This is a genomic window from Bacillus sp. AFS077874 (assembly GCF_002566505.1).
Lineage (GTDB): Bacteria > Bacillota > Bacilli > Bacillales > Bacillaceae_G > Gottfriedia.
The window spans coordinates 1-49,720 of record NZ_NUYF01000044.1 but is presented as its reverse complement, the minus strand read 5'-3'; the positions used below and the strand labels follow the sequence as shown (position 1 = coordinate 49,720).

Here is a 49,720-nt window from a genome sequence, read left to right as displayed (position 1 = left end):
GATGCTCGCTTTCCATGGGGCGAGATTCTTTCGCCTCCTCGGCAACCCTGCGGGGTCTTTAGCCTTCCCGCTTATCCTATAGGAGTCGAGCATCCCTTTTGTTCCAATCAACTTATTCATCAAAAAAAGTATGCAATAAGAAACTAATCAAGTTGCCTTTTCTTAGAGTAAAATAAAAGTTGTTTATTAGTCTGTTTGTAGGTCTATTAATATCGAACATTAATTTAGAAAATCAATTTATTTTCTAAAAATTAGCCCATTCGAATAAAAAATTGTTCAAACATATTAACATTTAAATTCATAAATTGTTCATCAAATAATGTGTTATTTCAATAATATTCACATTCCTATTGACCCTTTAATATTTCTACTATATAAACTATATTCATTCAAATGTTCCTTTTACTAATACTTCTTTATCTTGCATCATAATTTTTCCTTTAGAAATAACTGCTTCGATTTCTAGCGTGGATTTATTTAGGAAGACTAAATCTGCATCGTATCCATTTTTGATTTGTCCTTTTTGTAATTTTAATATATTGGCTGGGTTTTTAGTGATTACGCTAATTGCATCTTCAATCTTAATGCCTTCATTTATAATTGCGTCTTTTACTTCGTTATATAAACTGCTTACTCTTCCAACCTTCATACCTCGGAGTATTCCGTTTTCATCAAAATCTGGTAGACTACCCTGTCCATCAGATGTAAATGTGATTTGTTCAATGCTTACACCTGAATTGAGCATTCTTTTCAATCCTACGCTACATTTGACTTCACCATTATTCAAAAAGTGTGGGATCGAGCTTGTTGTAAAGTCAACAAACCCTCCTTTTTTAGCAAAGTTAATTCCTGCTTCAAATAAATAGCTATTGCGGTTAATATGTGTTGGGTAAAATTGAGTAATTGGTAATTCGGTTTCTTCAACAATCTCCTCGATCATTGATAACATTTTTTTACTATCTCCAATATGTACATTCACAACGCCGGACTTTCCTGAAAGCAAGCCCCCATTTCGAGCTTGTGCAGCTATTCTTGCAAATTCTTCCTTTGTCGGTTGAGATGACCGATGGTCCGAAATTGCTATTTCACCAACACCGATAATCTTATCAATTAGGATGATGTCTTCCTCAATCTTAGAAAATAACGTTTTGACAGGTGTTTGGTACGAGCCTGTATAGACAAATGAAGTAATTCCCTCTTCTTCTAATGCTCTACATTTTGCAAGTAGACTGGCCATTGTTCTTGTTGTTCCATCTGTACCAATTACTCCTACTACGGTGGTGATTCCTCCTTTAATACAATCAGACAACAATAATTCTGGTGTTCTTGTTTTAAAGCCACCTTCACCTCCGCCACCAATAAGATGCACATGAGCATCAATGAAGCCAGGCACAATATAGTAGGCAGATGCATCAAATATTTGTAAAGGAACCGAAGATGAGGTAATGACTATTTCTTCATGAACATACTCAATTTTTTCATTCGATATTAAAATATCGTTTTTACCTATTGACTTTGGGGTAAAGATTTCGCCATTTTTTAAGAGTAACATATATACCTCCGATTGGATCATATTGTTTAAATTCAGATTACCATATCTGTCTGTTTTATGATTCATTTTGCTTTTTAGCAACTGTTTAAAATGATCGATCAAAATATACATACAGCTATAAAATATTGAAAACATTAAATCTCTAGATTTGTTCATAATACTCTCATAGTTAAAAATGATTCAATTAAAATAGGAGGCATTTTTATGAGTAGAGCAATGAAAGAAGAATTAGCAAATGCTATTACTCATGGGATTGGTGCAATACTGAGCATCCCAGCACTATATTATTTAATAAGTAAGGCTATGCATAAAGGGACACCCTGGCATTTAATTTCCTTTTCAGTCTTTGGTTTGTCTATGTTGCTACTTTATATTTGCTCAACATTGCTTCATAGCGTTAGAGATCCAAAGCTAATTAGGCTATTTACAATTTTAGATCACTCGGCAATTTATTTATTAATCGCTGGAACTTATACTCCATTTTTACTCGTAACTTTAAGGGGTAGGATTGGCTGGTCCTTATTTACAATTATTTGGGGCTTGGCAGTTTCAGGTGTAATCTTTAAATTTATATATGTTAATAGGTTTGAATTATTTTCGACCATTGTTTATTTAATTATGGGTTGGTTAATGATGTTTGCAATTAAGCCTATTTATGTAGGACTATCTGGAATAGGATTTTTCTACTTATTATTAGGGGGGCTATTTTATTCGATTGGCACAATTTTCTTTCTAGTCAAACGTTGGCCATATAGTCATGCAATTTGGCATTTATTTGTATTATTAGGTAGTGCATCTATGTATTTTTGTATATTTAAATTTGTTGTTTAAAAAAAGCGCTTCATTTTAAATGAGCGCTTTTAGTTTTATTATTCAATCATCTCTTTAATATAGTTCGTTAATTCTTTGGCATCTGTCATTCCTATTTGTTCAGGATAAATTGGTGGAAATACTTTAAGTGTAACATTTGCTGGTTTAATACGATTACCATTAGCTTCTAAAATATTATAAGTCCCTTCAATTCTTACAGGAATAACTGGAACCCCTGATTTCGTTGCTAAATGTAGGCTCCCTGATTTAAATTCACCCATTTGACTGCCCTTACTTCGAGTACCTTCTGGAAAAATAACTAATGAATGGCCATTTTTAAGTTTATCAACGCCTTCTTTTATAGCTTTAAGTGATTGTCTACGATCACTTCTGTCCATAAATACACTATGCATTTGTTCCATCCAGTCTGGTACGATCGGCAGTTTTTTTAATTCAACTTTTGCAATGAATCCAATAGGCTTATTTAAATATCCTAATAATAGTGGAATATCAAAATTACTTTGATGATTACTTACAAATAGGACTCCCTCGTCTCTAGGAATATTTTCAATCCCTTCAACCTTTACTTTACTACCAGTACAGCCAATCATCATTTTCCCGAAATAATCAGGAAATTGGTGCATTAGACGGTCTTGCTCATGTACAGGTAAATCTTTTGGTATTTTTTTTACTGATGATAATTTTAGCTTTGCTTCAATTACACCAACTACAATGCGTGTTGCAGCAAATATTGTGCGAAACATATTTATCCTCCGATAGTTGAGTATGTTAATTATTATACAAAATGCCCAACCACTTGAAAAGTATTATCCATCCTGATTATTTAATAAAACGAGAATCAAAAAAAAGAATCGGCTTTTATTGGCCGATTCCTTAATATTGTGAATCTTTAGTTCGAAACTTTTGCTCCACCGAATTCTGCAGCAAGAACTTTAGCTTTTTCAATTGCATTAGCTTTAATTTCTTGTGCTTTATCTGGCATTGCAGCCATACCTTCTACGAATAATGTAGTTACATCAGTAACACCTACAAAGTTTAAGATACTTGTTAAGTATGGGCTAGAGAAGTTAATTCCAGCTGCAGGACCTTCTGAATATACGCCACCGCTTGCTTGGATGTGTAATGCTTTTTTATTCTCAAGTAAACCAACTGGACCATTTTCAGTATATTTAAATGTTTTACCAGCAATTGAGATATTATCAATAAAGTTTTTTACAACTGATGGGAAACCAAAGTTCCAGAATGGTGTAACAAATACATACTCATCAGCTTGTGTGAAAATTTCTAAGTTACGATTCATAGCAGCTAAAGTAGCTTGTTGATCAGCACTTAATTCTTCAAAAGCAGTACCGTTTCCTAATTTGCCCCATGCATCAAATACATTTCCATCTAACATAGGAACATTTTCTTTAAATAAATCAAAATGAACAACTTCATTTTCAGGATTTGCTTTTTTGTATTCAGTAATAAATGCTTCCCCTACAGATAGACCAAATGAATTTTCAATTGCATTTGGGTTTGCAGTAATATAAAGTAATTTTTTCATCTTAAACATCTTCCTCTCAGTTTCGTTTATCTTTAATTCGAGATTTATTTTTAAAAATCAAGGGATAATCAAATCCCTTAACCTCATAATAATATCTTTAATTCAAGATGTCAATACTTTTTTTCGTAAACAAAATATCTAAATTTAATTTTTGATTTTTCATCGACTTGTACATCAGAAACAGATTTAACATTCCATTCTTCCTTTGAAAAATTCGGGAAAAAAGTGTCGCCTTCAAAGTTATGTTCAATTTCAGTAATATAAAGTGTATCTAAATAAGGGAATGTTAAATTAAAAATTTCAGCCCCACCAATAATAAATAAATCTTTATTTTTATTTTCTTCAACATAACTTATAACGTCATTAATAACTGTAACGCCTTCAGCTTGAAAATCCTTTTGTCTTGTCACAACGATATTTTCTCGGTTTGGAAGTGGTCTACCAATCGAATCAAAGGTTTTTCTTCCCATAATAATTGTATACCCAGTAGTTACTTTCTTAAAATAAGCAAGCTCCTGTGGAAGATGCCAAGGCATCTTATTATTAAAGCCGATTACATTGTTTTCTGACATCGCAACCAATGCAGCAATCATACACTTACTACCCCTTTGATCGCAGGATGGCACTCATAATCTTCTAATGTAAAATCCTCATATTTAAATTCAAAAATGTCTTTGATTTCAGGATTAATCTTCATTTTTGGTAATTTATAAGGCTCTCTTGTTAGTTGTAAGTTAATTTGATCAAGATGATTTGTATAAATATGAGCATCTCCAAATGTATGTACAAAATCACCTAATTCTAAATCACATACTTGAGCAATCATCATTGTTAATAGTGCATAAGATGCGATGTTAAATGGAACTCCTAAAAAAATGTCAGCTGACAAAATCTTCAACCAAGTTCGTTACGCTTGGCCCGTTCTTAAAAAGAACTGCTACATGTCACCATGCAGATGAGACTATATCACGACCTCATAAAGGTCCCTTGCATTTCGGGTGCCAATCACTTGCACCCTACTCCATAATTGGATAGTCGTTAGGCATTTATTATTCTTTGTAATTATGAAATATGGCAATTAATAATTTTAAAAACCTCAGACATATTTCATAAAACCACCTACAAAGAGTAAATTTAGCACGGGATTGTCTTTATTTAAGAGTTTCCCCGTTTAGCAAGGTTTTCGGTACAGATTACTCTGTAAAGGCGCTCAGAATTAACGCTGATAAAGCTGACAAGAAAGTTTTCCATCATTCACATAGAACTGGAAAAAACAATGACATGGTGCTAATGCCATCTTATCAAGTTCTCCAACATTCCACGCAGAAACAATCATTCTTCGAGAATCTGGATTTGTTTTTATTTGATTAATCACTTCAGAAATTTGATCAATTGTTGAGCCGTCAGCAGCTTTCCATGATCTCCATTGTTCACCATATACAGGGCCCAAATTACCATTTTCATCTGCCCACTCATTCCAAATACGAACACCATTTTCTTTTAAGTAATGAATATTAGTGTCGCCTTTTAAAAACCATAGTAATTCATGAATGATTGATTTTAAATGAACTTTCTTTGTTGTTACTAAAGGAAAGCCATCTTGAAGATTAAATCGCATTTGATAACCGAATGTACTAATTGTTCCTGTTCCAGTACGGTCTGTCTTTGTCATGCCATTATCTAATACGTGTTTACATAAATCTAAGTATTGCTTCATATTGACCTCCTAATTATGTATTGTAATTCTTAATTATCTTCTTTAATTTCAATATAGCCAAAATGAAATTCTGAAGATTTACGAATTAATTGATTAAATCCATATTTTTTAAATCTTTCACTTCTAAAATGATCCTTCAAAACTATTCTTTTTTTGGCAACGCGCTTAGCTTCGTTGATCACTTCATTTGTAAGATCATCATAAGATGCTAAATTTTTCAATGCTGCAATACCCGAAGAGGCTTCGATATTTTTTTCAAACATCGGATCAAAATAAACGATATCAAAAGATTGATCTGGAAGTGTCTTCAAATAAGTTTTATAATCTATATTTTTCACTTCAATTTTGTTAATGATATGCGACCAATCTAAAATGTTCTGTTTATTTGTTTTTAAACCTTTCTTAGTTAAGTAAGCAATAATTTGGTTTTTCTCTAAGCCTAAAACTTTACCGTGGTCACCTACAACATAACTTGCAACAATACTATCTGAAGCCATTCCAAGTGTACAGTCTAGTAGAGAATCACCTTTTGTTAATAAACAAGCGTCACAAAATGGATCATGTTCACCCTTCATCAATCGTCTAATTCGAAAAACTGAGGAGTTTGGGTGAAAAAAATATGGAATTGCTTGATCATCCTCATACCATTCTAATCTATTTTTACCTAAAACAAGTATAGGTTTTTTAAATTTATCATAGATTTCTTCAATGCTAAATTCTTTCCGGAGAATTAGCTGTCCATTTAGGTCTGAAGCAATTTTCTCTGCATCCTTTTCTAAATAAACATCTGGTCTTAAGCAAGTTGTAATTATCATATGTCTCCTTAATTAAGAAAAAAAGAGGAAATATCCTCTTTTCAGCTGCCCGCCAAACGCTCGCTTTCTTAGCTACTTGGCCTGCCTGTGCGGAGCTCTTTACCGCTTAAGGGTAAACTCCGCTCCTCACCAGGCTTCGCGCCTTGAAAGACAAGCGCTAGCAAACTGTCTGAAAGTCAAATATTTGGATTTAGTCTATACACTGAAAAGAGGAAAAATCCTCTTTTTACATTTGTGCAAATATTGATTGAATTCTTGCTTTAATATCTTCAGGAGTTGAGCCTTCGATTTGTTCACGAGGAATAAATCCAACTACCTCTTTACCTTTAAATACTGCCATTGATGGTGAAGATGGTGGGAAGTCAGCTAAATATTCTCTTAATGTAGCAGTAGCTTCCTTGTCTTGTCCAGCAAACACTGTCATAACTTTAGCAGGTTTTTTCTCTGATTCAATAACAGCTTGAACTGCAGAAGGTCTAGCAAGTCCAGCAGCACAACCACAAACTGAATTGATTACAAAAAAAGCAGTATCATTTAATTCATTCATAAATGACTCGACTTCTTCCCCAGTAGTTAATTCTGTAAAACCATTTGAAGTTAATTCCTCTCTCATTGGCTTTACGATCCCTTTCATGTACTCATCATATGCATTCATTAGTTTGTTTCTCCTTTGTCATTTTCTATTTTATTACGCTCAGTCATTTGTTTCCAAACTGAACCAAGTGCTTCCTCACCATTCTCAATTCGATGCAAAGCAAGTTGAACTTGTAATTTCACTTCGAATTCTGGGTCTTCTAATGCAGCTTTTAATGCTGGAATTGCACTTTCATCACCTAGTTCAAAAAGAAACATTGCTGCACGCCATCTAACTAATTTACTAGGATCTTTTAATGCTTCAATCATAGCTGGCATGGCTTCTTCAAATCCTAAGTCTGATAGACAATCTCCAGCAATTCGTCTTACACCGACTGCCTTATCCTTTAAAGCCTCATATAAATAAGGTAACACTAATTCTGATTTTAACATACCTAAATAAGCTGTAGCTAATCTTCTTATTGAAACATGTTCATCTTTTAATGCGATTTCTAGTAAAGGTAGGTCTTCAAGGGTAGGATCGATTTTTACAAATCTCGCATATCTTTTTTTCCAATCTGTTTCTTCAAAAATATCTGCACTAAATGGTTCAAATTTAGGAACTTCTTTTTTCTCAGTAATAGATTCATCATTCGTCATCACTTCGTTGACGATATTCTTTATGTCGTTTTCAGTGTGAGTAGCCGTTAATTCATCAATAATTTCTTTCTCAATTGTTGCTAATTCACCATAACGAATTCCATAATCAATCCACTGTCTTTCAAATACTACATTTGATGCAGATGTTGTTAGTTTCATAATTGCTTCTTTATAGAATGGAGGTAAAGCTGCTCTTTGTTCTTCACCATTTACAATTAATTTCAACTGCATAGGTATATTATGATACATTTGAACAAATACTTGTACCTCTCCAAAATGATTATCAATTATCGTATCATTAGTAGCTTCATCATTTACTTCTTCACCAAATACATTTCTGACTTGAAGCAAAATGGTTTGCCAATTTGCATTTGACTTACGATCAATAGCAATAAAATCAGCTACATGATAGACACTTTTGATTCCTTCTATTCCTAATATTTCTTGAATTATTAATGGTGCCTTGTCAATATTATCAATAGAATAATGATTTCTACTTCCTGATGGCAATTCCTCATCTAATAACACTTTCATTGTATTAGGACTTGGTGTTGGTTCGATTGACTTAATTTTCATCTTATTCTCCTCTTCTTTTTATTTAGTCCATTCTATCAAAAAGAGGAAAAACTCACTATTGTAACGCCTTAACGAATTCTTCAAATTCATTTGTTCTAGATTCGATTGCGTTGTGAGTTAACTCTTCAGATCGACGAGTAAAAAGGTGAAATTTCTCAACTATTATTTCCGTCACATAAATAGGTTTTTCTGATTCCTTTACATAACTTGAAGTTTTTATAACTCCTTCAATAGAAACCTCCATCCCTTTTTTTGCTTTTTTAGTAGCATATTCAGCAATGGGACCCCATAATTTTACTGAAACATAATTCGTTCTCGTTTTTTTCAGATAATCTGAATAAACATTCGTAGCAATATTAATAAAAGTTGTTTTCCTTCCATTCGGTGTAGTTTGTAAAATTGGCTCTTTCGTTAATCTTCCTACTAATACAACATTGTTTATCATTATTACCATCTCCTTTATTTTTTTCTACAATACAAAATTATTGTAAGTTCGTAAAAAAAGGAAAATGGTATTTTAAATAAACTTTTATATTTAAAAACTCATTATGAGATAAAAAAACTTGAGTAGTAATATGACATCAGAATCCAAAACTCAAAATTAATACTTTACTTTAAACTTTCTACTAAATCACTTAAAACTGACCAGCGCTCCATTTTCTGTTCTAGTTGAGCTTCTTTTTCCTCAATATCTTTCGAAAGTTTATAAGCTTCATCAAAATTAGAGCCCACACCTTGTAATTTTTCATTTAGTTGCTCAATCTCATTTTCCAGTTTTTCGATATCAGACTCAATACTATCCCATTCTTTTTGTTCTTGATAAGTTAATCGCTTTTTCTTTTGTTCTTTTTGATAAACTTGTTTTTCAATTGTTTCTTTTACAGCATCAACTTCACGTTTTTCGTTCGATTGTCGTTCTAAATAATCCGTATAGCTTTCTAATGTAGATGAAATTTTTCCTTCACCTTCGAAAATTAATAATTTATTTGTAACTTTATCTAAGAAATAGCGATCATGTGATACGGTAACTACTACTCCACTAAAATTCTCAATATAGTCTTCTAAAACCGTTAAAGTATCAATATCTAAATCGTTTGTTGGCTCATCAAGTAATAATAAATTCGGGGCAGTCATTAAAAGTCTTAATAAATATAGTCTTCTTTTTTCGCCACCAGAAAGTTTTCCCAATTGTACTCCGTGCGATTGAGTAGGAAATAAGAATGTTTCCAGCATTTGTGAAGCTGAAATTGTTTTTCCATCTGGTGTATGAATGACTTCTGCTTCTTCCTTAATATAATCAATCATTCTCATAGTTGGATTCACATTTTCTTGTATTTGAGTATAGTATGCTACTTTAACTGTTTGCCCAATTTCAATTTCACCAGAATCAACTTTTTCTTCTCCAACAAGCATTTTCAATACAGTTGTCTTACCCGCACCGTTTTCACCAATTATTCCAATTCGATCAGTTTGAAGTAAAAGTAAGTTAAAATTATCTAATATCTTTTTCTCGTCAAAAGACTTATTAACATTTATAAACTCAACAACTTTTTTACCTAAACGAGTTTGTTGAAAGTTCATCTCTAATTCCACTTTTTCTTGATTGTTGAGTTTACCCGAAAGGTCATCAAATCGTTGAATTCGAGCTTTTTGCTTAGTTGTTCGAGCTTTTGCCCCTCTACGCATCCAAGCTAATTCTCTTCTAAATAAATTGTTTCTTTTTTCATTAGTAGCTGCCTCTTGCTCTTCTCGAGCAGCTCTTTGCTCAATATAATACTGATAGTTTCCTTCATAACGATAGATATTACTATTTGAAAGCTCTAATAGTGCTGTAGTAACTTCATCTAAAAAATATCGATCATGAGTTACAAATAATACTGCGTTTTGTAGTCTTTTTATGTATTCTTGTAAAAAAACAATACATTCATAGTCCAAATGGTTCGTAGGCTCATCTAGAATTAATAAATCACATGGATGTATTAATGCTTTTGCTAAGGCTACTCTTTTCTTCTGACCACCTGAAAGAAATGAAACATCTAAATTTAAATTTGATAAACCTAATTTCGATAAAATCGTCTTTGCATTTGCTTCTAAATCCCAACCATTTAATGAATCCATATCAGCTTGTAATTTTAGTAATTCATTTTGTAATCCTTGATTAGATGGATCTTCTCCAAGTGCTTGTAAAGTTTTTTCATATGATTTTACTAAAACCATTACTTTGTCATCACTCTCAAATACTGCTTCAAGAATCGTTTGTTTTTTATCAAAGTCTTCATGTTGAGGCAAATAACTTATTACATAATCCTTTGGAGTCGTAATTTTTCCATCATCAGCAGACTCGACACCTGCAATAATTTTTAATAAACTCGATTTACCAGTTCCATTTATACCTAATAATCCAATTTTCTGTCCTTCGCTTACGGTAAATGAAATTTTATCGAATAAAGTTTTTTCCCCATAAGTTTTAATTAAATTCTCTACACTTAAAATCTTCATATTTTAAAATTCCACTCTTTCATAAATTCATCGATGAATTTTTCTACAAATAAATGTCTTTCTTCTGCCATTTCTAATGCTGTTTTTGTATTCATTAAGTCTTTTAGTTTTAATATTTTTTCATAGAAGTGATGTAGCGAAGAACTTTTGTCACTTCTATATTCTTCGATCGTCATGTTTTCTCTTATTTTAAACTCTGGGTTAAACATACTACGACCTTTTTTACCTCCGTACGCAAACGTTCTAGCAACACCAATTGCGCCAATTGCATCCAAACGATCAGCATCTTGTACAATTTTACCTTCTAAAGAGGTTGGAATAACCCCATTGCCTCCTTTATAGGAGATATTTTCAATGATGTACAAGATTGCTTTTACGACTTCATTACTATTTAATAATTCATTTAGAATTGATTCTAATTGTATTTTTTGAGCTTCAAGATCATCATGTAATTTATCATCTATTACATCGTGAACTAATGCAGCACATTCTACGATGAATTGATTTGCATTTTCTTTTTTAGCAATATGTACAGCTAAGTTTCTAACACGGTCAATATGATGCCAGTCATGCCCAGAACTATCACCTTGATGAAGATTTCGAACATAATTTTCTATTTGTAATATGATTTCCTGCTGATTCATACTCGTACCTCCATAAATCGACTAGTGATATTATATCATTTTTCTATCTCCGAAAAACATTAATAGGCTAAGTGGGATTTAAATTTACGAAAAAACCTTCACTTAGAGTGAAGGTTTTTAGTGTGTAGAAAATTCTACAAAAATATGATTTTATATTAAATTAGAATCTAATTATATTGAGTAGTATATTTTTTCTTAAATCCATTTGGATTGGTCTTATGCCAATTCCAAGCATCTTTAATGATCAAATCGATGTCTTCATTCTTTACTGTCCATCCTAAAACTTTTTTAGCTTTCTCTGAAGAAGCAACTAGAATACTTGGGTCACCTTCTCTTCTAGAACTGATTTTATATGGTATTGGGTGCTTAGTTATCCGACGAACCGCTTCAACAATTTGTAATACTGAATATCCCTTATTATTTCCAAGGTTAAAAATATCACTTTTCCCACCATTAAAAAGGTAATTAAGTGCTAGTAAATGAGCATTCACTAAATCTTCAACATGGATATAGTCTCTAATACACGTCCCGTCTGGAGTATTATAATTATCTCCAAAAATAGAAATCTCTTTCCTTTGATTTAAAGCAACCTGTAAAATCAATGGAATTAAATGCGTCTCAGGTGAGTGGTCTTCTCCAATTTCGGCTGAGCGCTTTGCTCCAGCAACATTAAAGTATCTTAGTGAAACATAATTTATACCATATGCTAAACTACTCCATTTCATCATCTTTTCCATCATTAATTTTGTTTCACCATAGGTGTTCGTTGGATTTGGAATGCAGTCTTCTGAGATAGGTACTATTTTAGGTTCACCATATACAGCAGCCGAAGATGAAAATACGATATTTTTAACATTAAATTCATTCATCACTTCTAATAGAACTTGTGTGCCAAATACATTATTGCTAAAATACTCCAACGGTTTTTCCATTGATTCACCAACTAGACTATTTGCTGCAAAATGTAACACACCATCAATCTTTTCATTTTCGAAAACTGATCTTAAAAATTTCTTATCTCGAATATCCCCATTATAAAAAATGGCTTTTGAATGAATCGCTCCTTTGTTTCCTGTCTGCAAATTATCAACAATTATTACATTTACGCCATTTTCAATCAGCATGTATACTGCATGTGATCCTATATAACCAGCTCCGCCAAGTACTAAAATATTCATTATGGTCACATTCTTTCGTTTTTAAGTTGTTTTTTTGTCATATTTTTATTTTTAAAAACAAGCAATTTTTGACCAAAGTAATTTAAAATCGTATATAACCCAGAACTAATTAAAACAGCTAAGTCATTTTTATAATTTAGAGTGATAAAATCCTGTAAATTTAAAATGTAATCAATTATTTTAGCTCCGAGATTAAATGATATAAAATAACAGGTTAAAATGACTATGATAAACAATGGAATACTTTTTTTTACAGAGTCTTGACTTTTAAATGTAAAATTTCGATTTAAAATATAACTTACACAAGCTCCTATAGAATTTCCAATAAATGTTGAAATCCAATAAGACAAACTAAATAAATGGAGTAATAAATAAATGAATGATAATCCTACAATTGTATTTGCAATTCCTACTGCAATAAAACGGATAAATGTCTTATTCATCTTTGCCCCTTATTTACTAGTTCAGAATCGCTCATTGTATATAAATCTGTTTCAATAGCGTATCTAGGTCGATTTTTTACTTCGTGATAAATCTTTCCAATATACTCACCGATCATTCCGATTCCCATTAATTGAACTCCACCTACAAACCAAATTGAGACCATTAATGACGGCCATCCACTAACCGTATTTCCTAATAAATGTTGAACTATTGCATAACCACCTGCTATCAAACTAAATATGATGGATAAAAACCCAAGCAGTGATACAAATCTAATCGGAGCTATACTAAATGATGTGATCCCATCGAACGCAAAAGATAGCATCTTTTTTAATGGGTATTTTGATTCACCTGCAAACCGTTCTTTTCGATCGTAATAAACATTAGTTGATGGAAACCCTACAAGAGGTACTAGTCCCCTTAAGAATATATTAGTTTCTTTATATTTGAATAACTCATCTAATGCCCTTTTACTCATTAATCGGAAATCAGCATGATTAGGAACTAGATTAATCCCTATTTTCCCCATGAATCGATAAAATCCAAGCGCTGTTGTACGCTTAAAAAATGTATCTGTTTCTCTACTGTCTCGTACACCATAGACAATATCAAAACCTTCTATATACTTCTCTACAAAATTACGTATTACATTTATATCATCTTGTAAATCCGCATCGATTGAAACTACACAATCGGATTGTTTATTAGCAATTTCAAGCCCAGCAATTAGTGCGTTTTGATGCCCTACATTTTTAGCAAGCTTTAATCCTTTCACAAATAAATTATCGTTACTTTCTTTTTCTATTAGTTCCCATGTTCGATCCTTACTTCCATCATCTACAAATAGAATTTTGCTATCATCTGAAATAAGAGAATCATAAATTAATTCTTCAATTAAGTAAGTAAGTTGATAGGCTGTTTCTTCAAAAACTTCCTGTTCATTGTAACAAGGTACAACAATTGTTAATAAAGGTAGCATGTATAATCACGTCCTTATAAAGTGGTTATTTTACTTCGTATAGATAGATGCGCCATGCTGAATGATCATCATTAAATGTCTTCATCAATCTAAGTCCATTACTATTAGCATTTTCTATTGGGACAGCCGCAAAAATATATTCCCCACCTAACTTTTTAAATTCGTTAATATTTAGTTGTAAATGATGGATTTTTACGTTTGAGTCCTTTTTAAATTCATAATTTTTACCTAATTCAGCTACAAATAAATAGCATCTCCCCCCCCAATGATCGAAGTAATTTTCAAGCAAGGGGCTTTTTTCAAGTTCAGGTGCTATTATTTTTCTAAATTGGTGCTTATACTTTAACGAATAAAAATTATTATACGTATCGAGCGTGTAAAAACCGTTATACTGAGCAATCGCAGGGTGAATGCCTATACTTGCAACCCGATAACTATTTTTAGGTTTTCCAATATATTTTGAGATTTCGTTAAATTGATTTACAGCATAAAATTGTTTAAATGATGGTTTCCCTGCTACACGATACACAATTTCATCATTAGCACAAAACATCACAATTACTTGAACTACTAAACAAATTTTCACAAACTTTTGCCAACCTTTTCCCTTTAACCAAAGAAGATAGGCTCCAACAGCAAACATTAGATAGATTATTAAAGGTCTTAAAAAATGAAATCTTGCAAAATTAAACGTATTTAAAAGCTGAAATTGTTCTTTTACTGGCTTCCATCCTTTATAAAACCAAAAGGCGTACCAAACGGATAATAAAAAATTAAGAATGAATAAGTATAGAAACCTTTTTTCAATAATTCCTCTTTTTTTATTTCTTAAAGTCCAGAATACAATAAAAGATAAAGGCACAATGACTAGAGTGTGAAGTGTTAGCACATGGGTATGGCCTAAAAAATAATTCTTAAACACTAATCGAATCGTATGCCAAAAACCCAATGTAGAGCTTAAAAACTCATTTCTACTTGTTGGTTCAGATGGAATGACTAGTGAGAATACTAACCGATATTCTATTGCTAAATACATTAAAGTCATTAATAAAATACTTAAAAAGAACACTAGATTGATTTTCTTTTTTACAAATACATCTCTTAACCATAGCAATCCCATAAATACTAAAAAGAAAAAGAATCCTAATACAAAACTAGAATAGAAAGGTAATAAAATAAGGGTAATCCATTCTTTCCAAGAATATTTCCCAATCCTTATATTTAGAAACGCCCAAAGTGCTAGTGGCATCCCCAATGTACTTAGCATTCCAGACGGCCAAAATGGCGTTAGTGCAAATGCAAGCGAGACCCATACTCTAATAAGGTAATTTTCCTTTGATGTTATAAAATGCTTTTTTAACAAGATATACATCCCAAAAAACGCGAAAAATCTAGTAATTGTCTGCCCTATGGAATAAGCTAGCATTGGCGAAAAGAGATTATTTAGCCACTGTATACCACTAAATTCCGTTCCATAAGCATTTCTTGGCAATCCATTTATGATCTGTGGGATTGTGGAATTTAATTTACCAAATAATTGCCCTGAATTTCTAAGTGTTTTATACCATGCAATATTTGAATCTAAATTATCATGTACTCTAATATGAGCATTTTCTCCTAATATGAAAAGTGGAGAAACATAAATGATCATTAAGATTGTTGCAATCATTAAATGTTTATTTTCCTGACTTAGTTTCTTAAATAGTTTCATATTTCTTACACCACTTTGTTTATATATTGTTTTTTGATTACTGATTAATATTTCCCTCACTTTATCTTTTTAGTTTTATTTCCTATCTCTTTCTCACATCTATTAATATTAAAATTCTTTTCTGAAAATCAGATGAAAATTTGACTAAAATTTCATTTGAATTTTCCCTATTATTTTCAATAAGTAAAAAATATTAATTTTATAATGTGCATAAAAATTTGATTAGGCTAATTTCTTTAATAGTATAAAAAGTTTTTAGAAGTAATTAAATCATGTACTAGAGGTGCAATCATGTTGATTTTTGTGGATGACGAACAAAAAAAGTTTCATCTAACAAACGGAAAAATTAGTTATGTATTTTATGTCATGAAAAATGGTCATCTTGGGTCTTTGTATTTTGGAAAAGCGATTGACATTCATTCAAATTTCACTCATATCCAAAATGACAATTCTACTACAACATATACTTCTTATTATTATGCTGATCGATCAATTAGTCTTGAAACGATCAGACAGGAATATCCTGTCTATGGTACTTCTGACTATCGTGAACCGGCATTAAGTATTCGTCAGTTAAACGGTAGCCATATTACTAACTTTATCTATAAAGATTATACAATTACAAAAGGGAAACCCATTTTACAAGGATTACCTGCCACTTATACTGAAAATGAAGAAGACGCAGAAACAATTCAGATTGTTCTAGAGGACTCAACACTTAATGCTGAATTAGTCTTATGCTATACAATTTTTAAAGATTTATCTGTTATTACTAGAAGTGCTTATATTTGTAACCACGGTTCGGAACCTTTTTATTTAGAACGTTTTATGAGTGCATCTATTGATTTTCCTGACCATGATTTCATGATGATTCAGCTAAGTGGTGCATGGTCTAGAGAGAGACATATAAAGGAACGTCAGTTAGTAATGGGTACACAAGGAATCTCGAGTTTACGAGGTTCAAGTTCACATCAACATAACCCATTTCTTGCCTTTAGAAGAAAAGAGACTACAGAAAATCATGGTGAAGTATTTGGTTTTAATTTAGTTTATAGCTCAAATTTTATTGCTCAAGCTGAAGTTAATCATTACGATATGACTCGAATTACAATGGGAATACATCCGTTTCGTTTTACTTGGAAATTATCAGAAAACGAACACTTTCAATCCCCTGAAGTAGTGATGGTGTATTCTGATCAAGGTATGAACGGAATGAGTCAAACTTATCACGATTTATATCGAAACAACCTAATTCGTGGTGAGTGGAAAAATACTGAGCGCCCTATCTTAATAAACAATTGGGAAGCCACTTATTTCAGCTTTAATGAAGAATCCTTACTTCAAATCGCAAGAGAAGCAAAAAAGCTTGGGATTGAACTATTTGTATTAGATGATGGATGGTTTGGTAAAAGAAATAATGCTACTAGCTCTCTAGGCGATTGGTATTCAAATACTGAAAAATTCCCTAAAGGAATAGATCGTTTTGCCTATAAAATTAAAGAGTTAGGTTTAAAATTTGGTCTTTGGTTTGAGCCTGAAATGGTAAGTCAAAATAGTAATTTATTTAAAAATCATCCTGATTGGATTATTCATACACCTAATCGGCAAGTTTCTTTAGGAAGACATCAATTAGTATTAGATTTCTCGAGAAAGGATGTTGTCGATCACATTTATAAAAAAATGGCAGATGTTATAAAAAATACAAATTTAGACTATATAAAATGGGATATGAATCGAAATATAACTGAGGCTTATTCTAAGAAGTTAGCTAATGATCAGCAAGATGAATTTTTTCATCGATATATTTTAGGTGTGTATGAATTATATGAACGACTAGTAAGTGATTTTCCAAATGTGTTATTTGAATCATGTGCTGGCGGTGGTGGTCGATTTGATCCTGGTTTATTGTTTTATGCACCCCAAGCATGGGCTAGTGATAATACAGATCCAATTGAACGATTAAAAATTCAATACGGTACCTCACTACCATACCCAATTTCTAGCATCGGATCACATGTATCAGCATCACCTAATCATCAAACATTTCGTAATACCCCATTATCAATTAGAGCCAATGTCGCTTTCTTTGGAACATTTGGTTATGAATTAAATCCTTTAATACTTACTGAAAAAGAAAAATCAGATATTAAATCACAAATACAATTTTACAAACAGCACCGATCATTAATGATGAAAGGAGATTTTTATCGGTTACTTGATCCTTTTAAGGAAAACGAAGTAGCTTGGATGGTAATAAGTAAAAACAAAAATGAAGCCATTATAGGTTGGTACAAAATATTAGCAAGCCCAAATCCAAGGAAGTTCCAGACTTTAAAATTGACAGGTTTAAATCCAAATAAGAAATATTTACTAAACACTACGAATCTCACTTTTTATGGAAACGAATTAATGGAAAATGGAATCCCATTACCACTCGAATTTAATGGCGCCAATAAAAAAATTGCAAAACGAGCAGGTGATTTCCAATCTTGGATCTTTCATCTGGTTTGTCCTGATTAAATGTACAAAACTCGTCCTTAATGTCCTATGACGATGTTCGAAAAAGTAGAAGTATAGACCAATCAAAACGCTTGTCTTTTCGTGCAGCAAATCTTTCAATTGTGCGATAAAAAACAAGCGTTTTTAAATGGTCTTTAAACCATTCAACATTAATGAAGATTCTTAAGCTTTCAATAATTTCTCAATGGTCGATTTCATCTCTTGAGGATTTGTTTGAGGAGCAAATCGTTCAATGACTTTACCATTTTTATCAATAATAAATTTAGTAAAATTCCATTTTATTGATTTCAACCCCATAATACCAGGAGCTTCTGAGCTTAAATATTTAAATAGTGGATCTGCTTTTTCACCATTTACATCAATTTTTCCGAAAACAGGGAAGGTTACACCAAAATTCAATTCACAAAAACTTTGAATTTCTTCATTTGAACCTGGTTCCTGATTCATAAATTGATTACATGGAAAACCAAGAATTACTAATCCTTCTTCTTTATATTCTTCATATAATGCTTGTAAATCTTTATATTGAGGAGTATATCCACATGCACTTGCAGTATTTACAACGATTATCACTTTATCTTTATATTTTGAAAGAGATACATCTTCGCCCTTGCTATCTTTTACTTCAAAATCATAAATACTCATTTCACATTCCTCCTACTTCCTTATAATGTTAATAGTAATTATTTTCCATCAAAAAGTCTATTCTAATTACTATCTTTTGAAAAAAACCTTCAAACCTATTAGTATTTAAATTATAGTTTAATTAAACTAATTTCTTCACCTTTTAACTAAAGAATGGAGGTAAGAGTATGCAAGATTTAGGCTTTAATACTTATTTAATTGATTTATATGATTTATCGTTTCAGGAACGAACGGGTAGTTATATTATTTTAGATGAAGATATTACAATCATTGAAACAAGTGCTAGCCCTTCCCACGAGTATTTATTACAAGGTTTAAAAGAGTTACAAATTTCATTAGACAGAATTAAAAATGTTATCGTAACACATATTCATTTAGATCATTCAGGTGGCGCTGGCTTATTAATGGAAAAATGTCCTAATGCAACTCTATTTGTCCATCCAAAGGGAGCTAGGCATTTAGAAGATCCTACAAAATTAATTGCGAGTGCAAAACAAGTTTATGGTGATGATTTTGATCGATTATTTAATCCAATTCTTCCAATTGACTCTACTAAAATTTATCAGGTAGCCGATGGTGAGGAGCTTATTATTGGTAAAAATCGTAAACTAACATTTTTACATACGCCAGGTCATGCTAATCATCATATTTCAATTTTCGATTCTTCTAGTAAATTTATGTATACAGGAGATACATTAGGCATTTATTATCCACAGCTTCAAAAGGAAATAGGTACGTTTATTTTACCATCGACATCGCCTAATCAATTTTCATACGAAGCAACACTAAGTTCATCTGGAAAAATTCAAGAGTATCATCCTGATGCTATTTGCTACGGTCATTATGGATTAACTAGAGATACAAATTTCGTATATGAGTCTTTAAAGCTATATTTAGATCGTTTTATGAAACTAACTGCTTCCACGATTGAAGAAAATAAGGAAAAACCTTTTTATGAGAAAAGCAGGATTTTGTCAGCAGCATTATATAATGAAGTAAAGCAAGATCTACAAAATAAGAATATAGATGAGAGTCACCCAGTTTTCCAGATTATAAAGTTAGATTTGGAAGTTTCAGCTATGGGATTAGTACTGGCTATGGATCAAGTTTAATTAAATAAAAAACTTCAGCCATTCGGCTGAAGTTTCAGACTGTTGACAAACTCTCGCTTTCTTCGTTGCTTCGCCTGTCTGCGGTGCTCATTACCNNCGCTTGCAATCAGTCTGAAAGTCAAGTTTTTAGTACTTTATCTACACACTGAAACTTCAGCCATTTGGCTGAAGTTTTTATTATTTTTTAATTTTTTTCATTGGTTTATTTTTACTTGAAACAGGTTTTTTATATTGATTTGAAACTGGTTTCGTTCTTTTTTCTTTTATTTGATTTTCATTCGGTTGTTTTTCTTTCATTTCGACTTTTTGTATTTCACCGTGTGAAACCGTTAAATGTTCAAAAAACAATTTTTGCGTTCCTCTTAAGCTAAATAAGTTCTTTTTCTCTCGAGGTGTTACTAAGTTTATGACAGTACCTTGTTTACCCATTCTTCCTACACGGCCACTTCGATGAGTATATTGTTCAACTTTTTCTGGTACATCAAGTGTTATGACATAAGGTAACTCTTGTAAATCGATTCCTCGTGCTGCTACATCAGTTGAAAATAGTAAAGTAGTTTTACCGATTTGAAGATCTTTTAAAACTCGACTTCTTTCCATTTTCCCTAGTTTTGAATGCAGTACCGCTGTTTTAATTCCTCTAAAATTTAATTTAGAAGCGTATCCTTCAAGTTTAAATGGATCATTACTAAATACGATTGCTTTCATATTTTGAACAGATGCAATTCTTCTAAGTAATTCTAGCTTCTCTCTTTCTTCACAAGGAATAAAACCATGAATTATATTTCCTTCCAAGCTTTGTTCAATCGAAATTTCTTTTAGATTTGAACTTGTTTCCTTGGCAAATTGCATTGCCCCCGGTGTAATTGTTGCAGATAAAAATACTAGTTGGCGGTCTTTCATCGTTGCTTTGACAATTTGCGGTAAATCTTTTTGATCATCTGTTTTTAATAATTCATCTACTTCATCAAAAACAATTGCCTTAACACAATGCATTTTTAATTTTTTCTGTTTGATTAATTGTGAAATTCGCCCCGGTGAACCAACGATAATTTTAGGCTTTTGTTTTAATTTTTCAATCTGACGTTTTATATCAGCTCCACCAACAATTGAAGCCACTTTTATATTTGTATTTTGTGTATAGTCTTGAACAACCTGAAAAATTTGCATTACAAGTTCACGAGTTGGTGCCATGATCATAATTTGAGGATTTTCTTCCATTATATCGACCTTATTAATTAAAGGTAAAACATATGCAAGAGTCTTACCAGTACCTGTCGGAGATTGCGCTATGACATCGTTCCCATCTAAAATCGCTGGGATTGCTTCCTCTTGAACTGCTGTCCATTTCGTAATATTATTTGCTTTTATTTTTAAGATTGTTTGTTCTGCTAATTGAAAATGTTCCATTTAAATCTCCTTTAATATTTGCTCATCGTACCATTGTAACATTATTTCTGTAATATGTACCAATTCTTCTATTAGATCGAAGTCATCTTCGGTCATTTTATTTTGAAATTTTATGTTTACTGACGATTCAATGATATTTTTATCTAAAATAGAGTGTTTAATGTTATAAAATGGAGTGAATTGCTCATTTGTCTTATTTTGAAATAAAAGCAGACTTCTTTGAATGATTTCAATTTCTAATGGTTTAGGAAAGGAAAATTCAATTTCAATATAACATCCTACTTCAGTATTTCCATTAATTAATTCATTATATAAATCACTAGCTGATGTGCTCATTGAAAATATGCAACTTGTTGTCTTAGTCGACTTATTTAATTTATTAAATCGAATTGAGAATAATCGATCCATTTTGGAAAGATTAACAAAGTCATTTCGATCAGTGATTTCATATTCTCCATCTAAATCTTTGTCATATAAGAGCCCTTCTATGACAACCTTCATATTATCAAAAGCGGTCGGATCAAACATTATCTACACTCCTTTAACCAATAGATTCCTAAGTTCGCTTATTTCCTATTATGTATCATAATGAACGAACAACACAAAAAATAATCCGATAAAATCATTTTTGATTCAATTTTATTGGATCAATTCTTATTTTACTATTTCAAATTGGCTATTATAAAGATTTGCGTAGAAACCTTCTTTTTCCATTAATTCCTCATGCGTACCTTGTTCAATAATATCGCCATCCTTCATACAAAGAATCAAATCTGCATTTCGAATAGTCGATAGGCGATGCGCAATCACAAAACTTGTTCTTCCCACCATTAAATTGTCCATTGCTTTTTGAATGAGTGCTTCAGTTCTTGTATCAACACTACTTGTTGCTTCATCTAAAATTAATATTTGAGGTTCTGCCAAAATTGCACGAGCAATCGTGATCAGCTGCTTTTGACCTTGGGATATATTATTTACTTCTTCGTTAAGTATCATATTGTATCCATCAGGCAATGCTCGAATAAAGTGATCAGATTGAGCAGAAATTGAAGCATTTGTTACTTCGTCATCCGTTGCATTAAGTCTTCCAAAACGGATATTATCTGCAATTGTACCATTAAATAGCCAAGTATCTTGTAGAACCATTCCAAATAATGATCTAAGTTCATCCCTTTTAAAATTCTTTATGTTATGTCCACCGATTGTGATTTCCCCACTATTAACATCGTAAAACCGCATTATTAAATTTACAATTGTTGATTTACCAGCTCCCGTTGGCCCAACAATTGCAATTTTTTGGCCAGGTTTAACGACTAAATTAAAATCATGAATAATCATTTTTTCAGGTGTATAACCAAAAGCAACATGGTTAAAACAAACATCACTTGTAACTTCATGATGCTTGATTGATCGTGCGTTTGTTACTTCAGGTACTTCTTCTTTTTCTTCTAAAAATTCAAATACTCTTTCTGCAGCTGCTGCTGTTTGTTGAAGGATATTTGAAATATTAGCAATTTGTGAAATTGGTTGCGTAAATGAACGAACATACTGAATGAAAGCTTGAATTCCTCCAACTGTCATTGATCCATTTGCAGTAAAATATCCACCTAATATACAAATCGCAACATAGCCAATGTTTCCAATAAAAGCAGTGATTGGAATCATAAGTCCGGATAGAAAATTCGCTCTCCATGCCGATTTATATAACTCATCATTATATTCACTAAAAGCTCTCGTAGATTCATCTTCACCACTAAATGCTTTTACTAAAACATGATTTCCTAACATTTCTTCTACATGTCCATTTACTTTTCCTAAATATCTTTGCTGGTTAATAAAATGTTTTTGAGATTTTTTAACGATCATCATGACAAATATCATTGAAAGAGGCAATATACATAGCGCAACTAAAGTGAGTTGCCAGCTGATTGAAATCATCATGATTGTTATACCAATAATCGAGGTAATCGATGTAATGATTTGTGTTAAACTTTGGTTTAATGTTTGATTAATTGTATCCACATCATTCGTTATTCTAGAAAGAACTTCACCGTGACTAGTCTGATCAAAATAGCTTAAAGGTAATTTATGAATTTTATCATTTATATCACTTCGAAGCTTAAAAGTTACCTTCATCGTAACACCACTCATTACATAGCCTTGAAGATATGCAAAAAGTGAGCTTAATAAATATAAACCAATTAACCATAAACCAATTACACTTATTTTTCCAAAGTTAATTTTTCCACTACCGCTAATTTGTTTCATGACACCGGAAAAAATTTCATCTGTCGCTTTGCCAAGAATTTTTGGCCCTAGTATAGTAAAAACAGTTGAAATAATTGCTAGTATAAAGACAATAACGATTGTCTTTTTGTGAGCACCTAAATAACTCATTAATTTTGCCATCGAACCTTTAAAATCTTTCGCCTTTTGACCTGGCTCCATTGGGATATTTCGTCCAAACATTTGACCGGGCCCGCGACCACCGCCCCGATTTTGAAAAGTATTTTTATTAGAATTGCTCATGCTAATTCCTCCTTGGATAACTGCGATGAAGCAATTTCTAAGTATTCAGGGCAATTTTTCAGAAGTTCTTTATGGGTACCTTGACCTACAATCCTACCATTATCTAATACAACAATATGCTCTGCATTCATGATCGTATTTACACGTTGGGCAATAATGATCATCGTAGTTGATTCTATATCTTCATTTAACGCTTTTCTTAGCGCAAAATCAGTCTTAAAATCAAGCGCAGAGAAACTATCGTCAAAAATAAGAATTTCGGGTTTCCTTGCTAAAGCCCGAGCAATCGAAATTCTTTGTTTTTGACCACCTGAAACATTATCTCCACCTTGAGAAATTTCAGCATTAAATTTCCCTTCTTTTTGAGAGATAAATTCACTAGCCTGAGCGATTTGGGCTACTCTTTCCATTTCTTCATCAGAAATATTTTTATTTCCGTATTTTAAATTAGAGGCAATTGTCCCTGTTAGTAAAAGTCCTTTTTGAGGTACATATCCTATTTTAGTACGTAAATCCTTTTGCTTTACTTCCCTTAGGTCTACACCATCAACTAAAACTTCCCCTTTAGTAACATCATAAAAACGTAAAATTAAATTTGCAATTGTTGATTTTCCCGAACCAGTTGGACCAATAATGGCAGTTGTTTGTCCTGGCTTTGCAACAAATGAAATATTATTTAGTACATCATTTTCAGCACCTTCATATCGGAAACAAACATTTTTAAATTCAACAAATCCTTTTTTATCTGCTTCAAAGTTTTTATTAAGCTCTGGATCGATAATTGATACATCAGTAGACAATACTTCTGAAATACGTGTAGCAGAAACAGCCGCTCTAGGGACAAGGATAAACATGATTGAAATCATTAAAAATGCTGTAATAATTTGCATTGCATATTGCATAAATGCGATCATATCGCCAACTTGCATATTAGATTTAGCAATTTGGTGGGCACCAACCCAGATGATTAATAGTGATGAACCATTCATAATCAACATCATTGAAGGCATCATCATTGTCATGATTCGATTTACAAACAAATTCGTTTTTGTTAATTCACTGTTTACCTCTTGGAATCTCGTTTTTTCATGTGAAGCATTTCCAAATGCTCTAATTACCATCAATCCCGTTAAATTTTCTCTTGAAACTAGATTTAACTTATCTATTAGCTTTTGAATTAATTTAAACTTTGGAATAGCAACTGTCATGATTACCATAATTAAAGAAAGTAGAACAATAACAGCTAATGCAATAATCCAGCTCATCGAAGCGGATTTATTAATTGCCATTATGATTCCGCCAATTCCCATAATTGGTGCATAACAAAGCATTCGGATCCCCATCATTAAAAGAGTTTGAATTTGCATTACATCATTTGTACATCTTGTAATCAGAGATGCCGTTGAAAATTTATCAAATTCATTGTTTGAAAAGCTTTCAATTTTTTTGAAAACATCTTTACGTAAATTCCTAGCGACACCAGAGGCAATTCTTGAGGATAAGAAGCTGACTAAGACTGTTGCTATTCCTCCAAGTAAAGCAATCGCAATCATAATCAATCCTATTTTAACGATATATAAACTTCCTAGTTTATGTAAATTAACGCCTAGTTCAGTATAAAATGATTTCGTCATCATAATACCACTTTGAGTTAGTAAGGTTTTATCCGATGAAATAGCTTTATTATGCGCATTTAGTATCGCATTTTTGGGAAGTTTATCAAACATTGGTTGCAACTCATATAGTTTTGTTAAATTAATCTTATTTGAACGGGGCGTACTACTAGTTTGTGCGTGACTTACTTTTCCACTAGCTTCTTCTTGGATTATATTAAATAATGTCCAAGTGGAAGCACCAAATGATTGATCAAGTTGTTTTTCTACATTCTTATTCAATTTTTTCTTTACGTAAATGCTCTGATCTGCTTTTTTGTAGATACTTATGTATTTTTTTCCTTTTGAATTTTTATCATTTGCGGATTTCAACTCATAATTTTTAAATATAATTTCTTTTTCCTTATCTGTCATAAAGGTGGTCATTAGTTTCATACCTTTTTGACTAATTGCATCTGGAGCAACATGCAAAATACCATTTTGTTGAATACCATTGTTCACAATTTCGGACATATAGTTAGGTAAGTACAAATCACACATGGCCTGACCAAATAAGAATAATATAGCTAAAATTATACTTGTACTAAATGCTTTTAAATACTTAGCTAATTTGATCAAATGAGTATCTCCCCTATTATGATGTATTTTTTTAAAACACTAACTCATACTGAAAAAACTCGCATCAAATGCGAGTATGTTTTTCAGTATGAATTATTAAGTTAATTAAAACAATCCTTTTGGACGGCCTAGTTCATCTAAGTCCATATTTAATGCAGCTGGTTTTTTCGGTAAACCTGGCATTGTCATTACGTTACCTGTTAGTGCAACAATAAAACCTGCACCAATTGATGCTTTAAGTTCTCTTATTTCTACTTTAAAACCAGTAGGTCTTCCAACTAAACTTGGTTGGTCTGATAAGGAATATTGAGATTTTGCCATACAAATTGGTAGGTTGCCCCAACCATTCTCATTAAATTCCAAAATTTGTTTTTTTGCTTTAGGAGAGATATTCACTCCGTTTGCACCATAAACTTCTTTTGCAATTTTTTCTATTTTATTTTCAATTGAATCAGATAATTCATATAAATAATTAAATGTTTCTTTAGGATTTTTTAACATACTAACAAGAGATTCAGCTAGCTCTACGCCACCTTTACCACCATGTTCCCAAACTTCTGTTAAGACGATCTTAATGCCATTATCTTGTCCCCATTGTTTTAATACACTTATTTCTTCTTCTGAGTCAGAAATAAATTTATTAATTGCTACAACAACAGGTACATTGAATTTGCGAACTGTTTCCACATGCTTTTCAAGATTTTGAATTCCATCTTTAACTGCTAAAGCGTTTTCATTAGTCAATTCATTTTTATTTACGCCACCATGCATTTTTAATGCTCTAATTGTTGCAACTATTACGACTGCATCAGGTGTAACACCTAAAGCTCTAGTTTTGATATTTAAAAATTTTTCGGCTCCTAAATCTGCACCAAAACCAGCTTCCGTTACAACATATTCCCCTAATTTCATAGCCATTTTAGTTGCAATAACACTGTTACAACCGTGAGCAATATTAGCAAATGGGCCACCATGAATAATTGCTGGAGTGTGTTCAATCGTTTGAACAAGATTTGGTTTAATTGCGTCTTTTAGTAATAATGCTAGAGCACCTTCTACTTTTAAATCTCCTACAGTTACTGACGTTTTATGTATAGTATAGGCAACAACAATTCGTTTAAGTCTTACTTTTAAGTCTTGAATTGATGTCGCTAAACAAAGAACCGCCATGATTTCTGAAGCAACCGTTATATCAAACCCATCTTCTCTTGGAACCCCACCAGATGGACCTCCTAAACCTACAACTACATTTCTTAAAGCACGGTCATTTAAATCGACTACTCTCTTCCAAGAAATTCTACGTACATCAATTTCAAGTTCATTTCCTTGATGGATATGATTATCAATAAATGCTGCTAAAGCATTATTCGTCGTAGTAATAGCATGGATATCACCGTTAAAATGTAAATTAATATCATCCATTGGTAAAACTTGAGAATAGCCTCCTCCAGTTGCACCGCCTTTTACTCCCATCGTTGGCCCTAATGACGGTTCACGCAATGCTACGATTGCATTTTTGCCAATTTTGTGGAAAGCTTGTGCAAGCCCAACAGTGACCGTTGATTTACCTTCACCAGCAGGAGTGGGGTTTATTGAAGTAACTAAGATTAATTTACCATCTTCATTTTCTTTTAATCGATCTAAAATTGATAATGACAATTTAGCTTTATAATGCCCATAGTTTTCAACTTCTTCATCAAAAAGATTTAAATTATCTGCAATTTCGTTTATTTTTTTCATTTCTGATTCAAAAGCAATTTCTAAATCTGACTTAATTTGACTCATTCAATCATCTCCAATTGCACTTCATTATTATCAAAATTATAGCACAATTTTACAAATAATTCATTTTTAAAAATTCAAAATTCTTTAATCATATCATTCAAAATTACTAATACTTTCTACTTATCAATGGAATTCAAAGTTACATACTATAGATAAGGCATTAAAAGAAAGGAGTGTAATTAAATGTATCGTCATAAAAAGCATAAAGAACATAAACGTAATCACAATTTACCAAAGGATCAAAATGAAGAATATAGTGCAGAGTTTTATCCCACAAGGAATGTGTTTTATTCGGAAACTACTTCAGATAAATCTCATGCCTCTGGAATTGTAATTGGATACGTAGCTCTATTTTTTTCACTATTTTCGTTATTTTTAATGCCTGTTTTATTCGGAATCGTTGGAATTGCACTTGGAATATACTCTGTAACTAAAGGTCATTCCACTTTAGGATATACAGCAATTGGATTTGGATTATTTTCGGTAATTGTCACAATATTCTATAACTTATTAATTGTCTTAAGTGCAATTCTTTAAGAATAGATTAAAAAAAGCAAAAAAGACCTTTAAGGTCCTTTCAAAATAGATAATTTTTGTACACCATCTACTCACTGAAAGAACCTTAAGGGTCCAATTAAATTCCCCACAAACATTCACTTACTCAATTTTCATCATCTTCCTATTGGTTTAAATAACATCACAAATCGAAAGACAATCTATTTCTTTAAACTTGAACGACAGACCATTCGTCATCTTTCTTTGAATAAGTTAAATTTGCAATATGATTTGTAAGGTCTCGATACTCTTCAACATTTTCTAAAATTTCATCTACACCAGAATAAAAATCAACTCGGAAAATAGGGATTTCGATTACTTTTCTATTTTCAACTCTTTCACTTAGATCAATTATTAATCCATCCTCCATTAAAGGGTATAATGTCAACATTAATTTAATATTGATTGGATTAATTTGTTTTGAACGATTAAATATATTTAAACTTCTTCTCTGAAGTTGTGTAATTTTATAAGATATGACATTACAGAGCATAAAAATAAAGTCATTAATTCGTTTATAATAAACCTTTTGATACATTCCATCACTGATGTTCATGTATGCAAAGGAATTGTTTAATCTTGGTATAAAAGGTTTTTGTAATGGCTCTTTTTTGTGAGCAAGATACAGTAATTCTGCAATTTCTTTAGGCTCTAGCTCATCTAAATCTGCTAATTCTTCAAAATCGATCCAACATAGGTCATCATGTTCACTATGTTCTAATATAAATTGATTAATGTATTCTCTTTCAACATAATAAAAAGAAGAATTTAAATTAAATTCGGACCATTGAATATCGTGTTTTAGCAAAAGAATGTTTTGAAGAGGAAAAGGAAGTCCTTGAACAAACTCTTTATAATTTATGCCTGATGTTATAAAGCAATGATTATGGTTATCACCATAAATATAGATAATCTCCTTTATTGAATCAATTCCCGCCAACGATATTGCCCACCTTTAATTTTTTTCTTTATCATATCATACTTTATACAAAATTTATCATCAAAAATGATAAATTTAATTCTTTTTACCTAATATTTATTTACATTTTTTACCATAATATCGCACTCTACCTCAAAATAATCTTATACAGGTGGCCTACATAAAGATGTAGTTTTTGTCTGAATTGGTTCTTTCGTAACAGAGCGAATACTCCATTCTCCGTCATCATTCGAAAAATTAAATTTAACAAGTGTGTAAGGTGGTTGTTGATCTTGTTTATATGCAATTAATTGAATTGTTGCTCCGAATACGTATGTACCATTATATTTCTTTTTTATATTTGTTATTGTCGCACAATTATATTGTTCTCCTGGACCGAACATTTTATATAAACGGTTATTTATACTAGGAAAAAGAATTGATAACACTGCATCTTCTAATACTTCATTTTGTACCGCCAATGCATTTGTCGGTTTTGATGTCCCAATTAAGCACATTAATAGTACGATAATAAATCCTCTTTTCATTTCTAATCCTCCATCTTAAGATTTTAACAAAAATATTTAGTATCTAGTATCTATTCTTTACAATTTACTGATGGTTATGAAAGAGAGTTTAAATGAACTAGGAATAGAAATTTTATGGCAAAAGGAAAAAAGAAGACCTTGAAAAGTTTTTTCTTTTCGTGGTCTTCTTTTTATTTTTTTACAGCGCTATTGATGATCCCAATAGTATTTACTCAATATATCTGAGAGCAAGTCAATCGTTCTATAAAGTTCAGGTAATGTATTATCGACCCCACCTACTTCGATTAATATGGAGTGCGGTGATAAATCTTGGTTATAAACGCCATTCCCTTGTTTATAGTTTTTACTAAATATTCCTCTTGTTAAACCTTTGTTAAATTTCATAATTTCACTATTTAAATCTTTTGCTAGTGCTAAGTTCTTTCTATAATTTTTGTTTTCTACGCCAACTATAAAGTATAGCTTTGCGTATTTTTGCCCATTAATCTCAGTAGTTGTCACATTTTTTCTCTGATCATCACGATGTATATCAATAAGATAATTTAAATCTTGATCTTGAGAAAGCGCATCTTGTACAACCAATCTAGACATTTTATATGAACTTCCCCAATTCCAATTTCTTTTCGTTAATTCAGCCCCAATATTTGTTTTATCGTCTATCGCACCAATTCCATTTGCTTCTAAATTCTTTTTCAATCGTTCACCTAATAAGCTTACATTTACTTTTGGAGAAGAAGCTTGATTTGGCGACTTTGCACCTGGGATTAAAGGTAAAAATGATTCCCAGCTATGTGTGTGGTAAATAAAAAAGACATCTTTTCCATTTGTAGTTTGTGATGGCGGATTTGTTGGATTTTTAATTGGTTCATTTACTGGATCTTTAACAGTTGGATTTTGGTTAATTTCGTCGAGTGTTAAGCTTGATTCTATTGGAAGATTCGTAAAATCAATACCTTCTCCAGCAACTAAGATATTATTTTCAAATTTTGTCATACTAGATATTTCATGCACTAATAAACTTTTTGGATCGTACAGTCTAATATTTGTAATAAATGAAAAAAGTATATTACCGATAGGTTGTCCACTTTTAGTAGAATCGTCACCTACCTTAAAATGACCATTTTCATATTCAAACGCTTTAATAAATCCTTCATAGCTCATTTTTTCAAACCATTGATGCACATAATATGATTTAGTATTTTTCATTGATGTCACAAATAAACTCGCTAACAAAAATAATAAGACAATGCCTACAAAGACACTTGCCGTTACACGTTTAAGATTAATAGATTTTATATATATTGATTGTCTCATTAAATCACCTCTAATAAATCGTATGTACAAGCCCTATAAAATAGAATGAAAAAATTATTAAATCCTATCTTATTAATTTCTCCACCACTATAAAAGAGTGTGATTCAACTATAAAATTGTTCGACACTTCATCATTTTAATCCACTCACATTTATGAATTTTATTAGAATTTTGATTAGTAAAATATAAAAAAAAGAGCTGCCTTAATAGACACCTCATAAAAAAGTTCGTAATTCAATTAGTGTAAAAGCTCTTTTTTAAATAAATTACATATTATTATTATTGTTGCAACGACTGAAGTTAGTTAGTGGATTTACAACGCAACTATTTCTAGCAGCTTCTAATTGAGTATCACAAAATGAGCTTGTTGCTGGTGATACCATACTATTATTCATATTTCTATTTCTTCTACATCCACTACGTCTATTATTATTCATATTTCTGTTTTCGTTTCTGTTTTCGTTCATGTTTCTGTTTTCATTCATGTTTCTGTTTTCGTTCATATTTCTGTTTTCGTTTGAATGGCCATTATTCATATTATTCATACTTTCACTCATAACTCTGTCATTGTCATGACTTCTATGACAATCACAGTCATTACATGGTCTACGAACTTCAACAAACTCTCTCATATCTCTTACTGGAGATACTTCTTCTCTTTCTTCTCTTCTACGATTGCAACCACAAAATCCCCACATTTAAGAACACCTCTATAATTATTTATTGTACATTTATAACATACGTAGAAATCTAGATATTGAATGTGTACATGTCTAGATATGAACAAGTTTTTTATATTATTTTTCTATTTTTAATTTTATTACGGTAAATGAAATTTTAAATATAGTCATTTTTATAAGAATTTTTTAGTTGTTTATCCTAAAAGTAAAAAAAAAATGAGCCAATTAGGCTCATTTCATTGTGTAGACAAAGTTCTTAGGCTCATTTTACTTATTACGGTAAACATATTCATCTTTTGGTGGTTGAATTTCCTTAATTTTAGTAACGTCTAAATAAGGAATGTTTACTTTAAATGGTTGATAGTACATTTGTTGTATATTACCAGTAGCTTCAATCCATTGATCATTTTTAAACGTTTGTCCATCAGGCAAATCAATTAGCACTCCGTATACACCGGAATCGGCAACACAGTGAATAATTCCAAATCTAAATAAGAAAACCTGATTCTTTTTTAATCCTTTTTCATGATAAATAAAGCCTTTATAAGTTAGTTGCTTTCCTAAATATTTTCCAGGCTCATCATATAAAACTTCCATTCCTTTAAGAAAGTCATAATCATTTAGGACAATGCTTTTCTTATTTATATATTCTTTTGATTCTTGTTTAATTAATTTTTGATATCCTTCTTGCCCATAGTAGATACTTAAATCAGGCTTTAAATACTGCCTTTGCATAAAAGGATCATTGTTACCCGGTTCTGAAACAGGGAAATGAAACCCTTTAGCTTGTACAATCGTAGAGTCCAAAGTTGCAACGGGTAAAAATATACCTGTAAACAATGGAAAGATGAAAACTAAGCCATTTAAAAACTTTTTAAACCCTTTTGCTTCTTTATGAACATGTCCATGTACACAAGTATGATCACAATTTTTATCATGATGATGGCTATGGTCGTGGTCATGATCGTGGCTATGCTGTTCATCTTCATCATGACTAGTTCTTAAAGTATGAATTACTTGAATTAAAGTTAGAAATGCAAATAATATCCCAGCTGTCAGAGATAAATAAGAGTATTTCATATTTATATATTTTGAGATCGTACCTTTAATATGCAATTGCATTAAAAAGAAGGTAAATCCTAATAGTACATATGCTCTTGCCATATTGATTCTCCCTTAAATGAATAATGTTGTGAAAAACGTTAATACAATAACTAACCCAATAATAATGAATACATATCGACCTTTAAAATGTTGGAATAACATTAATGTATTTTTTATATCAATCATTGGACCAATAACCATAAACGCAACGATTGAGTTTAAAGAAAACGTACTTTGGAATGAAGATGCTACGAATGCATCAGCCTCAGAACAAAGAGATAAAATAAAGGCTAATGCCATCATTACTAGAATACTAGCAACTTGTCCATTACCTATATGCATTAACGTTGAAGTTGGAATAAATGTTTGTACGAATGCTGCAATAAATGCACCTAAAATTAAAAACTTACCCATTGAGAAAAATTCTTCTATAGCATGTACACAAACACTCCATAATTTTTTCCTAGCAGGAATTGAATGATCGACTGGAATTGTAACGAGATCGTGTTTTAATGGATTCTCAATTTTTAAATGTGATAATACGATTCCAATTATATAAGCAATGATCATAGCAGCTCCAGCACGATAAATCACCATTTCAATATTATTACCAAATGCTATAAATGTTGCAAACAGTACAATTGGGTTAATGATTGGCCCTGTTAACATAAACGCCACCGCTACATAGTGTGGCACACCTTTTTTGATCAACCTACTTACAATTGGTACAATTCCGCACTCACAACCTGGGAATATAAATCCCAATAAAATAGCTACTAATACTGCTAGATATCTATTTTTTGGTATTATCTTATATAACATTTCTTCCGTAATAAATATTTGAATGATCCCCGATATAAAAACACCAATTAAAATAAATGGCAATGCTTCTACTACAATCGAAATAAAGATCGTATTCATTTGTAAAAACGAATGATAAAAATTCGTACTCATAATCTCTCTCCCATGTACTTTTAAAAATGAAAACTCACAAAACCTCCGAATGACCGGCGGCTTTGTGAGTTAAAAGTACCTTTTTTTCCAAAATATTAGTGCAATTGTTGTTGATAATATTGCAGATATACCAATTACAATTGGAAACGCATGTGGTATATTGGCTAATGGAATATGATCAACGTTCATCCCATAAAAACTAGAAACCATAGTTGGGATTGATAAAATAATTGTAATAGAAGTTAAAAATTTCATTACAATATTTAAATTATTTGAGATAACTGAAGCAAATGTATTCATCATTCCACTTAAGATATTACTATAAACTTCTGCCATCTCTATTGCCTGTTTATTTTCGATAATTACATCTTCTAATAAATCTTCATCATCTTCATACATTTTTAATATATTCCCTTTAAGAATTTTTTGCATGACGATTTTATTGGATTTAAGTGAAGTAGTAAAATAAACAAGACTTTTTTCAAGGTTCAGCATTGTAAATAACTCTTGATTTCTTGTGGATTGATGTAATTCAGTTTCAATTTCATTTGTTTTACGATTAATTTGTTTAAGATAACGTAAATAATATGATGATGTCGTATGCAATAGTTGAAGTGCAAATCTAGTCTTTTTAAACGTAAAGAAGCCTTTTACTTTTTGGTAAATAAATCGTTCAAAGATTGGATTTTCACTTAAACAGATTGTGACAAAAGTGCTGGATGAAATAATCATCCCGATTGGTATTGTATCAAAAATTGTGTGCCCATTATCATCATGAGCTACAATTGGAATATCAACAATAATTAGAGTGTGTTCCCCTTCAACCTCTATCCTTGAACGTTCTTCATCATCGAGTGGGTCTTTAATAAAATCTAAATCTAAGTCTAATTTTTGAACTAGATATTGAATTTCTTGTTCTGTTGGATTGATCGCATTGATCCAACAACCTTTCTCAATAACATCGACTTGATTTAGTTTCCCTTGTGCATCTGAAAGATAAAAATTTAGCATCTTAATTCACCTCTAATTCTAAAACAAAAACTACACAATAATAGCATACGAAACATTTATATATGTTTCAACCTTTATTAAAAAGAAAGTCCATTTTCTAATAATCAAAGGCTTTTAGCAGCTATTTTAGTGAGCATTTATACTATTCACAAATATAGAAAAAAGGCCACTTATAGTGACCTATTTTTTAGTATCCGCTTTTATAAAAATAATGCATATCACTTAATTCATCAATGTATTGATAAACTTCTAACTGACTTTGTAATTGCTCTTTTGTATGTAATGAATAATCTTCCGTATTCAATTGATTTTGAACATTTGAAAGAGTATTTGATAAATCTGATTTTAATGCATCATATGACATAGAATACATAAAATTCATCCTTCCAATTGAAATTTATCATATTATATGTAATATAATGTAAAACAAATCATATTTATTTTATTTTCTACCTTTTCCCACTAATTTTTTTATTAAAAAATATACAACAAATAGGGCAATCGCTATAACGATTAACATTGGTGTATATGGAGCTAAAACAGATTTAGCAGTTTCCCAATTTTTACCTAATTTCTCACCAATTTTGATAAAAAGTATAGACCATGGAATGATTGCAAGAACTGTATAAAGTGTAAACTTACTTATTGGCATCTTTGCTAATCCCGCTGGAATCGAAATGGCATGTCTAACAACTGGAATAAAACGAGCCGTAAACACTACTCCAACGCCATATTTTGAAAACCATTTTTCAGCTAAATCAAGATGATGCTTATTAATTAGAATATATTTACCATATTTTTCAATGATTGGTCGACCACCAAAATAACCTAACCAATATAAAAATAATTGTGCAATAGTTCCCCCAATCACACCTGCTATTACAGCACCTACAAAATTTATATGCCCTCCGGCTACAAGATAACCAGCATATGCTAAAACAATCTCACTCGGGATAACTTCGATCATTAAGCCTAAAGCTACCCCTAAATATCCTAATGATGCAAAAAATTCTAATATTTGATGTATGATATTTGTCAATAGGATCCCCCTCTCTATAACAACTTGTACTACAATGATAATACATAGCAAGATAAAATATGTCAAAATAAAGAAATACTCAAGTGAAAGTATTATTTCATATAAAAAAAGGCTGTCCAAGTCAGTGACCTGACATTAGAACAGCCTTTTTTCATTTCTTAATTATTTAATTACAACGTTTTTGTAAGTGTAATCTGGTCCGAATGCATGCTCAATTAATCCAGTTACTTTTGGCTTCATAACGTATGCAATAGCACGTTGGTAAATTGGAAGAATTGCTGCATTGTCTTGAACTAAAATTTTCTCAGCTTGTAAGAATGCATCAGAACGCTTAGTTGGATCTAATAAGAAATCAGTACCTGCTTGAGAGATTAACTTATCATACTCTGCGTTAGAGAATCCCATTTGGTTGAATGGGCTCTTACTAGTCCACATATCGAAGTATGTCATTGGGTCTTTGTAGTCTGGACCCCATCCGCCGAATGAGATGTCGTAATCTTTCTTAGAGTTTAAGTCTAATTGTTGTGCAAATGGAACTGATTTAATGTTAATTTTTAAACCTGGTAAGTTTTTAGTGAATTCACCTTGTAGGTACTCACTGATTTTTTTGTTAGTTTCAGTATCTGAACCTAATAATTCGATTGAAACATCTTTCTTACCGATTTCTTTTAATCCTTGTTCCCATAATGTTTTAGCATCAGCTGGATCGTATTTTACAAGTTGTCCAGAAGCATCACGGAAGTCTTTACCATTAGCATCTAAGAAGTTACTTGGAGCTAAACCGTATAAAGGTACTGAACCGTTATTTAAGATTACGCTAGTAATTGCTTCACGGTCAAATGCTTCGTTTAAAGCTTTACGGATGTTAACGTTTTTAAGAGCTGGATTTTTCGATTCGTTTACACGTAAGAAGAATACAGTTGGCTCTTTAGTTGTTCCGTAGTCAGGGCTAGATTTATATTTGTCAACAAACTCTGCAGTTAAACCAGCACGGTCAACATCACCAGACTCATATAAGTTAACTCCAGTTTGTGGGTCTTTTACGATTTTAAAGTTAACTTCTTTTAATGATACGTCTTTAGCATCATAGTAGTCAGGGTTTTTAACTAACTTGTAGCTTTCATCATGTTTCCACTCTGATAATTCGAATGGACCATTGAAAATTAAATTAGATGCTTCTAAACCGTAGTTTTTACCTTGAGATTCAACAAATTTTTGATTTAAAGGGAAAAATGTTGGGAACGTTACTAAAGAATCAAAATATGGAATAGCTTTTGCTAATTTAACTTCTAAAGTTTTATCATCAACAGCTTTAACTCCTAATTGATCAACTGGTTTTTTACCAGTAGTAACATCTTCACCGTTTTGTAATACATTCAACATGAATGCATACTCAGATGCATTTTTAGGATCTGCAGCACGTTTCCATCCGTAAACGAAGTCTCCTGCAGTTACAGGGTCACCATTTGACCATTTAGCATCACGTAAGTGGAATGTATAAGTTAAACCATCAGCTGATTTATCAAAAGATTCTGCCATACCAGGTTGTACAGCATCATCTTTACCTAACGTGTTTAAACCTTCCATAATGTTACCTAAAACGTTGAAAGATTCAGCATCTGTACTAGTACTTGAATCTAAACTTGGAAGTTCAGCTCCGCCTAGTAAGTTTAATACTTGTGGTTTTGCTTTTGCTGTTTCTTTTTTACCTTCATTTGATTTGTCTGAGTTACATGCAGTTAAAAGCATGCTCACAGCAACAGATAAAGATAGAAAATACGATACCTTCTTTTTCATTAGATTGCCTCCCCAAAATTAAACAATTAGACTTAAAAACTATTAAAATATTCAAACAATTTATTTTGTCCGAATAGTTAATAACCTTTAACTTACTTTTAATTTTACATACTTTTTAGAAAATATCAACAAAAAATCGACATTTTTTTCAAAAAAATTAATAAATTTAAATAAATCTTTACTTTTTTGTAATTAAAAACTACATTTTGAAGTATTTTTTTGCATATTAAATCAAAACTATTAATAATTGCCCCAATTTCAATAAATGTTTAAAGTTGGACAAATATGTATATTTTTTTAAATTTAATTTTTTCTCTATTCATACTCAAAATAAAACAGTATCCAGCTAAGTAATCCTCTGGACACACTTTAAGATTTACTTTTACAACTTTTCTTATACAGAAAAAATGAAAAAACCCTTTCTATCACGCTGTTGAAAAAACAAATTTGTCAGTTGTTTATTAATCCTTTTGTAGGTCAATTAATATCGAATATTACTTAATTAAACTAATCAATTTTAAAACCATTAATAGATTATCCCCAAAAATGATATTTCATTATTATAAATGTTCATTTAATGTCCGTTTCCTCTATTGCAATTTTATATTTCAACACTCTGAGTGAAAATTCCTTTTTTTATACCAAAAACTTCCTAAAAAAAGAGAAGGATGATCCCTTCTCTTTTTGTTTAATACTATTATTTTTTGTTAGATGCCCATTTGTAAGAGAAATCTCCGCCAAATTTGTGCGCAATAATACCTTTAACAGAATCTTTTTGTAAATATGCACGACCGCGTTGGTAAATAGGAGAAATACCAGCTTCATCCATAATTACTTTTTCAGCTTCTACCATATCATCCCAGCGTTTTTGTGGATCTGCTTCTTTCTTAGCAGCATTTACAAGCTGATCGTATTGTGGATTGTTGTATGCCATTTCATTGAATGGACTGTTCGATAAGAACATATCAATAAATGTCATTGGATCTGGATAGTCTGGACCCCAACCTGAGAATGAGAAGTCATAATCTAATTTTTTCTCGTTATCAAGTTTAATTTCAAACGGTTGTGGAGCAACTGTAATTTTTAAACCAGGTAAATTCTTCTCAAGCTCACCAGCTACATACTCAGCAGCTTTTTTACGAGTTGTATCATCATAAGAAAGCATTTTTAGCTCAAATGTATCTTTACCAAGTTCTTTTTTAGCTTCTGCCCATAATTTTTTAGCTTCTTCGACATTATATTTGTTAAAGTCACCATTATGATCACGGAAATCTTTTGAATCTGGTCCTTTTACCCACTCAGAAGGTACTAACCAGTATGCAGGTTTAGAACCATCATTTAAAATCGAAGATGTAATAGCTTCTTTATCATATGCTAAGTCAAATGCTTTACGAGCTTTAGCATTTTTAAAGATTGGTAGTTTTTCATTGAAACGGAAGAATACTAAACGCGCATCTAATTGAGTTTTGTATTCAGGGTCATTTTTATATTTATCAACGTACTCAGAATCAAGCATTACTTTATCAATATCGCCGTTTTCATATAAGTTAACTGCAGAAGAAGTATCTTTAACTACATTGTATTTAATTTCATCTAACTTAACTGAATCCTTGTCCCAATATTTTGGATTCTTCTTTAATGTAAAGCTTTGCTCATGCTTCCAGTCACTTAAGGTAAACGGACCATTGTATAATTGAGTATTTGCTTCTAAACCGTATTGATCCCCTTTAGACTCAACCCACTTTTGATTTTCAGGTAAGTATGTCCCAAAAGTAGTTAATTGTAAGAAATAAGGAGTTGGTTGTTCTAGTGTTACTTGTAATGTTTTATCATCTAGTGCTTTCACACCTAATTGGTCTTTTGGCATTTTACCATTGAAAATTGCTTCAGCATTTTTCACATAGTATAAAATAAATGAATATTCAGATGCAGTTTTTGGATCTACAGCACGTTGCCAACCATAAACGAAATCATTAGCAGTTACTGGCTCACCATTTGACCATTGTGTATCACGTAAATGGAATGTATATGTTAAACCATCTTTACTAATTTCAACCGAATCTTTCTTAGCAACACCATCTACTACTTCGTCACCCTCTCCTAAACGAAGTAAACCTTCATTTACGTTGTTTAAAACTTCGAATGACATTGAATCAGTAGTTTTTGCTGAATCCATAGAAGGAATCTCAGTAGTTGTAGTTAATCTTAATGTTTGCTTCGTATCTTTCTGAGAATTGGTTGCTGTTTTCTCCGTGTCTTTGCCACAAGCCGCTAGTACCGTACTTAGTACCAATAAACTTGAAACTGTTGTTGCTAATCTACGCTTCATTAGAGCACCTCCATATATTAGTGATTATTCATTTATAATTTACTTATTTTTCTGAAAAATCACTTTTTACTTTTTCAATATACTACATATTTTTCAGAAAAAAAAGTATTTTTTTAATATTTAATTTGTTTTTTATTAAATTCCCCCAAATTCCTAGTTCAAATATCATATTTTTTATTAATTTTAGTGTAGTGCAATATGATTGTAATACTATTCACATATTTTATCGGTGCAAAATACGACAAATTTTATATGACTTTATGTCGATTCTAGAAACATTTTATGAACTTAATTATTAGATTCCATTATTACTAAATTTTGGGTTATAATATATCTTATTGAATTTGAACATATATATTTTTATATCAATTTTAGGAAGTGAATGTATGATAAGAAAAAGTATTCCAAACCTATTTACTCTAGGGAATTTATATTGTGGGTTTCTATCGATCGGCTTTGCCGCTAAAGGAGAATTTAGAAATGCCGCAATTCTTATTTTAATAGGAATGATGCTCGATAGTATGGACGGTCGAGTTGCTAGAGTTTTAGGAGTCCAATCACAATTAGGAAAAGAACTAGACTCTTTAGCTGATATAGTTACTTTTGGAGTTGCACCTTCCTATTTGGTATATTGTACACAATTTTCAACTGAAGGTATCTTTGGTCTAGGAATTGCCGGTTTATTCCCACTGTTTGGGGCATATAGATTAGCAAGATTTAATGTTACACCGATTTCAACATCACTAAAATATTTTACTGGAGTACCAATTACAGCAGCTGGTGGTCTTGTTGCCTTTTTAACATTATTTGGAAGTCGAATACCGCAAATAGTCATCATAACAGTTTTTGTTGCATTAGCATTCTTAATGGTTAGTAGATTAAAAATTCCAAGCTTTAAAGATATTCCGATTCCTAAATATGCTACAATTATTACGATTTTTTTAGGATACGCATTATATCTAGTATGGCATGCTAAAAAAGAACAGTGGCCATTCTTTATTTATATAGCAATTCCACTTTATATCTTCTTTATTTTCTTTCAATTTTTCAAAAGTAAAAAGAAACAATCAAGTAATGAAAATAAGAAACCACGTAAATTCCGTTTAAAACGAAAGTCTTAATAAAAAGTATGTTTTGATGTATTTTTTCATCAAAGCATACTTTTTTTATATATTTATCCACTTAAATCGCATTTTTCTTGCACATTAATAATTACTGTTCTATAATGACAAAGGATTAAATCGTATTTATTACGATTTTGAATATTTTATTAAATTATGTACCTAATTGTTTGATAAAAATGATCTTACATTTTTTTTAAAGTATAAAAAGGAATGATTACGAATTAATTAAATTTTTTTAACTTTATTCGTTTATTAACAACCTCATTATAAAATACTAAAATGATTAATTTTTTAGGGAGAGAAAAAAATGAAATTTAAAAAATTAGCAATAACGACTTTGCTATTAACCAGTGCAGTTCTGTCAGCTTGCAATAAAGACACACATCAGCAAAGTACTAAAAATAAAAATAAACTAACGATTTATACAACCATTTATCCCCTTCAAGATTTTGCTGAAAAAATTGGTGGTAAATACGTTGATGTACATTCCATATACCCTACTGGTGTTGATACTCATGATTTTGAACCAACTTCTAAACAAATTGTAGAAATCGCAAACTCCGATTTATTTGTTTACAATGGTGCAGGTATGGAACCTTTTGCAGATAAAATCAAAGATACACTTAAAAATAATCATGTTGCAATCTTAGAGGCAACTAAAAATATTGAATTAATAAAGTCAAACGAAGAGGAAATTCAGGAAGATGAAGATCATCATGACGTTGATCCCCACGTTTGGTTAGATCCATCTCGTGCAAAAATTGAAGCAAAAAATATTAGAGATGAATTAGTTAAATTAATGCCAAAAAACAAACAGTACTTTGAAGCAAATTATGATAAAATTGAAAATCAATTTGATGAACTTGATAATGAATTAAGAAATTTAGTTTTACATTCTGCACGTAAGGATATTGTCGTTTCACATGCAGCTTATGGATATTTGGAACAACATTACGGAATTGAACAAATCCCAATCACAGGACTTTCCCCTTCTCAAGAGCCATCACAGAAGGATTTAAAGAAAGTTGTTGATTTTGTTAAAGAACATCATGTTAAATATATTTTGTTCGAAACGTTTGCTACACCAAAAGTAGCAACAGTAGTAAAAAATGAAACCCATGCTGAAATCTTAAGACTTAACCACCTAGCAACTATTTCAGAAGATGATTTAAAGAAACATAAAGATTATTTCGACTTAATGCAAGAAAATATCGACACACTAGATAAAACATTAAATAACCGTTAAAAAGAGGACCCAATCTGTTGGGTCCTCTTTTACTACTATTTATCCTACCTTCATATTATCAGAAAACGGTTCAGGTTTTTTCTTGATCTCTTTAAACATTAATTCAAATAAATAAGCTCCAATTAAGGCTAGAATCGAAATTATGCTAAATGTCCATTTATATCCAATTAGCCCAGCTAGTGGAATCGTTAATGGTGCAATAGTTCTTCCGAGTGACCATCTTAAGCCTGCTGCTGCAAAATACTGTCCACGTTGATTTTCAGGAGCAATTTTTGCAATAAATGAGTTCTGATTTCCTACAACTAATATCTCACCCAAAGTAAAGAGTGCCATTGCAATAAAAATAACATAGGCTGATAGCGTGAATCCAAACAATAACATAGATAAAGCATAACAAACTGATGATGCAAAAAATAAAAATCTTTCATTAAACTTATTGGCAAATTTCGTTATTAAAACTGTAAATAATGCTACGATTAAACCGTTTTCGGCTATGACCCAGCTAAATAATGTTTCACTATTTGTCTTTAAAGTAAAATCGCTAAAACTAAATAATGTTTGAACAGGAATACTTTCTTTTATATAAACCGCTAGTAATAAGTCTAATTGAGTAAAAGTTTGAGAGATTAATATACCCGCTGCAACAAATAAGAAAAAAACCTTATCAGTAAAAATTACACGATAATTCTTTACTTGTTTAATTAAAACTTTTGAAATAGACGCTTCTTTTTCTTGTCTAACAGAGTCTGGTAATGACTCCTTTATTAATAGTAGAATCATAAAAGCGACAATTAAAAAGATTAGTGAAGATGTAGTAAATAATAAAAATCTTGCTTTAAAAAATAAAATACCACCAATAATTGGACCGATCACTACATTAATATTTATCATCGTATAAAAAACAGCAAAGACTAAGTTTCTTTCATCTTTATCCTCAACTGTATCTGCTACCATGGCCGAACTTGCTGGATTATATAGCATTCCTGTGACACTAATAATTGCAAATCCTAAAAAAGTTAGCCATGGAGAATTTAAAATTGGTGAATTTGCAATTGTTAGCAAAATCATTCCTCCAGCTTGAATGAAAGCTGAAATGACCATCATTCGTTTTCGGCCATACGTATCAGCCAAATATCCACCGATTAAATTTGCAAATACTCCAACAGCTTGAGAACACATAAGTAAAATCCCTGCTGTCACTTTACCTAATTCTTCAGCAAAATAAATTGCTAAAAATGGTAAATACATCCAAAAGAATAATCCAAAGAAAAACTCAGCCACAAGTCTGATCTTCATATTAAAATTCCATTTAAGTATATTCATGATGTCCGTCCCCCCAACCTTCTCACTTTAACATAATTAAAAAAATGCATAAAATGAATTTTAATTGTACTTCCTTCTTATATGAATTGGATAAATGCATTTAATTGATTTGTTTGAAACTTTTAACTAAAGGAGCATGTCTATTTTCCTAAAATGTATCATACAATTTAGTACTACATTTAGGAGGACTTCCTATGAAATTCAACTTTAGTAAAGAAGCTCGAAATATAGCCTTTACGTATGTCGGAACAGTGATTGGAGCAGGTTTTGCCACGGGTAAAGAAATTGTAGAGTTCTTTTCAATTAACGGGGTATATGGTGCAATGGGGATCCTTTTTGCCACTATATTATTTTGTTGGTTTGGAACTAAAATTATGACAATTGCTCATACATATAAATTAAATTCTGCTCAGCAATTTAATGTACTTTTGTTTGGAGAACTCGGAGGAAATATTATTAATGGGCTATTATTCTTTGTTTTAATCGGCGTTACTAGTGTCATGTTGTCTGGTGCTGGATCTGTATTTAAAAATTACTTACATTTTGATTCATTTATCGGCTCATTATTTTTTATCATTTTGACTTTTATGGTTTTAAGAAAAGGGACAAGTGGTTTATTCAGTCTAAATAATACAGTAGTCCCAATTATGTGTGCTTTTATCGTCGCAGTTTTCATCAACTCACATTTACCATTTACGATGCATGAAATAACACTAGACCATATTCTTCCTTCTATTAATTCGCTTAACTATACAGTGTTTACAAAACCAATAACCTATGTTTGTTTAAATATGGCTTTAGCTCAGGCTGTTTTAGTACCGATTGGTTTTGAGTGCAAAGAAAAATCTTCTATTGTACAAGGCGGTGTATTAGGCGGTCTAATCTTAGGCACTATTTTATTACTAATTCACCTGAACGTATCAGGTGTAACCAATTTTCAACAATATGAAATTCCAATGGTAGAAGTAATCAAAAAAATCCATCCAATTTTCTATTACTTTTTCCTAATGGTTATTCTAGCTGAAATTTTCACCACACTAGTTGGGAATATATATGGGATGTCTAGACAAATTAATTCATATATCCGATTAAATACAAATTTAGTCGTTATCTTATTATTAATTTGCTGCCTGTTTATTAGCATTATTGGCTATGGACCATTATTAACATTTCTTTATCCACTGATCGGTTGGATTAGTTTTCTTGTAATCCTAACCTTACTAAAACCTAAAAAATCATCTTAATCACAATCATCGCAAACTTCATAATATAAACCAAATTCAATATGTAACTTTGGCTTCCATTGAATCTTAAACATCCTACTTTGCCAACGTTCTAATACAAATTGAATTGAATTTTCATCAGGATCGTTTATTAAGATCATTTGATGAACTTGTAGGCTTTTTACTGAGAAGCGATTTTCATTTTCGATATACCAATCAATCGTTAACTCATCGTATTCATTTATAATAAACTTAACATAAGTGCTCGGTTTATCTTTCAGATCCATCTCGCTAAATATTCCTTCGTCAGTCACAATAATCGGATAATCACCTTTATCATTTTTTTCTAATTTTATTTGAAAGGTATTTTCTAAAAAACAAATCATTTTGTCACCTTCTAATTTATGATATGTTGATAGTTTAACAAATAAAGACAGGAAAAGACAGGAATATGCCGGTTCACAAGATCTCGTTAGACTGGTGATACTGAAATTTTGTCCTTAAATTGAAAAAGGATTACTCTTTGATTTAAGAGTAATCCTTTTTATTTATTTTCGATTGTATAAAGCTTTATATTTAGACCATGTATTTCTTCTTTCTTTCATTAAACTAATGAATTCCGGTTTACATTCATCTAAATTAGTTAACGCTACAAGTTCGTTATTTTTCCATTTTGTTACAATACCTTCTGTAGTATAAATTAAGTATTGGTATTCTAAGTAACTTCCTAACGTTGATAAGCTTATTTGTTCAAAAATATTTTCTGCAAAACTGTTAGAAAATGATACACATACCGGCCTAGTGCCCACTCGATCTAAGTCAAGTACATGTACAATTTTCCGATTACAGTCTATACATAATGAATAGACGGAAGGAACAATTCCACCAGTTAGAAAAACTTGTTCATTGCTATAGAATTCCTTCACTCTAATCCTCCTATTATCATTGTATATAAGTATATGCAATAAAAAATAGAATTGACTAGTTAAATTACATTATGCCTCACTTTATTTAATGGAATTTTGGATAAACATAATCTTCCCTGATTCATTAAATTTTAAAGAAGCCTCAAATTCTTTGCCATCCTTTGAAAATCCTTTAATAACTTCTGTGGTCTCATTGTTTAATAACTGCTTCATTAACGCCTTTGTAATTGTTTTTCCTAATATTTTTTTTGAAATTGTAACTCCACATTTTGTTTTTTGGAATTGATCGCACCCATAAAACGATCCTTTATCGATCATTTTACCACCACATTTAATACATTTTCCAACACTAGTTGATTTTTTCTTCGGACCAAACTTCGAATTTTGCATCTCTTCAATTTTAAACTCTGAAAAATTCCATATCTTCTCGTTTTCATATGCATCAAGAATTATTTTTTCAGTTAATTTTTTGGTTTGTTCCATGAACTCAAGACTACTTGCTTTTCCTTCTCCAATTTCACTTAATCTCTGTTCCCATTTTGCAGTCATTTCAGGTGAAGTTAAAATATTTTCCCCTAGAGCATAAATTATAAGCTTCCCCTTATCTGTAGCAAAAACTTGATTTTTCTTAACTTCAATATATTTTCTATTTTTTAAAGTACCAATAATACCAGCCCTAGTTGCCTCAGTACCTAATCCTTCAGTTTTATTTAGTATTTTCGTTAATTCCGGATTATCAATATGTTTTCCGGCAGACTTCATTAATGTTATTAATTGTCCCTCTGTATATCTTTTAGGTGCTTGAGTTTTCTTTTCTTTTACCTCTACCTTTTTTACAATTCCTTCTTGCCCAGTTTCAACAACGGGTAAATTTTGTTCTTCTGTATTTTTTTCTTTTGTTTTTTCAAATATGACTTTACGCCAACCTTCTTGAACCATTATTTTCCCTTTTGAAATAAAAGTCGCTCGCCCGTCTACTAACGTATGAATTGTTGTATAATCAAAAATTGAATTAGGATAATGTGCACTAATTAAACGATTTACAATTAGTTCATATATTTTCAATTCCTCATCATTCATTTTATGGATATTAGGTACTTGCTCAGTAGGAATAATTGCATAGTGATCAGTGACCTTTTTCTCATTAACGTAGCGACTATTATTTAAGATAGATTGATTTGGCAGTGGAAAGAATTTTGAAAATTGCTCAATATTTTCAAGTTTCTTCAATATATCTGGGAGCATCATTGCTTCTTCTTTCGTAATAAAACTTGAGTCTGAACGTGGGTATGAAATATTCCCTTTAACATAAAGTTTTTGTGCAATCTCGAGTGTTTTTTGTGGTGAAAATTTATATTTACTGTTTGCATCGGCTTGGAGTGCCGATAAATTATATAGAAAAGGTGGTTGAAACTCTTTTCTTTCTTGCTCAATATCAGTAATTTTTACATTTTTATTTTCACAAAAGCCTGCAATTTTTTCAGCTAATTCCTTTGACATTATTTTAGATTCTGATTCGTTATGCCATTTTCCAAAAAACTTTTGCTTATCAAACTGAAAAGTAGCAAAAACCTCCCAATAAGGTTCAGAATTAAACCTTTCAATCTCAAGTTCTCTTTTGACAATAAGAGCTAATGTAGGTGTTTGAACTCTTCCTAACGAAAATACATCCTGGATTCCTTTTTTTTGTAAGTGTAATGAATATACTCTTGATGCATTCATGCCAACTAACCAATCAGCACATGCACGGCTATACGCCTCAAAGAATAAACTTTTAGTTTCACTTTCATCCAATAGTTGACTAAATCCTTTTTTAACAGCATTTTCTGTTAATGACGAAATCCAAAGTCTTCTCATTGGCTTTTTGTTTCCAGCTAAATTTAAAATAAGGCGAACGATATGTTCTCCTTCCCGTTCACAGTCACCTGCAAGAATTATTTCAGAAACCTCATCTAAATGCACTAAGTTCTTAATGATTGAAAATTGATCCCATTTTCCTTTTGATACTTTATGCCCAAAGCGATTGGGTATAATTGGCAAAGTATTTAATGACCACTTTTTCCATTTTTCATCATATTCTTCAGGTGATAATAACTCACATAAATGCCCAATAGCCCAAGTTAAATAAGCACCTTTTGGAAAAAACTCGTTAGGTTGAATGACTAAGAACCCTTTTTTCTTTTGAAACTTAAAAGGGGCTGCAAGCTTTAAACCTTGATCAGGCTTTTCGGCAATAATTAATTTCATTTTCTTCCTCACATTTTAAACTAATTTTTGTATCACTTTTTTTGTTAGATATAGTTATTATATAACTTATGTAATGGTAGGGAAAGCAGTAAGAAACGAAAAAAAGGCAGTACCAAAAGAATTCATTCTCTTGAACTGCCTTTACTTCTCTTCCTAATTAGACGGTTTAACTACACGCTGGATTACGTGGTATTTGAATAAATTCAACCTCTTCTAATATTTTAATTCGTTTTGTTACAATGACAACAAAGTTAGCTGTCCATATATATTGAGGAAAGTTATTTTCGTCAACCATCATTGCTTGAAATGTATCATTCATCATTTCTTCAAATTTTTCCTCTGTGATTAAATCATTTTCAATATTAAATTCAATCCATTCACAATGAATCATTTTCATCTCTCCGTCTCTATATAAAGTGAAAACAAGATTGATTCTTAATCGTAATTTAAATTACTTCTATGATTGTAGTATATCATGTACTTTTCTACTTGTGAATAATTTCACAAGTTCATTTTAACTTTTTATTTTATTTATGAAATTTTCAAGTCAATTGAATGTATATTTTGATATTAAGCGCTTACTTGACTTATATTCTTAATAGTTGTATATTAATTTCAACATTTATTATTAAAAATATTAATAAATGGAAATTCTTTCGCGCTTCATGTGCAATGTTTTAGGAGGAAAAGAAAAATGCAAGGAAAAGTAAAATGGTTCAACAATGAAAAAGGTTTCGGATTCATCGAAGTTGAAGGTGGAGACGATGTATTCGTACATTTCTCAGCAATCCAAACTGACGGATTCAAATCTTTAGAAGAAGGTGCTGAAGTTTCTTTTGACATTGTTGAAGGTAACCGTGGACCTCAAGCTGCTAACGTAGTAAAGCTATAATATAAACTTGACTACATAAAGGACTGATCTTATCAGTCCTTTTTTATTTTTCCGATGAGATCATAATAAGAATTATTCATTATACTCAAACAAAAAAATCCTCTCGCTTTTCATGATTCCTATTTTATTTGGGAATACTACGAAGTGAAATAAGGAGGGTGTTTATGTCAAACTTTAATAATTTTGAGGATGTTGAAATGAAAGTTAAAGCTGCTCAAAAGCTTGTGGGCTATGCAACAATGAGCATGGACGAGCAACAATTAACAGATGCAACAACTGCAGTTTCTCAAGCAAGAGAACAGCTTGAAAAAATGAAGGGTCTTGCTACTGATTTAGATGATGAGTTTTTAAAGAAACAAGAAGAAGACTTAATGCAAATTGAGCAACAAATAAGAGAAGCTCAGATGTAATGAAAAAGAAGGTACTTTTATTAGTACCTTCTTTTTACGCTGTTGAAAAACAATCTTTCCAATAAATTTCAAAATTTTTCGTAAAGGGAGCCCACGAGGTTGATTTCCACTACAGGATGCTC

46 protein-coding genes and 1 pseudogene are annotated in these 49,720 nt (G+C 31.3%); 9 read left to right on the top strand and 38 right to left on the bottom strand.

The window, feature by feature from the left end:
* Positions 1-385 precede the first annotated feature (385 nt).
* Complete coding sequence (gene iadA / locus COJ46_RS19765) at positions 386-1,552, bottom strand: beta-aspartyl-peptidase (protein WP_097979336.1); 1,167 nt, start codon at positions 1,550-1,552, stop codon at positions 386-388.
* Between the two features lie 204 nt (positions 1,553-1,756).
* Here iadA and trhA point away from each other — a divergent pair, with 204 nt between their 5' ends.
* Positions 1,757-2,383: a PAQR family membrane homeostasis protein TrhA gene (gene trhA / locus COJ46_RS19760; RefSeq protein WP_097979337.1), complete on the top strand. Its 627-nt coding sequence runs from the start codon at positions 1,757-1,759 to the stop codon at positions 2,381-2,383.
* A 38-nt stretch (positions 2,384-2,421) separates the two neighbouring features.
* Here trhA and COJ46_RS19755 read toward each other — a convergent pair whose 3' ends face one another.
* The 15 genes and pseudogenes from COJ46_RS19755 to COJ46_RS19685 all read right to left on the bottom strand — a co-directional run bounded on the left by COJ46_RS19755 (position 2,422) and on the right by COJ46_RS19685 (position 15,725).
* Entirely contained in the window at positions 2,422-3,126 is a 705-nt protein-coding gene (locus COJ46_RS19755) for a lysophospholipid acyltransferase family protein (protein ID WP_097979338.1), read from the bottom strand.
* Between the two features lie 146 nt (positions 3,127-3,272).
* Positions 3,273-3,929: an FMN-dependent NADH-azoreductase gene (locus tag COJ46_RS19750; protein ID WP_097979339.1), complete on the bottom strand. Its 657-nt coding sequence runs from the start codon at positions 3,927-3,929 to the stop codon at positions 3,273-3,275.
* Positions 3,930-4,039: 110 nt separating this feature from the next.
* Positions 4,040-4,522: a dihydrofolate reductase gene (locus tag COJ46_RS19745; protein ID WP_097979340.1), complete on the bottom strand. Its 483-nt coding sequence runs from the start codon at positions 4,520-4,522 to the stop codon at positions 4,040-4,042.
* Positions 4,519-4,818 carry a thymidylate synthase gene (thyA, locus tag COJ46_RS19740; RefSeq protein ID WP_420488135.1) on the bottom strand — a complete coding sequence of 100 codons (300 nt, stop codon included), beginning with the start codon at positions 4,816-4,818 and terminating at the stop codon, positions 4,519-4,521. Before thyA (COJ46_RS19740) ends, COJ46_RS19745 begins: the two co-directional genes overlap by 4 nt.
* Before the next feature lie 330 nt (positions 4,819-5,148).
* Positions 5,149-5,646 (bottom strand): annotated as a pseudogene (thyA, locus tag COJ46_RS19735) (thymidylate synthase); the annotation flags it as partial.
* Positions 5,647-5,675: 29 nt separating this feature from the next.
* Positions 5,676-6,461 carry a class I SAM-dependent methyltransferase gene (locus COJ46_RS19730; RefSeq protein WP_097979341.1) on the bottom strand — a complete coding sequence of 262 codons (786 nt, stop codon included), beginning with the start codon at positions 6,459-6,461 and terminating at the stop codon, positions 5,676-5,678.
* 226 nt (positions 6,462-6,687) lie between these two features.
* Positions 6,688-7,116 (bottom strand): BrxA/BrxB family bacilliredoxin, encoded by a 429-nt coding sequence (locus COJ46_RS19725; RefSeq protein WP_097979342.1) that lies wholly within the window; start codon positions 7,114-7,116, stop codon positions 6,688-6,690.
* Positions 7,116-8,270 (bottom strand): conserved virulence factor C family protein, encoded by a 1,155-nt coding sequence (locus tag COJ46_RS19720; RefSeq protein ID WP_097979343.1) that lies wholly within the window; start codon positions 8,268-8,270, stop codon positions 7,116-7,118. The genes COJ46_RS19725 and COJ46_RS19720 overlap by 1 nt, the downstream gene beginning before the upstream one ends.
* A gap of 55 nt (positions 8,271-8,325) precedes the next feature.
* Positions 8,326-8,715, bottom strand: coding sequence for a single-stranded DNA-binding protein (locus tag COJ46_RS19715; protein ID WP_176527958.1), 390 nt, complete (start codon positions 8,713-8,715; stop codon positions 8,326-8,328).
* Between the two features lie 164 nt (positions 8,716-8,879).
* Positions 8,880-10,769 carry an ABC-F family ATP-binding cassette domain-containing protein gene (locus tag COJ46_RS19710; protein WP_097979368.1) on the bottom strand — a complete coding sequence of 630 codons (1,890 nt, stop codon included), beginning with the start codon at positions 10,767-10,769 and terminating at the stop codon, positions 8,880-8,882.
* Positions 10,766-11,413, bottom strand: coding sequence for an HD domain-containing protein (locus COJ46_RS19705; protein WP_097979369.1), 648 nt, complete (start codon positions 11,411-11,413; stop codon positions 10,766-10,768). The genes COJ46_RS19710 and COJ46_RS19705 overlap by 4 nt, the downstream gene beginning before the upstream one ends.
* A gap of 167 nt (positions 11,414-11,580) precedes the next feature.
* A complete protein-coding gene (gene galE / locus COJ46_RS19700) occupies positions 11,581-12,591 on the bottom strand; it encodes a UDP-glucose 4-epimerase GalE (protein WP_097979370.1) in 1,011 nt (336 codons plus the stop codon).
* A 5-nt stretch (positions 12,592-12,596) separates the two neighbouring features.
* A complete protein-coding gene (locus COJ46_RS19695) occupies positions 12,597-13,034 on the bottom strand; it encodes a GtrA family protein (protein ID WP_097979371.1) in 438 nt (145 codons plus the stop codon).
* On the bottom strand, positions 13,031-14,014 hold the full coding sequence (locus COJ46_RS19690) for a glycosyltransferase family 2 protein (RefSeq protein WP_097979372.1): 984 nt from the start codon (positions 14,012-14,014) through the stop codon (positions 13,031-13,033). The genes COJ46_RS19695 and COJ46_RS19690 overlap by 4 nt, the downstream gene beginning before the upstream one ends.
* A 25-nt stretch (positions 14,015-14,039) precedes the next feature.
* Positions 14,040-15,725: a DUF6044 family protein gene (locus COJ46_RS19685; protein ID WP_097979373.1), complete on the bottom strand. Its 1,686-nt coding sequence runs from the start codon at positions 15,723-15,725 to the stop codon at positions 14,040-14,042.
* Between the two features lie 291 nt (positions 15,726-16,016).
* Between COJ46_RS19685 and COJ46_RS19680 the strand changes: the two genes are divergently transcribed.
* Positions 16,017-18,245: an alpha-galactosidase gene (locus tag COJ46_RS19680; protein ID WP_097979374.1), complete on the top strand. Its 2,229-nt coding sequence runs from the start codon at positions 16,017-16,019 to the stop codon at positions 18,243-18,245.
* A gap of 162 nt (positions 18,246-18,407) precedes the next feature.
* Here the strand turns inward: COJ46_RS19680 and COJ46_RS19675 are convergent, their stop codons facing one another.
* A complete protein-coding gene (locus COJ46_RS19675) occupies positions 18,408-18,890 on the bottom strand; it encodes a glutathione peroxidase (protein WP_097979375.1) in 483 nt (160 codons plus the stop codon).
* Between the two features lie 167 nt (positions 18,891-19,057).
* Between COJ46_RS19675 and COJ46_RS19670 the strand changes: the two genes are divergently transcribed.
* Positions 19,058-20,002, top strand: coding sequence for an MBL fold metallo-hydrolase (locus tag COJ46_RS19670; RefSeq protein WP_097979376.1), 945 nt, complete (start codon positions 19,058-19,060; stop codon positions 20,000-20,002).
* Between the two features lie 177 nt (positions 20,003-20,179).
* Here the strand turns inward: COJ46_RS19670 and COJ46_RS19665 are convergent, their stop codons facing one another.
* The 5 genes from COJ46_RS19665 to COJ46_RS19645 all read right to left on the bottom strand — a co-directional run bounded on the left by COJ46_RS19665 (position 20,180) and on the right by COJ46_RS19645 (position 27,957).
* On the bottom strand, positions 20,180-21,412 hold the full coding sequence (locus COJ46_RS19665; RefSeq protein ID WP_097979377.1) for a DEAD/DEAH box helicase: 1,233 nt from the start codon (positions 21,410-21,412) through the stop codon (positions 20,180-20,182).
* Positions 21,413-21,940 (bottom strand): hypothetical protein, encoded by a 528-nt coding sequence (locus COJ46_RS19660; protein ID WP_097979378.1) that lies wholly within the window; start codon positions 21,938-21,940, stop codon positions 21,413-21,415.
* A gap of 126 nt (positions 21,941-22,066) precedes the next feature.
* The gene (locus tag COJ46_RS19655; protein ID WP_097979379.1) at positions 22,067-23,941 is read right to left on the bottom strand and encodes an ABC transporter ATP-binding protein; all 1,875 of its coding nucleotides are present in this window, start codon (positions 23,939-23,941) and stop codon (positions 22,067-22,069) included.
* Positions 23,938-26,172 (bottom strand): ABC transporter ATP-binding protein, encoded by a 2,235-nt coding sequence (locus tag COJ46_RS19650; RefSeq protein ID WP_097979380.1) that lies wholly within the window; start codon positions 26,170-26,172, stop codon positions 23,938-23,940. The genes COJ46_RS19655 and COJ46_RS19650 overlap by 4 nt, the downstream gene beginning before the upstream one ends.
* A 105-nt stretch (positions 26,173-26,277) precedes the next feature.
* Entirely contained in the window at positions 26,278-27,957 is a 1,680-nt protein-coding gene (locus COJ46_RS19645; protein WP_097979381.1) for a formate--tetrahydrofolate ligase, read from the bottom strand.
* Between the two features lie 183 nt (positions 27,958-28,140).
* On the opposite strand from COJ46_RS19645, the gene COJ46_RS19640 reads away from it, so the two are divergent.
* On the top strand, positions 28,141-28,494 hold the full coding sequence (locus COJ46_RS19640; RefSeq protein WP_097979382.1) for a permease: 354 nt from the start codon (positions 28,141-28,143) through the stop codon (positions 28,492-28,494).
* A 187-nt stretch (positions 28,495-28,681) separates the two neighbouring features.
* On the opposite strand, the gene COJ46_RS19635 is transcribed toward COJ46_RS19640, so the two are convergent.
* From COJ46_RS19635 to COJ46_RS19590, 11 genes are all read right to left on the bottom strand, one after another.
* On the bottom strand, positions 28,682-29,452 hold the full coding sequence (locus tag COJ46_RS19635) for an oxalate:formate antiporter (protein ID WP_097979383.1): 771 nt from the start codon (positions 29,450-29,452) through the stop codon (positions 28,682-28,684).
* 143 nt (positions 29,453-29,595) lie between these two features.
* Entirely contained in the window at positions 29,596-29,979 is a 384-nt protein-coding gene (locus COJ46_RS19630) for a DUF3888 domain-containing protein (RefSeq protein WP_097979384.1), read from the bottom strand.
* 186 nt (positions 29,980-30,165) lie between these two features.
* Complete coding sequence (gene spoIIP, locus COJ46_RS19625; RefSeq protein WP_097979385.1) at positions 30,166-31,293, bottom strand: stage II sporulation protein P; 1,128 nt, start codon at positions 31,291-31,293, stop codon at positions 30,166-30,168.
* A gap of 266 nt (positions 31,294-31,559) precedes the next feature.
* On the bottom strand, positions 31,560-31,991 hold the full coding sequence (locus tag COJ46_RS24220) for a hypothetical protein (RefSeq protein WP_141437856.1): 432 nt from the start codon (positions 31,989-31,991) through the stop codon (positions 31,560-31,562).
* 249 nt (positions 31,992-32,240) lie between these two features.
* Positions 32,241-33,137: a TIGR03943 family putative permease subunit gene (locus COJ46_RS19620; protein ID WP_097979386.1), complete on the bottom strand. Its 897-nt coding sequence runs from the start codon at positions 33,135-33,137 to the stop codon at positions 32,241-32,243.
* Positions 33,138-33,149: 12 nt separating this feature from the next.
* Positions 33,150-34,031, bottom strand: a complete 882-nt coding sequence (locus tag COJ46_RS19615) for a permease (protein WP_097979387.1) — start codon at positions 34,029-34,031, stop codon at positions 33,150-33,152.
* Positions 34,032-34,100: 69 nt separating this feature from the next.
* Positions 34,101-35,042, bottom strand: coding sequence for a magnesium transporter CorA family protein (locus COJ46_RS19610; protein WP_097979388.1), 942 nt, complete (start codon positions 35,040-35,042; stop codon positions 34,101-34,103).
* Positions 35,043-35,229: 187 nt separating this feature from the next.
* Positions 35,230-35,415, bottom strand: a complete 186-nt coding sequence (locus COJ46_RS19605; RefSeq protein WP_056466479.1) for a hypothetical protein — start codon at positions 35,413-35,415, stop codon at positions 35,230-35,232.
* Positions 35,416-35,484: 69 nt separating this feature from the next.
* A complete protein-coding gene (gene uptA, locus COJ46_RS19600; protein ID WP_286133699.1) occupies positions 35,485-36,087 on the bottom strand; it encodes an undecaprenyl phosphate transporter UptA in 603 nt (200 codons plus the stop codon).
* Positions 36,088-36,243: 156 nt separating this feature from the next.
* A complete protein-coding gene (locus COJ46_RS19595; RefSeq protein WP_097979389.1) occupies positions 36,244-37,878 on the bottom strand; it encodes a peptide ABC transporter substrate-binding protein in 1,635 nt (544 codons plus the stop codon).
* A 697-nt stretch (positions 37,879-38,575) separates the two neighbouring features.
* Positions 38,576-40,207, bottom strand: a complete 1,632-nt coding sequence (locus COJ46_RS19590; protein WP_097978837.1) for a peptide ABC transporter substrate-binding protein — start codon at positions 40,205-40,207, stop codon at positions 38,576-38,578.
* Between the two features lie 386 nt (positions 40,208-40,593).
* Between COJ46_RS19590 and pssA the strand changes: the two genes are divergently transcribed.
* Positions 40,594-41,328, top strand: coding sequence for a CDP-diacylglycerol--serine O-phosphatidyltransferase (gene pssA / locus COJ46_RS19585; protein ID WP_097978838.1), 735 nt, complete (start codon positions 40,594-40,596; stop codon positions 41,326-41,328).
* Positions 41,329-41,638: 310 nt separating this feature from the next.
* Positions 41,639-42,577, top strand: coding sequence for a metal ABC transporter substrate-binding protein (locus COJ46_RS19580; protein WP_097978839.1), 939 nt, complete (start codon positions 41,639-41,641; stop codon positions 42,575-42,577).
* A 39-nt stretch (positions 42,578-42,616) separates the two neighbouring features.
* On the opposite strand, the gene COJ46_RS19575 is transcribed toward COJ46_RS19580, so the two are convergent.
* Positions 42,617-43,900, bottom strand: coding sequence for an MDR family MFS transporter (locus COJ46_RS19575; protein WP_097978840.1), 1,284 nt, complete (start codon positions 43,898-43,900; stop codon positions 42,617-42,619).
* 194 nt (positions 43,901-44,094) lie between these two features.
* On the opposite strand from COJ46_RS19575, the gene COJ46_RS19570 reads away from it, so the two are divergent.
* Positions 44,095-45,144 carry a YkvI family membrane protein gene (locus COJ46_RS19570; protein WP_097978841.1) on the top strand — a complete coding sequence of 350 codons (1,050 nt, stop codon included), beginning with the start codon at positions 44,095-44,097 and terminating at the stop codon, positions 45,142-45,144.
* Here the strand turns inward: COJ46_RS19570 and COJ46_RS19565 are convergent.
* The 4 genes from COJ46_RS19565 to COJ46_RS19550 form a co-directional block, all read right to left on the bottom strand.
* A complete protein-coding gene (locus COJ46_RS19565; RefSeq protein ID WP_097978842.1) occupies positions 45,141-45,509 on the bottom strand; it encodes a DUF3979 family protein in 369 nt (122 codons plus the stop codon). The two genes, COJ46_RS19570 and COJ46_RS19565, sit on opposite strands and share 4 nt — an antisense overlap.
* Positions 45,510-45,671: 162 nt before the next feature.
* A complete protein-coding gene (locus tag COJ46_RS19560; protein WP_069031962.1) occupies positions 45,672-46,049 on the bottom strand; it encodes a hypothetical protein in 378 nt (125 codons plus the stop codon).
* A gap of 81 nt (positions 46,050-46,130) precedes the next feature.
* Entirely contained in the window at positions 46,131-48,296 is a 2,166-nt protein-coding gene (locus tag COJ46_RS19555) for a DNA topoisomerase III (protein ID WP_097978843.1), read from the bottom strand.
* A 166-nt stretch (positions 48,297-48,462) separates the two neighbouring features.
* Entirely contained in the window at positions 48,463-48,687 is a 225-nt protein-coding gene (locus COJ46_RS19550) for a hypothetical protein (RefSeq protein ID WP_097978844.1), read from the bottom strand.
* A gap of 303 nt (positions 48,688-48,990) precedes the next feature.
* On the opposite strand from COJ46_RS19550, the gene cspD reads away from it, so the two are divergent.
* Both cspD and COJ46_RS19540 read left to right on the top strand, forming a co-directional pair.
* Positions 48,991-49,188, top strand: a complete 198-nt coding sequence (cspD, locus tag COJ46_RS19545; protein ID WP_056466512.1) for a cold-shock protein CspD — start codon at positions 48,991-48,993, stop codon at positions 49,186-49,188.
* Positions 49,189-49,352: 164 nt separating this feature from the next.
* A complete protein-coding gene (locus COJ46_RS19540) occupies positions 49,353-49,598 on the top strand; it encodes a DUF2564 family protein (protein ID WP_097978845.1) in 246 nt (81 codons plus the stop codon).
* The last annotated feature ends 122 nt before the right edge of the window (positions 49,599-49,720 follow it).

Coding starts and splice junctions, on each gene's coding strand:
- COJ46_RS19620 (WP_097979386.1), bottom strand. CDS start 33,137: ATGGCAAGAGCATATGTACTATTAGGATTTACCTTCTTTTTAATGCAA.
- COJ46_RS24220 (WP_141437856.1), bottom strand. CDS start 31,991: ATGTGGGGATTTTGTGGTTGCAATCGTAGAAGAGAAGAAAGAGAAGAA.
- COJ46_RS19710 (WP_097979368.1), bottom strand. CDS start 10,769: ATGAAGATTTTAAGTGTAGAGAATTTAATTAAAACTTATGGGGAAAAA.
- cspD (WP_056466512.1), top strand. CDS start 48,991: ATGCAAGGAAAAGTAAAATGGTTCAACAATGAAAAAGGTTTCGGATTC.
- COJ46_RS19685 (WP_097979373.1), bottom strand. CDS start 15,725: ATGAAACTATTTAAGAAACTAAGTCAGGAAAATAAACATTTAATGATT.
- COJ46_RS19605 (WP_056466479.1), bottom strand. CDS start 35,415: ATGTATTCTATGTCATATGATGCATTAAAATCAGATTTATCAAATACT.
- COJ46_RS19690 (WP_097979372.1), bottom strand. CDS start 14,014: ATGCTACCTTTATTAACAATTGTTGTACCTTGTTACAATGAACAGGAA.
- COJ46_RS19640 (WP_097979382.1), top strand. CDS start 28,141: ATGTATCGTCATAAAAAGCATAAAGAACATAAACGTAATCACAATTTA.
- galE (WP_097979370.1), bottom strand. CDS start 12,591: ATGAATATTTTAGTACTTGGCGGAGCTGGTTATATAGGATCACATGCA.
- COJ46_RS19630 (WP_097979384.1), bottom strand. CDS start 29,979: ATGAAAAGAGGATTTATTATCGTACTATTAATGTGCTTAATTGGGACA.
- spoIIP (WP_097979385.1), bottom strand. CDS start 31,293: ATGAGACAATCAATATATATAAAATCTATTAATCTTAAACGTGTAACG.
- COJ46_RS19615 (WP_097979387.1), bottom strand. CDS start 34,031: ATGAGTACGAATTTTTATCATTCGTTTTTACAAATGAATACGATCTTT.
- COJ46_RS19575 (WP_097978840.1), bottom strand. CDS start 43,900: ATGAATATACTTAAATGGAATTTTAATATGAAGATCAGACTTGTGGCT.
- COJ46_RS19720 (WP_097979343.1), bottom strand. CDS start 8,270: ATGAAAATTAAGTCAATCGAACCAACACCAAGTCCTAATACAATGAAA.
- COJ46_RS19695 (WP_097979371.1), bottom strand. CDS start 13,034: ATGAATAAGACATTTATCCGTTTTATTGCAGTAGGAATTGCAAATACA.
- COJ46_RS19565 (WP_097978842.1), bottom strand. CDS start 45,509: ATGATTTGTTTTTTAGAAAATACCTTTCAAATAAAATTAGAAAAAAAT.
- COJ46_RS19725 (WP_097979342.1), bottom strand. CDS start 7,116: ATGAATGCATATGATGAGTACATGAAAGGGATCGTAAAGCCAATGAGA.
- COJ46_RS19680 (WP_097979374.1), top strand. CDS start 16,017: ATGTTGATTTTTGTGGATGACGAACAAAAAAAGTTTCATCTAACAAAC.
- COJ46_RS19555 (WP_097978843.1), bottom strand. CDS start 48,296: ATGAAATTAATTATTGCCGAAAAGCCTGATCAAGGTTTAAAGCTTGCA.
- COJ46_RS19665 (WP_097979377.1), bottom strand. CDS start 21,412: ATGGAACATTTTCAATTAGCAGAACAAACAATCTTAAAAATAAAAGCA.
- COJ46_RS19750 (WP_097979339.1), bottom strand. CDS start 3,929: ATGAAAAAATTACTTTATATTACTGCAAACCCAAATGCAATTGAAAAT.
- COJ46_RS19745 (WP_097979340.1), bottom strand. CDS start 4,522: ATGATTGCTGCATTGGTTGCGATGTCAGAAAACAATGTAATCGGCTTT.
- COJ46_RS19570 (WP_097978841.1), top strand. CDS start 44,095: ATGAAATTCAACTTTAGTAAAGAAGCTCGAAATATAGCCTTTACGTAT.
- COJ46_RS19675 (WP_097979375.1), bottom strand. CDS start 18,890: ATGAGTATTTATGATTTTGAAGTAAAAGATAGCAAGGGCGAAGATGTA.
- COJ46_RS19550 (WP_097978844.1), bottom strand. CDS start 48,687: ATGATTCATTGTGAATGGATTGAATTTAATATTGAAAATGATTTAATC.
- iadA (WP_097979336.1), bottom strand. CDS start 1,552: ATGTTACTCTTAAAAAATGGCGAAATCTTTACCCCAAAGTCAATAGGT.
- COJ46_RS19655 (WP_097979379.1), bottom strand. CDS start 23,941: ATGAGCAATTCTAATAAAAATACTTTTCAAAATCGGGGCGGTGGTCGC.
- COJ46_RS19595 (WP_097979389.1), bottom strand. CDS start 37,878: ATGAAAAAGAAGGTATCGTATTTTCTATCTTTATCTGTTGCTGTGAGC.
- COJ46_RS19660 (WP_097979378.1), bottom strand. CDS start 21,940: ATGTTTGATCCGACCGCTTTTGATAATATGAAGGTTGTCATAGAAGGG.
- COJ46_RS19715 (WP_176527958.1), bottom strand. CDS start 8,715: ATGATAAACAATGTTGTATTAGTAGGAAGATTAACGAAAGAGCCAATT.
- COJ46_RS19610 (WP_097979388.1), bottom strand. CDS start 35,042: ATGCTAAATTTTTATCTTTCAGATGCACAAGGGAAACTAAATCAAGTC.
- COJ46_RS19590 (WP_097978837.1), bottom strand. CDS start 40,207: ATGAAGCGTAGATTAGCAACAACAGTTTCAAGTTTATTGGTACTAAGT.
- trhA (WP_097979337.1), top strand. CDS start 1,757: ATGAGTAGAGCAATGAAAGAAGAATTAGCAAATGCTATTACTCATGGG.
- COJ46_RS19705 (WP_097979369.1), bottom strand. CDS start 11,413: ATGAATCAGCAGGAAATCATATTACAAATAGAAAATTATGTTCGAAAT.
- COJ46_RS19670 (WP_097979376.1), top strand. CDS start 19,058: ATGCAAGATTTAGGCTTTAATACTTATTTAATTGATTTATATGATTTA.
- COJ46_RS19730 (WP_097979341.1), bottom strand. CDS start 6,461: ATGATAATTACAACTTGCTTAAGACCAGATGTTTATTTAGAAAAGGAT.
- pssA (WP_097978838.1), top strand. CDS start 40,594: ATGATAAGAAAAAGTATTCCAAACCTATTTACTCTAGGGAATTTATAT.
- COJ46_RS19755 (WP_097979338.1), bottom strand. CDS start 3,126: ATGTTTCGCACAATATTTGCTGCAACACGCATTGTAGTTGGTGTAATT.
- COJ46_RS19540 (WP_097978845.1), top strand. CDS start 49,353: ATGTCAAACTTTAATAATTTTGAGGATGTTGAAATGAAAGTTAAAGCT.
- COJ46_RS19645 (WP_097979381.1), bottom strand. CDS start 27,957: ATGAGTCAAATTAAGTCAGATTTAGAAATTGCTTTTGAATCAGAAATG.
- COJ46_RS19580 (WP_097978839.1), top strand. CDS start 41,639: ATGAAATTTAAAAAATTAGCAATAACGACTTTGCTATTAACCAGTGCA.